General features: G+C 49.5%; 51 protein-coding genes (1 of these 51 cut by a window edge). 24 read left to right on the plus strand and 27 right to left on the minus strand.

All coding sequences use genetic code 11. The features are described from left to right. Positions 1-312: the 5' portion of a dephospho-CoA kinase gene (coaE, locus tag OGX86_RS04110; RefSeq protein ID WP_128317350.1), read on the minus strand. It extends 309 nt beyond the left edge of the window; 312 of the gene's 621 nt are visible here — the first part of the coding sequence; the start codon lies at positions 310-312; its stop codon lies off the left edge, out of view. 225 nt (positions 313-537) lie between these two features. Here coaE and OGX86_RS04115 point away from each other — a divergent pair, with 225 nt between their 5' ends. Beyond that, the gene (locus OGX86_RS04115; RefSeq protein WP_003829510.1) at positions 538-1,581 is read left to right on the plus strand and encodes a GMP reductase; all 1,044 of its coding nucleotides are present in this window, start codon (positions 538-540) and stop codon (positions 1,579-1,581) included. A gap of 57 nt (positions 1,582-1,638) precedes the next feature. Here the strand turns inward: OGX86_RS04115 and hofC are convergent, their stop codons facing one another. From hofC to ppdD, 3 genes are read right to left on the minus strand one after another with little or no spacing between them, the layout of a single operon-like run. Next, positions 1,639-2,841, minus strand: coding sequence for a protein transport protein HofC (gene hofC / locus OGX86_RS04120; protein WP_128317351.1), 1,203 nt, complete (start codon positions 2,839-2,841; stop codon positions 1,639-1,641). After that, positions 2,831-4,216, minus strand: a complete 1,386-nt coding sequence (gspE, locus tag OGX86_RS04125; RefSeq protein WP_128317352.1) for a type II secretion system protein GspE — start codon at positions 4,214-4,216, stop codon at positions 2,831-2,833. The genes hofC and gspE overlap by 11 nt, the downstream gene beginning before the upstream one ends. Positions 4,217-4,225: 9 nt before the next feature. Then, positions 4,226-4,627, minus strand: coding sequence for a prepilin peptidase-dependent pilin (gene ppdD / locus OGX86_RS04130; RefSeq protein WP_048227090.1), 402 nt, complete (start codon positions 4,625-4,627; stop codon positions 4,226-4,228). A gap of 44 nt (positions 4,628-4,671) precedes the next feature. On the opposite strand from ppdD, the gene OGX86_RS04135 reads away from it, so the two are divergent. Next, positions 4,672-6,324 carry a recombinase family protein gene (locus tag OGX86_RS04135; RefSeq protein ID WP_286639367.1) on the plus strand — a complete coding sequence of 551 codons (1,653 nt, stop codon included), beginning with the start codon at positions 4,672-4,674 and terminating at the stop codon, positions 6,322-6,324. A gap of 1,274 nt (positions 6,325-7,598) precedes the next feature. Here OGX86_RS04135 and OGX86_RS04140 read toward each other — a convergent pair. Next, on the minus strand, positions 7,599-8,210 hold the full coding sequence (locus tag OGX86_RS04140; RefSeq protein WP_286639369.1) for an XRE family transcriptional regulator: 612 nt from the start codon (positions 8,208-8,210) through the stop codon (positions 7,599-7,601). Positions 8,211-8,309: 99 nt separating this feature from the next. On the opposite strand from OGX86_RS04140, the gene OGX86_RS04145 reads away from it, so the two are divergent. From OGX86_RS04145 to OGX86_RS04155, 3 genes are all read left to right on the plus strand, one after another. After that, positions 8,310-8,573 (plus strand): helix-turn-helix domain-containing protein, encoded by a 264-nt coding sequence (locus OGX86_RS04145; RefSeq protein WP_286639373.1) that lies wholly within the window; start codon positions 8,310-8,312, stop codon positions 8,571-8,573. Between the two features lie 186 nt (positions 8,574-8,759). Next, complete coding sequence (locus OGX86_RS04150) at positions 8,760-9,620, plus strand: hypothetical protein (protein ID WP_286639375.1); 861 nt, start codon at positions 8,760-8,762, stop codon at positions 9,618-9,620. Between the two features lie 15 nt (positions 9,621-9,635). Then, positions 9,636-10,052: a lysozyme inhibitor LprI family protein gene (locus tag OGX86_RS04155; RefSeq protein ID WP_286639377.1), complete on the plus strand. Its 417-nt coding sequence runs from the start codon at positions 9,636-9,638 to the stop codon at positions 10,050-10,052. A 207-nt stretch (positions 10,053-10,259) separates the two neighbouring features. Here OGX86_RS04155 and OGX86_RS04160 read toward each other — a convergent pair whose 3' ends face one another. The 6 genes from OGX86_RS04160 to nadC all read right to left on the minus strand — a co-directional run bounded on the left by OGX86_RS04160 (position 10,260) and on the right by nadC (position 16,313). After that, positions 10,260-10,892 (minus strand): recombinase family protein, encoded by a 633-nt coding sequence (locus tag OGX86_RS04160; RefSeq protein ID WP_086379696.1) that lies wholly within the window; start codon positions 10,890-10,892, stop codon positions 10,260-10,262. 291 nt (positions 10,893-11,183) lie between these two features. After that, the gene (locus OGX86_RS04165) at positions 11,184-12,869 is read right to left on the minus strand and encodes an ADP-ribosylglycohydrolase family protein (protein WP_286639381.1); all 1,686 of its coding nucleotides are present in this window, start codon (positions 12,867-12,869) and stop codon (positions 11,184-11,186) included. A gap of 9 nt (positions 12,870-12,878) precedes the next feature. Beyond that, positions 12,879-13,544: a DarT ssDNA thymidine ADP-ribosyltransferase family protein gene (locus tag OGX86_RS04170; RefSeq protein ID WP_094934527.1), complete on the minus strand. Its 666-nt coding sequence runs from the start codon at positions 13,542-13,544 to the stop codon at positions 12,879-12,881. Then, positions 13,545-14,942 (minus strand): 3'-5' exonuclease, encoded by a 1,398-nt coding sequence (locus OGX86_RS04175; protein WP_286639385.1) that lies wholly within the window; start codon positions 14,940-14,942, stop codon positions 13,545-13,547. A 171-nt stretch (positions 14,943-15,113) separates the two neighbouring features. Beyond that, positions 15,114-15,176 carry a prepilin-type N-terminal cleavage/methylation domain-containing protein gene (locus OGX86_RS22725; protein WP_353655312.1) on the minus strand — a complete coding sequence of 21 codons (63 nt, stop codon included), beginning with the start codon at positions 15,174-15,176 and terminating at the stop codon, positions 15,114-15,116. A gap of 243 nt (positions 15,177-15,419) precedes the next feature. Beyond that, on the minus strand, positions 15,420-16,313 hold the full coding sequence (gene nadC, locus OGX86_RS04180) for a carboxylating nicotinate-nucleotide diphosphorylase (RefSeq protein WP_003837454.1): 894 nt from the start codon (positions 16,311-16,313) through the stop codon (positions 15,420-15,422). 87 nt (positions 16,314-16,400) lie between these two features. Between nadC and ampD the strand changes: the two genes are divergently transcribed. Both ampD and ampE read left to right on the plus strand, forming a co-directional pair. Beyond that, positions 16,401-16,964: a 1,6-anhydro-N-acetylmuramyl-L-alanine amidase AmpD gene (gene ampD / locus OGX86_RS04185; RefSeq protein WP_128317354.1), complete on the plus strand. Its 564-nt coding sequence runs from the start codon at positions 16,401-16,403 to the stop codon at positions 16,962-16,964. Beyond that, a complete protein-coding gene (gene ampE, locus OGX86_RS04190; RefSeq protein WP_032942372.1) occupies positions 16,961-17,815 on the plus strand; it encodes a beta-lactamase regulator AmpE in 855 nt (284 codons plus the stop codon). The genes ampD and ampE overlap by 4 nt, the downstream gene beginning before the upstream one ends. 92 nt (positions 17,816-17,907) lie before the next feature. Here ampE and OGX86_RS04195 read toward each other — a convergent pair whose 3' ends face one another. The 3 genes from OGX86_RS04195 to aroP form a co-directional block, all read right to left on the minus strand. Continuing rightward, positions 17,908-18,858 (minus strand): glycoside hydrolase family 43 protein, encoded by a 951-nt coding sequence (locus OGX86_RS04195; protein WP_048227084.1) that lies wholly within the window; start codon positions 18,856-18,858, stop codon positions 17,908-17,910. Beyond that, positions 18,858-20,264 (minus strand): glycoside-pentoside-hexuronide (GPH):cation symporter, encoded by a 1,407-nt coding sequence (locus tag OGX86_RS04200; protein WP_003829494.1) that lies wholly within the window; start codon positions 20,262-20,264, stop codon positions 18,858-18,860. Before OGX86_RS04200 ends, OGX86_RS04195 begins: the two co-directional genes overlap by 1 nt. A gap of 158 nt (positions 20,265-20,422) precedes the next feature. Further along, positions 20,423-21,796, minus strand: coding sequence for an aromatic amino acid transporter AroP (gene aroP / locus OGX86_RS04205; RefSeq protein WP_103014383.1), 1,374 nt, complete (start codon positions 21,794-21,796; stop codon positions 20,423-20,425). A gap of 564 nt (positions 21,797-22,360) precedes the next feature. Between aroP and pdhR the strand changes: the two genes are divergently transcribed. The 4 genes from pdhR to lpdA all read left to right on the plus strand — a co-directional run bounded on the left by pdhR (position 22,361) and on the right by lpdA (position 29,456). Beyond that, positions 22,361-23,125 carry a pyruvate dehydrogenase complex transcriptional repressor PdhR gene (gene pdhR / locus OGX86_RS04210; protein WP_003018699.1) on the plus strand — a complete coding sequence of 255 codons (765 nt, stop codon included), beginning with the start codon at positions 22,361-22,363 and terminating at the stop codon, positions 23,123-23,125. Between the two features lie 163 nt (positions 23,126-23,288). Continuing rightward, entirely contained in the window at positions 23,289-25,952 is a 2,664-nt protein-coding gene (gene aceE / locus OGX86_RS04215) for a pyruvate dehydrogenase (acetyl-transferring), homodimeric type (protein WP_048236129.1), read from the plus strand. Between the two features lie 14 nt (positions 25,953-25,966). Next, positions 25,967-27,856, plus strand: a complete 1,890-nt coding sequence (aceF, locus tag OGX86_RS04220) for a pyruvate dehydrogenase complex dihydrolipoyllysine-residue acetyltransferase (RefSeq protein ID WP_003829487.1) — start codon at positions 25,967-25,969, stop codon at positions 27,854-27,856. A 175-nt stretch (positions 27,857-28,031) separates the two neighbouring features. After that, complete coding sequence (lpdA, locus tag OGX86_RS04225) at positions 28,032-29,456, plus strand: dihydrolipoyl dehydrogenase (protein WP_003829486.1); 1,425 nt, start codon at positions 28,032-28,034, stop codon at positions 29,454-29,456. A gap of 120 nt (positions 29,457-29,576) precedes the next feature. Here the strand turns inward: lpdA and OGX86_RS04230 are convergent, their stop codons facing one another. Continuing rightward, positions 29,577-30,371: a DUF2950 family protein gene (locus tag OGX86_RS04230; RefSeq protein ID WP_032942377.1), complete on the minus strand. Its 795-nt coding sequence runs from the start codon at positions 30,369-30,371 to the stop codon at positions 29,577-29,579. A gap of 10 nt (positions 30,372-30,381) precedes the next feature. After that, complete coding sequence (locus OGX86_RS04235) at positions 30,382-31,968, minus strand: DUF3300 domain-containing protein (protein WP_286639391.1); 1,587 nt, start codon at positions 31,966-31,968, stop codon at positions 30,382-30,384. Positions 31,969-32,416: 448 nt separating this feature from the next. On the opposite strand from OGX86_RS04235, the gene acnB reads away from it, so the two are divergent. The 6 genes from acnB to OGX86_RS04265 all read left to right on the plus strand — a co-directional run bounded on the left by acnB (position 32,417) and on the right by OGX86_RS04265 (position 39,702). Further along, positions 32,417-35,014: a bifunctional aconitate hydratase 2/2-methylisocitrate dehydratase gene (acnB, locus tag OGX86_RS04240; protein ID WP_048214930.1), complete on the plus strand. Its 2,598-nt coding sequence runs from the start codon at positions 32,417-32,419 to the stop codon at positions 35,012-35,014. Between the two features lie 174 nt (positions 35,015-35,188). Beyond that, positions 35,189-35,551: a protein YacL gene (yacL, locus tag OGX86_RS04245; protein WP_020996227.1), complete on the plus strand. Its 363-nt coding sequence runs from the start codon at positions 35,189-35,191 to the stop codon at positions 35,549-35,551. A gap of 179 nt (positions 35,552-35,730) precedes the next feature. Continuing rightward, positions 35,731-36,684 (plus strand): 2-keto-3-deoxygluconate permease 1, encoded by a 954-nt coding sequence (locus OGX86_RS04250; protein WP_048214928.1) that lies wholly within the window; start codon positions 35,731-35,733, stop codon positions 36,682-36,684. Further along, entirely contained in the window at positions 36,681-37,952 is a 1,272-nt protein-coding gene (gene dtnK, locus OGX86_RS04255) for a D-threonate kinase (RefSeq protein WP_286639393.1), read from the plus strand. The genes OGX86_RS04250 and dtnK overlap by 4 nt, the downstream gene beginning before the upstream one ends. Next, a complete protein-coding gene (locus OGX86_RS04260; RefSeq protein ID WP_136391523.1) occupies positions 37,942-38,925 on the plus strand; it encodes a D-threonate 4-phosphate dehydrogenase in 984 nt (327 codons plus the stop codon). Before dtnK ends, OGX86_RS04260 begins: the two co-directional genes overlap by 11 nt. 9 nt (positions 38,926-38,934) lie before the next feature. After that, positions 38,935-39,702 (plus strand): DeoR/GlpR family DNA-binding transcription regulator, encoded by a 768-nt coding sequence (locus OGX86_RS04265; protein ID WP_008786221.1) that lies wholly within the window; start codon positions 38,935-38,937, stop codon positions 39,700-39,702. A 30-nt stretch (positions 39,703-39,732) separates the two neighbouring features. On the opposite strand, the gene OGX86_RS04270 is transcribed toward OGX86_RS04265, so the two are convergent. Beyond that, the gene (locus tag OGX86_RS04270) at positions 39,733-40,080 is read right to left on the minus strand and encodes a YacC family pilotin-like protein (RefSeq protein ID WP_032941691.1); all 348 of its coding nucleotides are present in this window, start codon (positions 40,078-40,080) and stop codon (positions 39,733-39,735) included. A 153-nt stretch (positions 40,081-40,233) separates the two neighbouring features. Between OGX86_RS04270 and cueO the strand changes: the two genes are divergently transcribed. From cueO to hpt, 3 genes are all read left to right on the plus strand, one after another. Beyond that, the gene (gene cueO / locus OGX86_RS04275) at positions 40,234-41,850 is read left to right on the plus strand and encodes a multicopper oxidase CueO (RefSeq protein WP_286639396.1); all 1,617 of its coding nucleotides are present in this window, start codon (positions 40,234-40,236) and stop codon (positions 41,848-41,850) included. Between the two features lie 183 nt (positions 41,851-42,033). Next, on the plus strand, positions 42,034-43,689 hold the full coding sequence (gene tcp / locus OGX86_RS04280; RefSeq protein WP_284106279.1) for a methyl-accepting chemotaxis citrate transducer: 1,656 nt from the start codon (positions 42,034-42,036) through the stop codon (positions 43,687-43,689). Positions 43,690-43,940: 251 nt separating this feature from the next. Next, positions 43,941-44,477, plus strand: a complete 537-nt coding sequence (gene hpt / locus OGX86_RS04285; RefSeq protein WP_003018658.1) for a hypoxanthine phosphoribosyltransferase — start codon at positions 43,941-43,943, stop codon at positions 44,475-44,477. Positions 44,478-44,547: 70 nt separating this feature from the next. Here the strand turns inward: hpt and can are convergent, their stop codons facing one another. Then, positions 44,548-45,210 (minus strand): carbonate dehydratase, encoded by a 663-nt coding sequence (gene can / locus OGX86_RS04290; protein WP_003018654.1) that lies wholly within the window; start codon positions 45,208-45,210, stop codon positions 44,548-44,550. Between the two features lie 108 nt (positions 45,211-45,318). Between can and OGX86_RS04295 the strand changes: the two genes are divergently transcribed. The 4 genes from OGX86_RS04295 (at position 45,319) to OGX86_RS04310 (ending at position 48,847) form a co-directional block, all read left to right on the plus strand. Further along, positions 45,319-46,245 carry an ABC transporter ATP-binding protein gene (locus tag OGX86_RS04295; RefSeq protein ID WP_003829469.1) on the plus strand — a complete coding sequence of 309 codons (927 nt, stop codon included), beginning with the start codon at positions 45,319-45,321 and terminating at the stop codon, positions 46,243-46,245. Next, entirely contained in the window at positions 46,242-47,012 is a 771-nt protein-coding gene (locus OGX86_RS04300; RefSeq protein WP_003829467.1) for an ABC transporter permease, read from the plus strand. The genes OGX86_RS04295 and OGX86_RS04300 overlap by 4 nt, the downstream gene beginning before the upstream one ends. A gap of 103 nt (positions 47,013-47,115) precedes the next feature. Further along, positions 47,116-47,556, plus strand: coding sequence for a PTS sugar transporter subunit IIA (locus OGX86_RS04305; RefSeq protein WP_048214923.1), 441 nt, complete (start codon positions 47,116-47,118; stop codon positions 47,554-47,556). A gap of 61 nt (positions 47,557-47,617) precedes the next feature. Continuing rightward, positions 47,618-48,847 carry a polysaccharide deacetylase family protein gene (locus OGX86_RS04310; protein ID WP_136391525.1) on the plus strand — a complete coding sequence of 410 codons (1,230 nt, stop codon included), beginning with the start codon at positions 47,618-47,620 and terminating at the stop codon, positions 48,845-48,847. 6 nt (positions 48,848-48,853) lie between these two features. On the opposite strand, the gene panD is transcribed toward OGX86_RS04310, so the two are convergent. The 9 genes from panD to OGX86_RS04355 all read right to left on the minus strand — a co-directional run bounded on the left by panD (position 48,854) and on the right by OGX86_RS04355 (position 57,588). Further along, positions 48,854-49,234 carry an aspartate 1-decarboxylase gene (gene panD / locus OGX86_RS04315; RefSeq protein WP_003018640.1) on the minus strand — a complete coding sequence of 127 codons (381 nt, stop codon included), beginning with the start codon at positions 49,232-49,234 and terminating at the stop codon, positions 48,854-48,856. 95 nt (positions 49,235-49,329) lie between these two features. Next, the gene (gene panC / locus OGX86_RS04320; protein WP_048214914.1) at positions 49,330-50,184 is read right to left on the minus strand and encodes a pantoate--beta-alanine ligase; all 855 of its coding nucleotides are present in this window, start codon (positions 50,182-50,184) and stop codon (positions 49,330-49,332) included. A 78-nt stretch (positions 50,185-50,262) separates the two neighbouring features. Next, entirely contained in the window at positions 50,263-51,057 is a 795-nt protein-coding gene (gene panB / locus OGX86_RS04325; RefSeq protein WP_008786234.1) for a 3-methyl-2-oxobutanoate hydroxymethyltransferase, read from the minus strand. 121 nt (positions 51,058-51,178) lie between these two features. Then, complete coding sequence (locus OGX86_RS04330) at positions 51,179-52,447, minus strand: fimbrial protein (protein WP_136391527.1); 1,269 nt, start codon at positions 52,445-52,447, stop codon at positions 51,179-51,181. A gap of 13 nt (positions 52,448-52,460) precedes the next feature. Next, the gene (locus OGX86_RS04335) at positions 52,461-53,039 is read right to left on the minus strand and encodes a fimbrial-like protein (protein WP_048227077.1); all 579 of its coding nucleotides are present in this window, start codon (positions 53,037-53,039) and stop codon (positions 52,461-52,463) included. Between the two features lies 1 nt (position 53,040). Continuing rightward, complete coding sequence (locus tag OGX86_RS04340) at positions 53,041-53,622, minus strand: fimbrial protein (RefSeq protein WP_053069293.1); 582 nt, start codon at positions 53,620-53,622, stop codon at positions 53,041-53,043. Between the two features lie 14 nt (positions 53,623-53,636). Continuing rightward, positions 53,637-54,209, minus strand: coding sequence for a fimbrial protein (locus OGX86_RS04345; RefSeq protein WP_048227076.1), 573 nt, complete (start codon positions 54,207-54,209; stop codon positions 53,637-53,639). 12 nt (positions 54,210-54,221) lie between these two features. Next, entirely contained in the window at positions 54,222-56,819 is a 2,598-nt protein-coding gene (locus tag OGX86_RS04350; RefSeq protein WP_286639403.1) for an outer membrane usher protein, read from the minus strand. Between the two features lie 37 nt (positions 56,820-56,856). After that, positions 56,857-57,588, minus strand: coding sequence for a fimbrial chaperone (locus OGX86_RS04355; RefSeq protein ID WP_240498918.1), 732 nt, complete (start codon positions 57,586-57,588; stop codon positions 56,857-56,859). Positions 57,589-57,671 lie beyond the last annotated feature (83 nt).

Raw genomic sequence — 57,671 nt, forward strand, 5'->3', positions numbered from 1 at the left:
GGTTGCTTGCTGAAACTGACGCTGGGTTTCCTGCTGAATAAGCGGATGAAGCAGGGCATTCAGCCAGTTTTTCTCCTCAGGATTGGAAAAAATGCGTTCGCGTAAAATGCGTCGCTGCAACGATCCGTCTGCGGCTATAACGTCGGAACCAAAATGTTCTTCGATCGCCTTAAGAGCAGGTGTGCCGGGTTCAACCACCTGGCGCGCAATAATATCTGCATCAATGACGTTTATTCCGAGGTCAGCGAACGCATTTGCAACGGTGCTTTTACCACTGCCAATGCCGCCGGTTAAGGCTACCGTATACCTCATAGATGCCGATCCTGGAGTTTAAGTTTGATTATCAAACAGTTAAAAGTTATGCGTGCGAAGGCGAGGCTGCTGCAGGATTAACCTACTATTCGCCAGGTAAATTTATGGGATTGTAGCGTAAAAAAAGAGAATTTCGCAGTCTTGCGCGGCATTGATTAGTGCGTATGATAGCGTCACTGGAGTTGTGAGTTTCGATTTTTCGCCATTAACCCCAGGAATCCGCACATGCGTATCGAAGAAGATCTGAAGTTAGGTTTCAAAGACGTTCTTATCCGCCCTAAGCGTTCTACTCTCAAAAGCCGTTCCGATGTTGAACTGGAACGTCAATTTACCTTTAAGCATTCAGGTCAGACCTGGTCCGGCGTACCTATTATTGCCGCGAACATGGACACTGTCGGGACGTTTGCCATGGCAACGGCACTGGCATCCTTCGACATCCTGACCGCCGTGCACAAACACTATTCTGTTGAAGACTGGGCCGCCTTCATCGCAGAGAGCTCTGCCGATGTGCTTAAACACGTAATGGTTTCAACCGGTACGTCTGATGCAGATTTCGAAAAAACTAAACAGATTCTGGCGCTCAACCCCGCGTTGAACTTTATCTGCATTGATGTGGCTAATGGCTACTCAGAGCATTTTGTTCAGTTCGTGTCGAAAGCGCGTGAAGCATGGCCGACAAAAACGATCTGTGCGGGCAATGTGGTCACCGGTGAAATGTGCGAAGAGCTGGTGCTCTCCGGTGCTGATATTGTCAAAGTTGGCATTGGCCCAGGTTCTGTATGTACCACGCGTGTAAAAACCGGCGTTGGCTATCCACAGCTTTCTGCGGTTATTGAATGCGCCGATGCAGCCCACGGTCTGGGTGGCATGATTGTCAGCGACGGCGGCTGCACAATGCCGGGTGATGTGGCAAAAGCGTTCGGTGGCGGCGCAGACTTCGTGATGCTCGGCGGCATGCTGGCTGGTCATGAAGAAAGTGGCGGCAAAATTGTTGAAGAGAACGGTGAGAAATTCATGCTGTTCTACGGTATGAGCTCTGAATCTGCCATGACGCGTCACGTAGGTGGTGTTGCACAGTACCGCGCTGCAGAAGGTAAAACCGTCAAACTGCCACTGCGCGGCCCGGTTGATAATACCGCTCGCGATATCCTCGGCGGTTTGCGTTCTGCTTGTACCTATGTGGGCGCATCCCGTCTGAAAGAGCTGACCAAACGTACAACGTTTATTCGTGTACAGGAACAAGAAAACCGTGTTTTCAATAGCCTGTAAGAACAGCTAGTTCTGTGAAATGCCTGATGGCGTTACGCCGTCATCAGGCATTTGAATCTATCCCACCCCGCTCATCGCATCTCCCAGATGGAAAATCGGTAAATACATCGCGACGACCAGCGTACCGATGATAAGCCCCGTAATGACCAGCAACGCAGGCTCAAGTAATGCAGCCAAATTCTCAGCCTGAGCCAGGGTTTTCTCGCCATGGTGATGAGCAAGATTGCGCAGCATTGCATCCAGCGAGCCGGAAGCTTCACCAGTTCTGACCAGCTGTATACACAATGGGCTGAATTCACCACTATTTTTAAGCGCTAACCAGATCGGTTTTCCAGAGCTGATGTCCTGCTGAACCAGTGCTAAACGTTGAGACCAGAAAGGGTTAGCCAGCGTTTCGGTAACGCTCTCAAGCCCCTGCAAAAAGGGAATGCCTGCATTTTGCGTTAACGCCAGAACAGTGAAGATCTGCGTGAGTTTTTGGCCTCTCACCATCGGCCCTATAATCGGCAGACCGAGCAGTAATGTCTGGCGCAGAATAAGCCAGTACGGTTTCTGCTTTATCAAATAATATACAGCAACCGCGATCAGGCTGAATGCTCCGATCAGCCCTCCCCATTGGCCGCTAAAGTGCGCGATGGCAATAATCCACTGAGTGAGTGCTGGTAGCGGAGTGTTAAACGTCCGGTAAATGGCGGCAAACTCAGGGAGTACAAATTGCAGCATCGCAAACACGACCATTACCGCCATCGTGATAATGATGATCGGATAGCGCAGGGCTTTTTTTACTTTATCGGCAAGTTGCTGTTGTTTCTTTTGCTGGTAGGCGAGTTCAAAACAGCAGTCGTCCAGCTTACCCGTAAGTTCTCCGGTACGGATCATTGCCTGGTAAAGGGGCGGAAAAACGTGTTGCCATTGTGATAACGAGGCGGAGAGGGTTATGCCCTGTTCCATATCGTAAGCCAGCGTACGCAGTAGCGCCTGCCATTGAGTGCTGGGATGCTGTTCAGCAAGCAGAGCTAGCCCTGTTGAGAGCGTTAACCCTGCCTTTAGCAATGTCGCCAACTGGTGTATGGTTTCGGCACTTCTTGTTCGGCTCCAGTGCGAGATTTTGACACGCATACGTTTAATGCGCAGCGGCGTAATCTGTTGTTCCTCAAGAGTCAGCATCAATGACGGTCGGGTATCGGCCCATAGCGTTCCTTCCAGCGATTTACCTTCGTTGTTAATGCCTTGCCAGCGCCAAAGCTGTTTAGCGGACATGAGGCATGCCCAGTACACGAATCAGCTCTTCAAATGTCGTTAACCCTTGCTCGACGGCCTGACAGCCATTCTCGAAAAGCGTTCTCATTCCTGATTGCTGAGCATCAGATTCCACTTCGTCTACGGATGTGCCACTGGCAATACTCTGACGTAATGCCGGAGTAACCGGGAGGACTTCAAACAATGCCGTACGGCCATAAAATCCGTGATAACAATGTTTGCAGCCAGGGGCCTGCCAATTCGGTAGTGGTGTAGGCCAGACGGTTTTCGGGAGCGTGATAGGCGTACTCTGACGTTGTCGGCAATGGGGACACAACTTTCTGACCAACCGCTGTGCAATAACGAGCGTCAGCGCGGAGGCGATCATCCAGCGTGCGACACCCATTTGTTGCAGGCGCACCAGCGTTTCACTGGTGGAATTGGTATGCAGCGTAGAAAGAACCAGATGGCCGGTTTGCGCTGCTTTAAGGGCTATTTCGGCCGTTTCGCCATCGCGGATTTCACCCACCATGATAATGTCGGGATCCTGGCGCAGCAGCGCGCGCAATACGCCCTGAAAAGTCAAACCGGCGCGTGGGTGAATTTGCGTCTGGTTGAGGCCAGCGATCGGGATCTCTACCGGATCTTCCACGCTACAAAGATTCACATCCGGGGTGTTTCGGGTTTGCAGCGCACTGTACAGCGTGACCGTTTTGCCGCTTCCGGTAGGCCCGGTAACCAGAATCAGCCCCTGAGGCTGCTGCAAGGCTTGCGAAAATGCGGCCAGCTGCGCGTCTTGCATTCCCAGCGCGGCGATCTCCAGTGACTGATCGACCTGATGAAGTAGCCGCAACACGACCTTTTCGCCGTAGCGACAGGGCAGGGTGGCGATGCGAAACGAGACCGGCTCTCCTGAAATCTCAACGGTAAATTGTCCGTCTTGTGGAAGCCGATGCTCGGCGATATCCAGGCTGCCTAATACTTTTAACCTTGCGGTGATGGCAATGCCCATCTCGGTCGTGACTTCCGGTAAAGCGTGAAGCACGCCATCTACGCGTAATCTGATTCGATAGTGATTTTCCTCGGGTTCAAAATGAATATCAGAAGCCCGTTGCGTCAGCGCGGAATGAAACGTCTGATTCAGCAAGTCTGCCGCGCTGGCGCTGCTTTTCGTGACTACTGCCGGGAGCATTTTCTGCGGTGTATGCGTGTGGCCTTCCATTTGCTGACATGTCCAGCAGACAATGTCGATGCGTCGGGTGGTGGCAAAATGCAGCGCATCCAGCAGTTCGTGTGATGGGGCGTCTACGACGGCGATATGCACCACTTCATTGTCTGCATCCAGTAATATTGCCTGATAACGTTGGCATAGTGCCGTAAGTTGGGTGGTATTCATCTCTGTTCCTTAGTGGGTATCAAAGCGGAAAACGTCTTCACAGGCCTGCTGCAATGCGCTGTCGTTCTGGATGACGCAGTTTCGGTTCCAGCCGGTAATGCCGTTGGCATTGTCCCAACCTGGCGTCATGGTGATGCTTAGCCCGTTCAGGCTTTCCTGCCCACTAAGGCTGACAACTCCCTTTTCAACGCTCATGGCTGATACGTAACGGGTAGTTGTTGGAGAGGGAATACCATTCGTTCCGGCATCGCAGGTATTTGTTCCGCCATGCTCCAGTGCACAGAGCTCAACCGCCGTGCGATAGGGGACAAAGGTTTGCAGCATGTCCGTCAGCGCGGCTTTGCGCAGATAGTTTTGATATGCCGGAATGCCGATGGCGCTAAGGATGGCAATAATGCCAATCACCACCATTATACGTGTTATTATATAGTAAAAAATTTGAAGGATTTTTCATCATGGGTATCAAAACAGCCTTCTGCTATTGCCGTGTAAGTTCAGGACGCCAAAAGACTGAGAAAGGTGGATTTGGTATGAGTCGTCAGCAAGCTTTGCTAACGACTTATGTCGAAGAATATGAGGACAAGGATGGTTTAGGGTACGAATTAAATGTTGACAATATAGTATTCTTAAAAGCTGAAGGAGTTAGTGGTTTTAGTGGGAAAAATATTGAAAAAGGATCTGTACTTCATTCCTTTATAGCTGATTATAAAAGCGGAAAGATCAAAAATGCTGTATTGATTATTGAAAACATAGATCGATTTTCAAGAGCAAATCCCAATGAAGCAGCTGAACTCTTTTTAGGTCTGATTAATAAAGGGTGTGATGTACATGAAATTGATACAGAGACAGTACATCATAGATGTAGTGACTTAAATCAAATATCAGCAGGATTAACTCGTAGCCATAAAGAATCACTCAGAAAGCAAAAGCTTTCAATTAAAAATTGGGATGAACGTTTTGAAAAAACAGTAAAAAAACATGTTCCTTTAACAGGTCGTTGCCCAGGTTGGTTAAAAGTTGAAAATGACCTATACCAAGAAATACCAGAAAGAGTTGCACCAATTCGTCTCATTTTTGAATGGTATAATGATGGTTATGGTCAGGCATATATCCGAGATAGACTTAATAGTGAAGGATACAAATACAATGGAAAAACATGGAGTAATTGGAGCGTACATAGAGTACTAAAAGATGAGAGAGTCACAGGTAAACATAGAACTCAATCAACACTACGCAATAATTTTGATGGGATTATGATGTATCCTGCTATTATTACTGAGCTTCAATTCAAAAGAGCTGAGCAGCGATTAACAAAGCCAGGTCGTGATAAAAAAATAAACCGTAGAGCTAATACGCTATTTTCAGGGGTGCTAATTTGCGGATTATGCAAGGCAGGCCATATTTTAATTAATAATGAAAATGGAAATCGCTTTGGTCGATGTTCTCATGCTATCGCGGGGAACAAACGATGTTTTGCTAACGGGTTCAAGTATAATGTCGTTGAGAATACACTAATAAAGTATTTGAGGCATTTAGATTTTGGCAGTCTTAGCAATTCATCTCATGCGGTAGAACTTGAAAATTTGAGCAGTGAATTAATTCATTACTCTAACTATTTGGAAAATGTTCAAAGAACAGTAGACTCTGTGGATATTCCAAGTGAAACTGATTATAAGGTACTAAAAAACCTTGAGGCGAAAGTTAGGGAATTACAAGGTAAAATTGATGATATAAAAGCATTAGAGAATGTTAGTGTTAGTTATGAAGAGATAGTAAAAAAAATTAATAATGAGTTGATGGATGTTAGTAATATTGAGGTTAGGCAGGATTTTAACATAAAAATAAGAAAGATCATTAGAGAGATTCAAATACTGAAAATACAGAAAAACATTGTTTTAGTATCGGTGTCATTTTTTGTTAGCAATGATGTACAATGGGTAACCATTAGTCTTAAAGAAGGGCTTTTATTAAGTAATACATATGTAGAAAACAAAATTGTTGTAGTTGCACTTGGCAATGAAATAATGACATACGATATTGAAAGTAAACAGTATTATTTAAATTCCAAACCGATTAGTAACGAAGATGCATATGCATTATTTGATTGACTTAGTTAGGAAGGCACCTTGGTTTTTTTTGAGCGTAGTTGAAGTATCCTTGTAGATTGGAATAAATTTTACTCAGTAAAAAAAAAGCTCATTTTTTTTAATGTTGAATGGAACCTTAATTTTGTTATTGAAGAAATAATAGTCCACATACGATTGTTATTACAAACCTAAAGGCGAGTTCTTTAGCGAAGCTTGTATTATAATATGGTTTTTAAGCATCAAAAACTGATGATTTAGATTTTTTCTAACCTATAAATATCGGTAGATATTTATAGGGAGAGAGGAAAAAAATGAAATGAATTTAAATTATGTCCTATACTATATGTATAATTACAATTCTGTTGGTGTACCCGTTAGTCGTGGGGTAATGATAAGAGCGTCATTATCCTTGGTATAATAAATTAAAACCTGATCCTATCGACAAGTAGATGGCAGATGAGTTGTTCAACAGAACGCAGTGCAAATGAAACCCGTGCAAATTTCCCGAGCGTAAATTCCAGACAAAAAAGACGAAAACGCAGGAGTCACGGCAATGTGGCACTATAAAGGAATTGGATAATACCCCGCAGATTCCCTTGATAGACATATAAGGCCAATCCTTACCAAATGGTATAAGGGAGTCTATTACTTCTAATAGATTCAGTGGCGAATTTATACAATATAGATCCGTCCAGAATTTGAGATGTACTTAGACGCTTATAGGAGTTATTCATACAGCTTTTATAAGAAGAGTAGTGATGAGCTACGACCGTTGCAAAGAATGGCGATAGGAAGAAACAGGGCAACCCGCTTCCGCTTGAGTACAATATAATTGTATTCAAAATTCGCTGTATGAAATGTTGATGAGTATCAGCGTCAAGAAATACAAACTATTTGTATATCTTGAATTTCTTCCCCACTCAGTGGGGGATCGAAATGTATCAAAGAAATCCCGTCAAGGGGTAATGCTGTTAAAGCTAATCAGTACTTGATAAATGCCCTATAAAAAAAGTAATATCCAATGAATTGATATTCGAGCTGAAGCGAACGCCGTGAGATTCAATCGAATGAAATTCCTGGCTCGCTTGTAAAGCGGGACAGTCAAAAATGAACATTAAATGGAGATATTAATTCAATCAGATATCGTTAGGATTGAAGGGAATGATCTCTGCTTGTAGCGACCTCTTGCTATGATCTCCTAATTAATTGTGTCATGTACTATAATAGTTACAACTTCCACCTTTCACTACATTGGGTAGGTTTGTTCACGGTGATGGGTGGAAGTAGCAATTGTGCTAATTAATTTTGTTAATAATCATTACTACAGTACCAACGACATTGATACTTTTCATATCTTCAAAAGGTACTGCGATTGGTGGATAGCTATCATTATCACTCAATAAGCGTACTCCATCTATGAGCACCTGTACTCTCTTAAACAAATAATTCCCGCTCTGTTTTAAAACAACAAGTTTGTTATCAGTTAAAACTATATCGTTAGTATCAATCAGTAGTACTGCACCCGTAAGAAAAGTCGGGGTCATAACATCGGTACTGACTTTGATTGCACGCAGAGGGCGTAAATCCTTCACCTCAAGTAGCCGAGCATCAAGTGTCAACATTTCATCGGCATGATCAATAAAAGGTACACATATGACATCTGAATCAGTGTTGTCCATGCTCGATTGTTGGCCTGTAGCCAGCCACTCGATAGATACATTGCCCGCTTTTGCCAAGAGTACCAAGTTATCAAGTGTAGGGCTTGATGCACCGTGCAGGTAGTTGTGAACAGTACTATAGCCAATACCCGCACGTGTTGAGAACTCTCTACCCGTTGTTCCAAGTGCTGTTATGACGTGCTTTAAGCGTTCACTGAACTCTTGAATACTCTGCTTTTTATTGTTCATTCTATCGCCATTCAACTTAAGGAATTGTATTCCTAATTCGATTTGACTTGTTCATTTTATTGATCAATCATGTTCATGATTAAGTAATGAGTGATCATAATGAAGAATCATAAACAAGAAGGATCTCAAAAAAAGGAATCAAATGCCAGTACTCAAAACTGGCATCGGGCCGATGTACTTGCAGCTATACGCAAAAAAGGTAGTTCGTTGGCTAAGTTGTCCCGAGACAACGGCTTGCATGAACGAACGCTATACAACGCCCTTGAGAGGCATTGGCCGAAAGGTGAAAAAATCATTGCAGATTATATCGGGGTGACTCGAGAAGAAATCTGGCCTGAACGTTACAATAATAGTGAGGAATAAATTGTGGCATACGCAACATACACAGTGGTTTGCCCGCATTGCGGAAGTACTACGACAGTAAACACCGGAATTAAAAGCAGTGGTACAGGTGTAGGTTCGTGCGGAGCATGTAGAAAACTTGTCAGAGTAGAAGTTGACTCTCTCGGTAATATAAAACGAGTATTAAAATAACAAGGGAAAATAAAAATGAAGAAAATACAGTTTTTTGTTTATATGGGATTAGGCTTAATCATGGTGTTCATGGTTTATAGTTATTTTAGTACATTCAATGAACCAGGGATGTCATTTGCTACAGTATTACTTGCATTATTTACTTTAGCATTTTGGAGTATGGTTATGATCATCTCATTTTGGTGGTCAATTATAGCCATTCCAACTGTGCAAGAAAACTACCCCGCATTAATGCAAAAACTTCCAAAGTTTTTTAATAACTTTCTTCTACCTATCATCATTGTAATTTTATTATTAATAGCTGGGCAAGCTAATGTTCATATGATGAATCTACAAGGAAAGAATCTTGGTTTTATGATCGAAGATCAATTCTCTGAAGCGAAGAGTGCCGGGATCTTTAACAGAGAAAAGTGGATTGAGGTTAAAGCTAAGCAAGATGAGTCAATGAAATTAGCCGATAAACATGCCGCCGCTGTAGCATTAGAAAAAAAGAACAAAGACTACATCGAAAGTAAGATTAATAGTCTCGACAAGAGTAGTGGTAAGTACTTAGTAGCTGAAAATATCTACAAGCAACATGGTGTTTGGGTCGATGATTACATTGCGGTTCAAAAGAAGTCATGCTCACGTGAATTCAATCGACTGTTAGCTGCTAATGCAGCGTCTGAGCAAGCCATTGAGTACTGGAATGAAACCTCTGATTCTTTAACCCGGTCGGGTGTTTCGCCATTTGCAGGGGGGAGGAGTCCTACAACCGATCCTGACATCCAGAGAACCAGCAATGATATTAGATTTGCCCGTTCTCAATTAGAAAATTGTGGTATAGCTCATCTTAACGAGATAGAACATCGTGTTACATTACAAACTGATAATTGAAATGGATTCAGGATTATGTATTTCAAAGCGGTTGTTATAAGTTTAAGTTTGCTATTGTGTTTATCGGCCTCTGCTGATGAACTTAAGCAAAATATTGATAGCACATTACAAAAATGCAAGATGGATGCGGTTAGTACCATTGACTCACAGAATTGCTATATTAAAGCTACTACAGCGTGGGATACTGAGCTTGGGAATCAATATAAACTGCTAATGAAAGATCAGCCTGAAAATGTGCGTACAACCCTAAGAGATTCACAAAGGCAATGGATAAAATACAGAGATTCGTATAATAAAGGAATTGAGGCTTTTTATCAAAAAGAAGAGGGTACTATCTGGAGTTTAATTGCGGCTGAAAGCAAAATGAATATCATCCGCGATAAAACATTAGATCTTTATCGACTAAGGAATAGTACAAATCTTGGTGGTTGATATTTAAAGGTAGCGTAGGCTACCTTTTTTATTGCCATCTATGCGTCAGGGCTGGTGGGAACCCGCTATTAATAATTCTTGCAGTACTTTCATCGTTCCATTCACAAAGAAGTACACCAAATATAAAATAATCATCCGTTTTTTCATCAAAGTACATGTGCATTACTCTATGGAGTAAGCGTTCGGTCTCACTGAAATAACTATGAATCATAGCTTATCTCTTATTTCATCTGTTTGTAGCTTTGAAACTTTAGAAATAGTAGCTCTTGAACAACCCAACAACTCCTGAATTCGATTCCAGCTTTTACCATCTGAAAGCAATTCCTTAACCTTCTTTCTGAGATTTTCATCTACAGGACGGCCTTTGTACTTTCCTTCACTTTTAGCTTTCTCAATTCCTTGTTTTTGGCGACGTCTGCGATCTTCATAATCCTTACGGGCGAATGCTGCCAGAAAATCTAACATCATCGTATTCATTGATTCGAACATTCGAGAAGTTAGAGAATCAGTACTTCCTTTCAATAATTGGTGGCTGGTTGGAAGATCTAACGATACTACTCGAATTCCTTTTGACTCGATGAGAGTGCGAAGAGTTTTCCAATCATTGGTAGTAAGCCTTGCCAGGCGGTCTACCTGTTCACATAGAAGTACATCGCCCGATTCTGCAATATCGAGTAATTGAAATAGTTGAGGACGTTGCAACGTTGCACCAGATACATTCTCGATAAAGTATTTTGAGACTTTCATACCATGTGTGCTTACGAATTCATCAAGTTCCACTTTCCCTCGTAAAGCATTTTGTTCTTGGGTTGAAGCCCTTAAATAGCCCCAAATACGCATTGTATCTTCCTCCAGTTCGTTTTACATGGTTCATTATAATTGGTCCTTTTTAAGTTGTAAAATCGATTTAGTGAACCAATATACAAAGGCAAATTGTAAGTCTGCTTGGGGTATACATGTCGGGAACCATAGGGAAGTGTAAGAAACATACTCATTTAAATAGATTCATGCCAAGTATGTATTAGCAGAAATGCATGTGCCTTTTAAAGGAATTGATAAAACTTATGTAAGATATTAATCATTGCTTATAGAAAAAGGCCCAAAACTTGTTGCTTTAGGCCGTTATATAGACTATTGCTTTTTCTTTCTTGTGATAAATGCCTTACCAATGATTGCTGCAAATGCTATACAGGAATCAAGACCTTTTTTATCAGCAAGCCTTATAAGATAATGACCTACTTCACGTTCACTAAAACCGTTTTTGATTAAGTTTGTAGTTATCTCATCGAGATCTAAATTATCAGAGTCGGCATAATCATAATTAAAACTGTTTTGTTCATACTTATATGAACTTGTAACAGGTTGTACAACTTTTTTGACCTCTGTTTGTTGTTCAGGCTCTTTTGATATAGCCATTTGTTCTGACTGGATATCATTTTTTAGAGTCAAATCATTTTGGCGAAGTTGAGTAGGTTCAGCGAATTTGATATCACCTATTTTACTCTTTACTAAAATAGTCTGACCATATTCGAGTTGCATCCATTGCCACTCATAATTTTTATTCTTCCAACCACCAGATTTTGATAAGGTGACTTTACCCAATCCAATAATATGGTAAATGCCATCCTTATTTTTGACTAATGTATCACTTTGCGTTTGTGGCGATTGCCATTTGTTTATATTAGGGTAGTCAAAGTTTACAGTTGGAATTCCTTCCGCTATATCACTTAATCTACTGGCTTCGCTAATAATATATTTGCTATCTTGAATGTCCCATTCAGGAAGGCTACTGTAACATCCCAATATAGCTCCTGCCATACTTCCAATTGAATCTGTATCAGTGCCTAATAAATTGACACATGAAATAATTGCTTCGTATGGATTTGCGTTTTTATAAAAATGACAAAGCAAGGCACTCGCAATTGCTGTATTAGTTGCAGTACCTCTCCTTGATTCTTTGTTGCATTCAAGTGCATCAATTACTGATTTGTATTTATCAGAGAGGTCATTATATTCTTTAGCTGCATTCAGAGATTTTGATAGATATGCTTTTGATTCAATGCGAACTCTCTCTACTTCTTCATGCAGTTTTTTTCCTGAAATAATCTCCCAGTTAGGAAGCCAGAAATTATTTAACTCGTAGATCTCGTTAATAATTTGAGGGATAGCAGTGAAGTTATCAATAAAACCATTGATTTCTGTAGGGCCAGCAGGTTTTCCATTTATTAAAGCGTACTGTAAAGTATCAGCATGTAATAGGGCTCCACACACTGCTAATACATGACCATGAGTCACTAACGAATCTTTGATTACTGATGCAACATATTTTCTTTCTAAGATGTTTTTACAACTCCATACATGAGGTTGTATTCTCATGGCGGTTCCATTTCCACCTGAGTTTGTGTAATCAATCCCGTTAACTTTATAGAAATTAGAAAACCAATTTGTATCTTTACGCATGAGGTTTGTAGCGGCTAATTTGGTTGCTCTGCCAGCACCTAAAGCATAAGATAACCACACAGGAAGTTCTATTTTTGCAAATGACTCCGTGTCAAATTCACCATTACTTCTTATAGATCTCGATACGGCTAATCTTAATTGTGTATCATCTGAGTATGTCCCTGCTGGGAGGCTTACAGTTACTCCTGAGTAACCTCCAATTTTTCTGTTCCAGCTGACAGGCTTGAGGAGGTAGGAATCATTAATCCTTCGCTTTAAGCCATTTTCGTCGGTAAGTTCAGAAATCCAGCCAATAGCATCACCAGCGGCGGCCCACAGTGCGGAATTTATGACTTTTTGTTTTCTGAGTGAGTTCATTTTTCCCTCTTAGAATGTGTTAGGCACACCTAAAAATTTTTCTGGACAAATAATAACATTTACAGAAAGAAAACCAAAGCTCCTCAGTGTCCCATGTATAGATGCAGCCTGCTCTTGGTTTTGTACGTAAACGCTTCTAAGGAATTTCATATCAAGAGGATTAGGATACAGAACTTCAGCCTGTTCGCAGGTGGTTAATCTTTGCTGTCTTCCATTTCTACTAACTGTCTTTCCTCTCCATCGAGTGATTGTTTCAACAAACATAGATTGAAGTCCTGCACAACCTGGTGTTCGTATTACGGAAGTATAGATATTATTAGTAGTTGTAAAATATACCTTTGGGTGAGTTAGGATAATGGGATCAAAAGCCATTATACACCACCATCTGTCTTCACCTCTAAACCAATTTCTGGCTGCATTAAAATAACTTGTGTTTATTTCACTTATGGAAAGGTTTATATAATCTAACCAATCTTCATCTTTGTTGAATGTATCCTGTGCTTCTTTTCTCTCACTTGATACAGGTGATGCAATATAACTAAGAAATTGTTCTTCGTTTAAAGCTTTGCGAGATAAAACTAAACCTGTGCCTGCACAACCCGTTAAACCTCTTTCAGTCGTAAAGTGCAGGATTTCTGAGATCCCTTTCTCAAATATAAATTGTTCAATGTCCATTTATAAATCTACCTCATCGAAAGTACCACGGGTAAAATAGTCAACCAAATCTGATTTTTCCGATTCTTTATATCCGATAACTACAGACTCTCTGGCTCGACTGATAGCCATTGCAAGCAATCTTCTTAATTGCTGTAATTTATCATCATTTTCATCTTGTTGATGCTGCATATTTGCATCACTTAGGCCTAAAATTATAACATGATCAAATTCAAGACCTTTAGCTGAATTCATTGTGGACAACGCAATATTTTCAGGTCCTCTTGACCAAACTTTATTTTTAGTTATGGTTACATAAGGAAGTCCATGACGTGTAAGCTGTCTTTGAATTTCTTCAAACCATTGCCCACCTTTAGGTTTAAGAAATGCGACAGATTCATTTGCAAGGTTAACATTCCTTTGAATGTAATCAATGGCATATCTTACTTGTTGCGAGTATAGCCCTTTGCACACAACTGGTTTTGGCCCATGCCTTGTAGCTCTTGTAAAGTCGCTAATGCTTCCATCATCATCGATTGTTAATCCATGGGTAATAGACGCAGCAAATGCAGCAATTTCTACTGTGTTTCTATGATTTTCACCTAATCTGAAATAGGCCGCATTACGCATATCTAATCCAGTTTCTACCCATGTGAAGCCTCGCGGGTATAATCGCTGTATAGTATCAATTACAAACGTTAAGTAATAATCATCCTTAAGGTGATTTAATATTGCTCTAATTTGATTGGCTGAAAAATCTTGCGTTTCATCAACGACAATTATGTCATACCCCAGACATTCATGAGAGATCATTTTCTCGCACTGAGTATGCCAATCGTCTAACTGATGCTCTTCAAGATATTGTACATAGGAGCGAACAATATCAATTAAACGCTGGCGAGTCTGTCTTGTTACTTGTGGCGACAATCCTCTACCAGTTCTCTCAACTGTTAAGTAATTATCTAATTCGTGATGGCGGAATCTGCCTCGAAAGTAGTCTATTTCATCGAGTACAAAGTTTAAATCAAGTCCAAGTGTTAAACATTTATTTAAAAGATAAGAATCTCGAGTTGTATCTTTAATCAAAGGTGTATTGAGGTGCCTTCGAGCCCAATTGGAAAATGTATCATTTTCAACTTCTACTGGGATAGCTTTAGCTTGGATGCTGTCATCAATTAGCCCCTCAATATATCCGGCAAGGGTTCGGTTAAATGACAGCACTAATGTTTTGATAGGTGTATTGTCATTGTTAAGATTTCTTCGATATGTTAACGCATTGACTATTGCTGTGAGTCTAAGTAAAGCACTTGTGGTTTTACCACTACCTGCGGCACCCCTGATAACGACTATGCCTGCTGTATTCCGACTGACTATTGGCAGCTGTTCAGGTGTAGCACGATGGTTCGAAAGAATTTTCAAACTAATCTCCTTAAAGTTTCTTTTTCCGTTTTGTACCTTCAACTGAGGGTGTTATAGAGAAGACATCATTTAGTAATGTCTAATTAGTATTAATCTTATATACCTGATGGATGAAGCCTTCAAGCGGAGGATATAACTTATCTTTCAAACGGTTAGTGATCACAAATTTTACTATATAATAACTACACTAATCACCATGAGTTCGATAAGCGTAAAGCCTCGTTGCTTGTTCATCGTTCGCTCCTTGAGTTTGCTGGCGCTACTTTGGCAAACCCACGGGAGGACGGCGAGGGACAAAAAACAAAACGGGAAAGTGGGTTCAGAGGATTTTTACGAAATTACAGAGTCAGACAATGTATTTGCGAAGAGACTCGAAGAAACTGCCGGGTGGTGGTGTAAATGCCGTATTCGGCTTACAGAATAAACCTGTGTAGTAGGCCCGATAAGCGAAGCGTCATCGGGCAATACAATTAGCAATTAGCGAAATCGCATGGAGAGATCGAGTGCGCGAACATGTTTGGTCAGCGCGCCAACGGAGATAAAGTCCACACCGGTTTCGGCAAATTCGCGCAGCGTTTCATGGGTGACGTTGCCCGACACTTCCAGACGCGCCTGGCCGTTGGTGCGTTTTACCGCTTCGCGCATTTGGTCAGTTTCGAAGTTATCGAGCATGATGATATCGGCCCCGGCTTTCAGCGCGTCGTCCAGTTCATCCAGGCTTTCTACTTCGACTTCAACCGGCACATCCGGGTGCAACCAGAAGGCTTTTTCGACGGCCTGACGTACCGAGCCGGAAGCAATAATGTGGTTTTCTTTAATCAGGAAGGCGTCGGACAGCCCCAAACGATGATTCGCACCGCCGCCGCACAATACGGCGTATTTTAGCGCGGTACGCAGTCCCGGCAGGGTTTTACGCGTATCCAGCAGTTGGGTCTTGGTTCCCGCTAACAGGTCGACGTATTTACGCACTTCGCTCGCTACACCTGAAAGCGTCTGCACAAAATTCAGCGCAGTACGTTCACCGGTCAGTAAAACGCGGGAAGGGCCGTCCAGTTCAAACAGCGGCTGATTGGCCTTTATGCTGTCGCCATCTTCAACATGCCAGGTGATGTTGACATCATCGCCAGCCAGCTGAATAAAGACCTCTTCCACCCAACGTTTTCCACAAAAAACGCCATCTTCGCGGGTGATTACGGTGGCATGGGAGCGCATGTCTTCGGGTAAAAGCTGTGCGGTGATATCGTTATTGGCATCAACTTCTCCGCCTAAATCTTCACGCAGCGCCTGAGCTACAGCGGCAGGGATATCCAGATTTATGCGTTCCAACAGCGCGTCACGTCGGTAGTCAGGGTTATAGCGGCGAGGCGGCATGATAAAACTCCAAATTGCTAACGAATCATAAGGTGGAAACATGCTACCCTGAACCTGATATGAGCACCACCAATAAGGAGATTCTGCATGTTGTTAGACGAGGGCTGGCTGGCAGAGGCGCGACGCGTTTCCTCTCCGCATTACGATTGCCGCCCGGATGACGAAAACCCTTCTCTGCTGGTGGTGCATAATATCAGCCTGCCACCCGGCGAGTTTGGCGGCCCGTGGATAGACGCGCTGTTTACAGGCACGATTGATCCCAACGCCCATCCTTATTTTGCCGGGATCGCCCATCTGCGTGTTTCAGCCCATTGTTTGATTCGCCGTGACGGTGAAATCGTGCAATATGTGCCTTTTGATAAACGCGCCTGGCATGCGGGTGTGTCGAGCTATCAAGGGCGAGAACGCTGTAATGATTTTTCAATTGGTATTGAGTTGGAAGGGACGGATACGCTGGCCTATACCGATGCGCAGTATCAGCAACTGGCTGCCGTGACGAATACTCTGATTACGCGTTATCCGGCCATTGCTAACAACATGACAGGACATTGCAATATTGCGCCCGAGCGTAAGACCGATCCCGGGTCGTCCTTTGACTGGGCAAGGTTCCGCGCCCTGGTCACCCCCTCGTCGCACAAGGAGATGACATGACGCTGTTTACAACATTATTGGTGTTGATTGTTGAACGCCTGTTTAAGCTGGGTGAGCACTGGCAGCTTGATCACCGGATTGAAGCTTTTTTCCGCCGGATTAAGCATTTTTCGATGATGCGTACGGTAGGCATGACTCTGATTGCGATGGGAGTGACGTTTCTGCTACTGCGCGCACTTCATGGGCTGTTGTTTAATGTTCCGTTGCTGGTGGCGTGGATCTTAATTGGCTTGCTGTGCATCGGTGCTGGCAAGGCGCGCCTTCACTATCACGCTTACCTGAACGCGGCTGCTCGCGATGATGCTCACGCCCGTGATGCTATGGCCAGCGAGCTGACGCTTATCCATGGGGTTCCGCCGGACTGCGATGAGCGTGAATTCTTGCGCGAACTGCAGAACGCGTTGTTATGGAACAACTTCCGCTTTTATCTGGCGCCGTTATTTTGGCTGATTGTCGGTGGTCCATGGGGACCTGTGACGCTGGTTGGTTATGCTTTTTTACGTGCCTGGCAGTCCTGGCTGGCGCGCTATCAGACACCGCACCAGCGTCTGCAATCAGGTATTGATGCGATCCTGCATGTGCTGGATTGGATCCCGGTGCGTCTGGCGGGCGTGGTCTATGCGCTGTTGGGACATGGCGAGAAGGCGCTGCCGGCCTGGCTTGCCTCGCTTGCGGATCTGCACACGTCGCAATATCAGGTGCTTACGCGTCTGGCGCAGTTCTCGCTGGCGCGTGAACCGCACACCGATAAAGTCGAAACGCCAAAAGCCGCCGTTTCGCTGGCGAAGAAAACCTCGTTTGTGGTGGTGGTGGTTATTGCGGTGCTCACCATTTATGGGGCATTAGTATAGCGTTGTGCCGGATGGCGCTAATGCTTATCCGGCCTACAATGAAAAAACGTGTAGGCCCGGTAAGCGTTAGCGCCACCGGGCAGTGCAGCGGTTTAGTTCGTATCAGCAGGCGGGATGCCAAAATCTGGCATGCCGTTTTCGTCCCAACGCACGAGCTTCAGACGAGTGTGGCGGTTTGGGTCGTACAGCGGATCGCCCTCGATTTCGGTGTAGTTTCTCGCGTGATACACCAGCACATCTTCACCTTCCGGCGTTTGTGTAAAGCTGTTGTGTCCTGGCCCAAACTGGCGGTTTTCATAACTGGTGGTAAAGACCGGGCGCGGTGATTTGTGCCAGTTCTGCGGGTTGAGCGGATCGGCGTTGAGGTCAATCCACAATAATCCCATACAGTAGTTCTCATCGGTGGCGCTGGCGGAATAGCTGATAAACAGCTTATCGCCGTGAACCATGACGGCAGGACCTTCATTGACCCAAAAACCCCGGCATTCCCAGTCATACTCAGGGTGACTTAGCATGACCGGCTCGCCTTTAATCGTCCATGGATTTTCCAGCTCAGCGAGATAGATATTGGAGTTTCCGGCGATATCGGGCGACTTCTGCGCCCAGAGGTACCACTGTTTTCCCTGATGGTTAAAGGTGGTGGCATCAAGCGCAAAGGTATCAAACTGCGTTTTAATCTGACCTTTCTCCGTCCACTGCCCGGTCAGCGGATCGGCGTCGGCACATTCGAGCGCAAACATGCGATGCTGGAACATCCCCAGCTTGTCGAGCGACTGTGTGTGAGTGGCAGCAAAATAGATGTACCACTTGCCTGCCAGATGATGGATTTCGGGTGCCCAGATGAGTTGGCTCATGGGGCCGCTTTCTGGTTTGTGCCAGACGACAACCGGGGCGGCGGTGCGTAGCCCTTCCAGCGAGTCGGCCCGGCGTATCTCCAGTCGGTCATATTCGGGTACTGAAGCAATGAAATAATAGTGGCTACCGTCACGTAAGATAAACGGATCGGCACGCTGTTCAATAAAGGGATTTGGCCACTGATTCATTAGGCTTTCCTTACGGTTTCAGTCGTTTTTATATCGTGGTATTCATTCAGTTCACGGTAGTTGGCGCGGCGCTTTTCTAAATCTGTCTGGATTTGTTGCATAAACTCGCGGTCAACTTTCAGCAGACGAACCACGCCTGCGGTAATCAGGTAGCCTACGCCCGGTATGATGGTAAACAGCAGCATAATACCGTTAATGGCAGAGTCGCTTTGCGCTTTCGCCCCTGCGTCGTAGCCGTACCAGGATAGCAGGAAGCCGACCATCGCTCCGGCAATCGCCAGGCCCAGTTTCAGGAAGAACAGGTTACCGGAGAAGCTGATTCCGGTGATGCGTTTACCGGTTTTCCACTCGCCATAGTCATCGACATCCGCCATCAGCGACCAGTGCAGCGGAGAAGGAATTTGATGCAGGATGTTGAGCAGGAAGTAGAGCACCATAATCATCATGGTGGCTTTCGGATCGAAGAAGTAAAACGCGGCAGAGAAAATCGCCAGGATAATATTGGTCCAGAAGAAGACTTTAAGTTTGCACCAGCGATCGGTTAATACCTTCGCCAGCATACTGCCGATCATCATGCCGACCACACCAAGACTGATAAACAGCGTTGCGAACTGCGTGCTTTGCTGCATAACCCATGTCACGTAGTACATGGTGGCAGCCATGCGAATAAAGCCCGGACAGACGTTGCACAATGTTAACAGCAGAATTTTTACCCACTGATCGTTCTTCCACACGTCTTTCAGATCGGCTTTTAAATCGTCATTGGTCTGGACAGCAGGGCGTACGCGTTCACGGACCGTAGCGAAGCAAAACAGGAACATACACATGCCGATGAAAGCCAGAACCGCCATCGCCATCTGATACCCTTTGGCTTTGTCTTCCCCGCCGAACCAGTCGGCCATTGGCAGCAAGGTGAGGGACAGCAGCAGGGTTGCAATGCCTACCAACACAAAGCGATATGACTGGCAGGCGACGCGTTCCTTCGGATCGTTGGTGATAACGCTGCCGAGCGAGCAGTAGGGAATGTTGATCGCTGTATAAGTAATAGATAGCAGGAAGTAGGTAACGAACGCATAGATAACTTTGCTGTTATAGGTCCACTCAGGGGTGGTAAACATCAGTACGCTGAATAATGCGTACGGGAAAGCCATCCATAAAAGCCATGGACGAAATCGACCATATTTACTACGGGTGCGGTCGGCCATCGCGCCCATTATAGGGTCGGTAACGGCGTCGATAACGCGTACTGAGAGCAGTAATACGCCGACCAGTGCAGGTGCCAGACCAAAAATGTCTGTGTAAAAATAGTTAACAAACAACATGATGGCGCCAAATATGATGTTGCATCCGGCGTCGCCCATTCCATAGCCGATCTTTTCTTTCACCGTGAGCTTACTGGTTTCCATCAACTGCACTCCATTAATGAGATATGGAGAGAATTATTGTCCGGTACCGGTGTTTTTGCGTTGCAGGATAACGCCGCTGATATGGACTAAACAGTCGTGAGTGGGAAAGTGTGAGACAGGTAACAACCCCCACCTGACGCAGGTGGGGGGAGGGGGGATTAATGCGCTTTAACCGCGCCGGCCGTTTTCTGTTTACACAGGTAGCCGATGCCAAGAATGGCAATCCATACAGGGATTAAGTACACCGAGATCGCCATACCCGGCGTCATCAGCATAATCACCAGTACTGCAGCCATGAAAATCAGGCACACCCAGTTACCCAGCGGATAGAGCAGCGCCGGGAAGCGGGTGGTAACACCCTGCTGCTGTTTGGCTTTGCGGAACTTCATGTGTGCCAGGCTAATCATTGCCCAGTTGATCACCAGTGCGGAAACCACCAGCGCCATCAGCAGGCCAAAGGCGGATTCCGGTGCCAGGTAGTTGATCAGCACACACAGAGCCGTCACCAGTGCGGAAACCAGAATGGTGTTCACCGGTACACCGCGTTTGTCGACGTTCATCAGCGCTTTCGGTGCATTGCCCTGCTGTGCCAGACCGAACAGCATACGGCTGTTGCAGTATACGCAGCTGTTATAGACAGAAAGGGCGGCAGTCAGCACTACGATGTTCAGGGCATTAGCAACAAAGGTGTCTCCCAGCTCGTGGAAAATAAGGACAAACGGGCTGGTATCGGCCGTGACACGCGTCCACGGCATCAGGGAAAGCAGAACCGCCAGCGAACCCACATAGAAAATCAGGATACGGTAGATAACCTGGTTGGTCGCTTTGGGAATGCTTTGCTCCGGGTTATCCGCTTCTGCTGCGGTGATCCCGACCAGCTCCAGCCCACCGAAAGAGAACATAATAATAGCCATCATCATCACCAGTCCGGTGAAGCCGTGCGGCAGGAAGCCACCCTGGCTCCACAGGTTGCTGACGCTGGCCTGCGGGCCGCCGTTACCGCTAAACAGTAACCAGCCGCCGAACAGGATCATCGCTACGACGGCAATGACTTTAATAATGGCGAACCAGAACTCCATCTCACCAAACACTTTCACGTTGGTCAGGTTGATGGCGTTGATCAGCACAAAGAAGGCAGCCGCAGACACCCATGTTGGGATCTCCGGGTACCAGAACTGGATGTATTTACCCACGGCAGTTAGCTCAGCCATGGCAACCAATACGTACAGCACCCAATAGTTCCAGCCGGAAGAGAACCCCGCGAAACCGCCCCAGTATTTATAAGCAAAGTGACTAAATGAGCCTGCAACGGGCTCTTCAACCACCATTTCACCTAACTGACGCATAATCAAAAAGGCGATAAAGCCGGCAATAGCGTAACCCAGAATAATACCCGGTCCTGCAGACTGGATAACGGATGCGCTACCGAGGAATAACCCGGTACCAATCGCGCCACCCAGCGCGATTAGCTGGATATGGCGGTTCTTAAGGCCGCGCTTGAGCTGATCGCCATGCTGTTGACTTTCCATCATGAAACCTCGTGTGTGGTTTTACTCTTCATATTTCGAGTGCTTATTTTTTGAACTACGCAGCAATGCGTGTGTAAGTTTGCAATTCCGTTTGTTGTATTAATTTGTTTACAGATGCTTTTGATAAAATGTTGCCTTAATACTTTTGTCTTGATCAGAATAATGATATGCGAGCGCGAATGCACCTGCTTTATGCGGGGAAGATGACGACTTGAATAAAAAGAAACCATTTGTAAATTCGAGTTTATCTACCACAAAATTTCCATTTTGAATTTCTATTCATTAATAGTGGTTGATATATCGATAAATAAGCAGGTGAATCGGTTCAGATGAGATAATTTTTCGTTTCAATTCCGTTAAAACTACCACGAGGTGGGTAAATTTAACATTTGTGCATAGTTACATGTTTGAAACGTTATTTCTGTAATGTTGTTAAAATATGCCTCCTTTACTGATTTCAATCAAAACCTGTATGGACAGAAGGTGAATACTTTGTTACTTTAGCGTCAAGAACATGAAATTGGTAAGACCAATTGACTCCGGGCAAATGGCTTAAGACAGGAAATCATGGCCTACAGCAAAATCCGCCAACCAAAACTCTCCGATGTGATTGAGCAGCAGCTGGAGTTTTTAATTCTTGAGGGGACACTTCGCCCCGGAGAAAAACTCCCACCGGAACGCGAGCTGGCAAAACAGTTCGACGTCTCCCGCCCCTCCTTACGCGAGGCGATCCAACGCCTTGAAGCGAAGGGCTTACTGCTTCGTCGTCAGGGCGGTGGCACTTTTGTTCAGAGCAGCCTGTGGCAGAGCTTTAGCGACCCACTGGTAGAGCTGCTCTCCGACCATCCTGAATCCCAGTTTGACCTGCTTGAGACGCGCCATGCGCTGGAAGGTATTGCGGCTTATTACGCTGCACTGCGCAGCACGGATGAAGACAAAACGCGTATCCGTGAACTCCACCATGCGATCGAGCTTGCTCAACAGTCCGGCGATCTTGACGGCGAATCTGATGCGGTACTCCAGTATCAAATTGCTGTCACCGAAGCGGCACACAATGTGGTGCTGCTCCATTTGCTAAGGTGTATGGAGCCGATGCTGGCCCAGAACGTTCGGCAAAACTTCGAATTGCTGTATGCGCGTCGTGAAATGCTGCCACTGGTTAGCAGTCACCGTACCCGTATTTTTGAAGCAATTATTGCCGGGAAGCCGGAAGAGGCGCGTGAAGCGTCCCACCGTCACCTGGCGTTTATCGAAGAGATCCTGCTGGACAGAAGCCGTGAGGAAAGCCGTCGTGAACGCGCCTTACGCCGTCTGGAGCAACGAAAGAATTAGTGATTTTTCTGGTAGAACGTTAACCAGAAGATGTTGTAAATCAAGCGCCATATAAAGTGCGCGGCAACTAAACGCAGAACCTGTCTTATTACGCTCTCTGGCGAGAACGTAATGGGACAGGTTCCAGATAACTCAACGTATTAGATAGATAAGGAATACCCCCATGTCAGAACGTTTCCCAAATGACGTGGATCCGATCGAAACTCGCGACTGGCTACAGGCGATCGAATCGGTCATCCGTGAAGAAGGTGTTGAGCGTGCTCAGTATCTGATCGACCAACTGCTTTCAGAAGCCCGCAAAGGCGGCGTGAAAGTAGCGGCAGGTGCAGGGGCCAGCAATTATGTAAACACTATTGCCGTTGAAGATGAACCGGAATACCCGGGCAATCTGGAGCTGGAACGTCGTATTCGTTCTGCTATCCGCTGGAACGCCATCATGACCGTACTGCGCGCGTCTAAAAAGGACCTCGAGCTGGGTGGCCACATGGCATCCTTCCAGTCCTCCGCAACGGTATATGATGTTTGCTTCAACCACTTCTTCCGCGCACGCAACGAGCAAGATGGCGGCGATCTGGTGTACTTCCAGGGTCACATCTCTCCGGGCATCTACGCACGCGCATTCCTGGAAGGTCGTCTGACTGAAGAGCAGATGAACAACTTCCGTCAGGAAGTACATGGCAAAGGCCTGTCTTCCTACCCGCACCCGAAACTGATGCCAGAATTCTGGCAGTTCCCGACCGTATCTATGGGTCTGGGCCCAATCGGTGCTATCTACCAGGCTAAATTCCTGAAATATCTGGAACACCGTGGCCTGAAAGATACCTCTAAACAGACCGTTTACGCCTTCCTGGGCGACGGCGAGATGGATGAGCCAGAATCTAAAGGTGCGATCACCATCGCGACCCGTGAAAAACTGGACAACCTGGTCTTTGTTATCAACTGTAACCTGCAGCGTCTTGACGGCCCGGTAACCGGTAACGGCAAGATTGTTAACGAACTGGAAGGCATCTTCGCGGGCGCTGGCTGGAACGTTATCAAAGTCATGTGGGGCGGTCGTTGGGATGAGCTGCTGCGTAAAGACACCAGCGGTAAACTGATCCAGTTGATGAACGAAACCGTTGACGGCGACTACCAGACCTTCAAATCCAAAGATGGCGCATACGTACGTGAGCACTTCTTCGGTAAATACCCGGAAACCGCAGCACTGGTTGCTGACTGGACTGACGAGCAGATTTGGGCTCTGAACCGTGGTGGTCACGATCCGAAGAAAGTCTACGCTGCACTGAAAAAAGCGCAGGAAACCAAAGGCAGAGCAACTGTAATCCTGGCCCATACCATCAAAGGTTACGGCATGGGTGACACTGCTGAAGGTAAAAACATCGCTCACCAGGTTAAGAAAATGAACATGGACGGCGTGCGTTATATCCGCGACCGCTTCAACGTTCCTGTGACCGATGAGCAGGTTGAAAACCTGTCTTACATCACCTTCCCGGAAGGTTCTGAAGAGCACACTTATCTGCACGCTCAGCGTCAGAAACTGCATGGCTACCTGCCAGCTCGTCAGCCGAACTTCACCGAGAAGCTGGAACTGCCAGCTCTGGAAGACTTCGGTGCGCTGCTGGAAGAGCAGAACAAAGAAATCTCCACCACTATCGCTTTCGTTCGTGCCCTGAACGTGATGCTGAAGAACAAGTCGATCAAAGATCGTCTGGTTCCGATCATCGCTGACGAAGCGCGTACTTTCGGTATGGAAGGTCTGTTCCGTCAGATTGGTATCTACAGCCCGAACGGTCAGCAGTACACCCCGCAGGACCGTGAGCAGGTTGCTTACTATAAAGAAGACGAGAAAGGTCAGATCCTGCAGGAAGGTATCAACGAACTGGGTGCAGGCGCATCCTGGCTGGCTGCTGCGACTTCTTACAGCACCAACGATCTGCCGATGATCCCGTTCTACATCTACTACTCCATGTTCGGGTTCCAGCGTATTGGTGACCTGTGCTGGCAGGCAGGCGACCAACAGGCTCGTGGCTTCCTGATTGGTGGTACTTCCGGTCGTACGACGCTGAACGGTGAAGGTCTGCAGCACGAAGATGGTCACAGCCATATTCAGTCTCTGACTATCCCGAACTGTATCTCTTACGATCCGTCTTACGCGTACGAAGTTGCGGTCATCATGCACGATGGTCTGGAGCGTATGTACGGTGAGAAACAAGAGAACGTTTACTACTACATCACTACGCTGAACGAAAACTACCACATGCCGGCAATGCCAGCAGGTGCCGAGGAAGGTATCCGTAAAGGTATCTACAAACTCGAAACCCTCGAAGGTAAGAAAGGTAAAGTTCAGCTACTGGGCTCCGGTTCTATCCTGCGTCACGTGCGTGAAGCAGCACAGATCCTGGCGAACGACTACGGTGTAGGTTCTGACGTTTACAGCGTAACCTCCTTCACTGAACTGGCGCGTGATGGCCAGGATTGTGAGCGCTGGAACATGCTGCACCCGCTGGAAACTCCGCGCGTTCCGTACATCGCTCAGGTGATGAACGACGCTCCGGCAGTAGCATCTACTGACTATATGAAACTGTTTGCCGAACAGGTTCGTACTTATGTACCGGCTGATGATTATCGCGTACTGGGTACTGACGGTTTCGGTCGCTCTGACAGCCGTGAAAACCTGCGTCACCACTTCGAAGTTGATGCTTCCTACGTGGTTGTAGCGGCCCTGGGCGAACTGGCTAAACGTGGCGAAATCGATAAGAAAGTGGTTGCAGATGCAATCATCAAATTCAACATCGATGCAGATAAAGTTAACCCGCGTCTGGCGTAAGAGGTAAAAGAATAATGGCTATCGAAATCAATGTACCGGACATCGGGGCTGATGAAGTTGAAATCACCGAGATCCTGGTCAAAGTAGGCGACAAAGTTGAAGCTGAACAGTCGCTGATCACCGTAGAAGGCGACAAAGCCTCTATGGAAGTTCCGTCCCCTCAGGCGGGTATCGTTAAAGAGATCAAAGTCTCTGTTGGCGACAAAACTGAGACCGGCAAACTGATCATGATTTTCGATTCCGCCGACGGTGCAGCAGCTGCTGCACCTGCTCAGGCAGAAGAGAAGAAAGAAGCAGCTCCGGCAGCAGCACCTGCTGCCTCTGCGGCGAAAGACGTACACGTACCTGACATCGGCGGCGACGAAGTAGAAGTTACCGAGATCATGGTTAAAGTGGGCGACACCGTTGCGGCTGAACAGTCTCTGATCACCGTTGAAGGTGACAAAGCCTCTATGGAAGTTCCGGCGCCGTTCGCCGGTACCGTTAAAGAGATCAAAATCAACACGGGTGACAAAGTGTCTACCGGTTCCCTGATTATGGTCTTCGAAGTGGCGGGCGCAGCGCCTGCTGCTGCACCGGCTCAGGCTGCTGCTCCAGCAGCAGCGGCGGCTCCGGCTGCTTCCGGCTCGAAAGAAGTTAACGTACCGGATATCGGTGGTGACGAAGTTGAAGTCACTGAAGTGATGGTTAAAGTGGGCGATAAAATTGCCGCTGAACAGTCACTGATCACCGTTGAAGGCGATAAAGCGTCGATGGAAGTTCCGGCACCGTTCGCGGGTACCGTGAAAGAAATCAAAATCAGCACCGGCGACAAAGTTAAAACCGGTTCTCTGATTATGGTCTTCGAAGTCGAAGGCGCAGCACCTGCAGCAGCTCCTGCACAAGCAGCAGCTCCGGCTCCGGCCGCTGCACCAGCGCCTGCGCAAGCCGCAGCTCCGGCCGCAAAAGCGGAAGGCAAATCTGAGTTTGCTGAAAACGACGCTTACGTTCATGCAACGCCGCTGATTCGTCGCCTGGCGCGCGAATTCGGTGTGAACCTGGCGAAAGTGAAAGGTTCTGGCCGTAAAGGTCGTATCCTGCGTGAAGACGTTCAGGCTTACGTGAAAGACGCTATCAAGCGTGCTGAAGCGGCTCCGGCTGCAGCAGCAGGTGGCGGTATCCCGGGCATGCTGCCTTGGCCGAAAGTGGACTTCAGCAAGTTTGGTGAAATCGAAGAAGTGGAACTGGGCCGTATCCAGAAAATCTCTGGTGCTAACCTGAGCCGTAACTGGGTGATGATCCCGCACGTTACGCACTTCGATAAGACCGATATCACTGATCTGGAAGCGTTCCGTAAACAGCAGAACGCCGAAGCTGAAAAACGTAAACTGGACGTGAAATTCACCCCAGTAGTCTTCATCATGAAAGCCGTTGCCGCAGCTCTGGAACAGATGCCGCGCTTCAACAGCTCCCTGTCTGAAGACGGTCAGCGCCTGACCCTGAAGAAATACATCAACATCGGTGTAGCGGTTGATACTCCGAATGGTCTGGTTGTTCCGGTCTTCAAAGACGTGAACAAGAAGAGCATTACCGAGCTGTCTCGTGAACTGACCGTGATCTCCAAGAAAGCGCGTGATGGCAAGCTGACCGCTGGCGAAATGCAGGGCGGTTGCTTCACCATCTCCAGCATCGGTGGCCTGGGTACTACCCACTTCGCGCCGATTGTGAACGCGCCGGAAGTGGCTATCCTCGGTGTCTCCAAGTCCTCTATGGAGCCAGTGTGGAACGGTAAAGAGTTTATGCCGCGTCTGATGATGCCGATTTCGCTCTCCTTCGACCACCGTGTAATTGACGGTGCGGATGGTGCGCGCTTTATCACCATCATCAACAACATGCTGTCTGACATTCGCCGCCTGGTGATGTAAGCGAAAAAGCCGGCCCGACGGCCGGCTTTTTTCTGGTAATCTCATGAAGTCAGTGAGGTTATTGTGCGAAAGACAAATCGGTTGCCGTTTGTTGTTTCAAAATTGTTAACAATTTTGTAAAATACGGGCGGATAGAACGACCCGCTGGACGACGGGTATAAATTAAGAGGTCATGATGAGCACTGAAATCAAAACTCAGGTCGTGGTACTTGGGGCAGGCCCTGCAGGTTACTCTGCTGCCTTCCGTTGCGCAGATTTAGGTCTGGAGACCGTCATCGTAGAACGTTACAGCACCCTTGGCGGTGTTTGTCTGAACGTCGGCTGTATCCCTTCTAAAGCGCTGCTGCACGTAGCAAAAGTTATCGAAGAAGCCAAAGCGCTGGCTGAACACGGTATCGTTTTTGGCGAGCCGAAAACCGATATCGACAAGATTCGTACCTGGAAAGAAAAAGTTATCACTCAGCTGACCGGCGGTCTGGCGGGTATGGCCAAAGGCCGTAAAGTGAAAGTGGTTAACGGTCTGGGTAAATTTACCGGGGCAAACACCCTGGAAGTTGAAGGCGAAAACGGCAAAACCGTGATCAACTTCGACAACGCAATCATCGCGGCGGGTTCCCGTCCGATCGAACTGCCGTTTATTCCGCATGAAGATCCGCGCGTGTGGGATTCCACCGATGCACTGGAACTGAAAACTGTTCCTAAGCGCCTGCTGGTAATGGGCGGCGGTATCATCGGTCTGGAAATGGGTACCGTGTACCATGCGCTGGGTTCAGAGATCGACGTGGTTGAAATGTTCGACCAGGTTATCCCGGCTGCCGACAAAGACGTGGTTAAAGTCTTCACCAAGCGTATCAGCAAGAAATTCAACCTGATGCTGGAAACCAAAGTGACCGCCGTTGAAGCGAAAGAAGACGGTATCTACGTTTCCATGGAAGGCAAAAAAGCCCCTGCCGAAGCTCAGCGTTACGATGCTGTGCTGGTAGCTATCGGTCGTGTACCGAACGGTAAAAACCTCGACGCGGGCAAAGCTGGCGTGGAAGTTGACGACCGTGGCTTCATCCGCGTTGACAAACAGCTGCGCACCAACGTGCCGCACATCTTTGCTATCGGCGATATCGTCGGTCAGCCGATGCTGGCACACAAAGGTGTTCATGAAGGTCACGTTGCCGCTGAAGTTATCGCCGGTAAGAAACACTACTTCGATCCGAAAGTTATCCCATCCATTGCATACACTGAACCAGAAGTTGCATGGGTTGGTCTGACCGAGAAAGAAGCGAAAGAAAAAGGCATTAGCTACGAAACCGCCACCTTCCCGTGGGCTGCTTCTGGCCGTGCTATCGCTTCCGATTGCGCAGACGGTATGACCAAACTGATTTTTGACAAAGAATCTCACCGTGTTATCGGTGGTGCGATTGTCGGTACCAACGGCGGCGAGCTGCTGGGCGAAATCGGTCTGGCGATCGAAATGGGTTGTGACGCAGAAGATATCGCGCTGACCATCCACGCGCACCCGACTCTGCACGAGTCCGTGGGCCTGGCGGCAGAAATCTTTGAAGGTAGCATTACCGACCTGCCAAACCCGAAAGCGAAGAAAAAGTAATTTTTACGCTTTTGTGAAAACGCCTCTTCGGAGGCGTTTTTTTTGTCTGAAGCTACCCGTTATTTCGGGCAACATGCCGGGTGGCGCTAGTGCTAACCCGGCCTACGGCTTAACCTCGCTTTACGGTGCTACAGGTTGCCAGTTTTTATCCGGATGGAATGTGGTTAACGCTTGCGCTTTCTGCTGTGATTCAACACCGAGATCGGCCTGGTAGACTTTGTCTTCACCGTTAATGATAAAACTCATCACGCCGGTGTGATCGTAGCTAACGGGCCAGGCTACCATGGCAAAACCGCTGGTTTTATCGGGAAGGATCCGGAAGCGATAGCCGTGATAGCCCATGCCCGGCTCCTGTGGACTGAAGGCTGGGCCAAGCGGGCTTGGCGCTTCGCCCGGCGAAACAGGCCAGTACAGACCATCCTTTTTCCCTTCAGAACTGACAATTTTTTGTGCGTATTTCTGGTTCATCGCAAAATAGCTCTGCTGAGCATCCACATAGGCGTGCAACGCCTCGATGGCAGCAAGTTCGTTGCGTCCAATCTCACGGGTCAGGATCTCTTCGGCCGCTTCCTTGATATCAAATTGCCAGCCTGAAGCGTTTTTGACGACCGGGATTGGCAGTTGCCAGTCGCTGTCCCCAACCACAAGATGCGCCGTATTGCCGTCGATGACAGTGCTATGGCGTACCTTCCAGTCACGCAGGAAGCGATCAACCGCATCAGGATCGACGCCTTCTGGCGGCAGAAAATCACGCCAGTTTTCCCCGAGCAGGTTGCTCATTGCACTTTCATTTTGCTCACTGATAGCGTTTGCCAGCGCATCTGTTGCCTGGTCTGGTGTGCTGAAGGATTGTTGTGCCATCGCGGTGGCCGAAACCATGAACAACACCATTCCACTGAGTAGTTTATTTTTCATGTCGGTTCCCTTAACGATGACGGAATTCACGATGTTCAGCACGCCCGCCAGAAGGCTGGCGCGATGGCTGATTACGGGCGACCTGCCGGCTCTGGGCACCTCGCTGTTGCTGTGCCTGCCAGTTGGCGGAGCGACTGTCGTTACCGCTCAGCGCATTGGCGCGTGGCTGGCTGGTTCGCTGTTGAAGATTGCGCTGTTGCACATTGCGTTGTTGTGCCGGTTGCGTGACCCGTTTCTCCTGTCGCTGGGCGACTGCCTGGCGATTCTCCCGCTGCTGAGTGCTCGTCCGCTTCGCGGTTTGCGGTTTGGTATCGTAACCGCGGTAGTTATTACGTTGGGAAATTTGCTTCAGTTGTTGATTCGATGCCTGACGCTGGGCGTCTCTCGTGCCCGTACGCGCCGTTTGCGGGAATGTTTTCCCCGTCGATTTCTCCATCTGGCTCAGGGCTGCCTGACGCTGGCTATCACGGTTGGCCGGTCTTTGCTGGGTCGAACTTAACCCGGTTGCCGTGTTAGTGGAGTGGAAGCGGTTATTGAGCTGGCTATTTGGGTAAGGCACACCCTCACGGTAGGCCGGGTTATGCTGCCAGGTACGGTTGGCATCTGTCAGGCGCTGCCCACTGATTTTGTTGAAGTTATCAACGTTAATGTTGATGTTGTTATCACCGTTGCGGTTATAGCCGCCATGGTTATCCCAGTCATCATTATGATGGTGGTCGTCGTCGTCATCCCAGTCGATGTTACTGAAGATGGCATAGGTTGTGGCGACACCAAGGCTGAAGCCTAAACCATTGACGAAGCTGTTACCAAATTGCTCACCGGGCGTTGGTGGCAGATAGGTTGGCGGATAGGCGGTATTCGGCCAGGTACCGTAAACCGTGTTCGGGTTATAGGTTGGAACGTACACCACCTGCGGATCGGCGGATTCAATCTTGATGACAGTAGGGCTTGTCGTGGTGGTAGTGCTGGTTGTTGACGTGCTGGTGGCGGTTTTCGCTGGTGCCGCTTTGGTCACGGTGGTGACGGTCTGTTGCGGTGTTGATTGCAGCGCGCCGGTTTGTTGCGCCAGTACACGCAGACGTTGAACGGAATCCATGACGTCCTTCGGCTGTGCGAGGAAAGCATCGCCCAGGCTTTGTACCCACGGCGGATTTTCACCCATCAGTGACATCAACTGAGGAAAAGCGACCAGCGATTTCACGCTGGGATCCCAGGGCTGGCTGGCAACGGCCTGAATGGCGGCATCGCCCTGCATTTTGGGATTGTCTTTTGACCACTGTGCGGCCTGGATGACGTTAGCCGGATAGGTTGAGGCCATCAAAATTTGCGACAACAGCGAGTCTGGATAGAGCGCGATAGGCGCAACCCACTGATCGATTTGTGCTGCTGAGTAGGTTGGTGCCACGGCGGGTGCAGTTTGCTCTACTGGGGCGGGGGCCGCTACGGGAGCTGGGGCCGGTGTTGACGGTTGCTGCGCAACGGGGGCCGGAGCAGCAGGCTCCGTTGTGCGACTTTTAACAAACATCACGCCAGAGGCGGCAAACAGCCCGGCACTGCACAAAAGGACAAGCAGATGTGGCTTAAGGGGCAACTTCATAAAATGACTCCAACGAGACGAGCGCTGTGCCGTGAGGCGTTCCTGTTGCCGCGAGTATTATTCACCCGTGTTAGACAGTTTTGACTTTTATGGTTGATTCACCAGATACGTCCGGAAAAAGAGTGTGAGTATTTATTACACAATTATATGTGATGGCGGAAAAATCGCTGGAATATTCAGCCGATCGCGCTTGAAAATTAACCGTTTATGGGCGGTTTTAAGCTGACTTAATTTCGCCTCACCTTGTCGCTATACCATTCTTAACGATTCAGCCAATTTTTTATGTTGCTTTTTTGTAAACGGATTAACACTTAATGAAAATCCTGTTATTGTGCCTTATGCGGTACCGGGCATTTACCCTACTAACTACTGTCTCACAGGAGCGTGAAGAGAATCGCCCATCTACAAAAGCGCCGCATTATGACAATGAGAGCGAGGAGATATCGTCGTGCTAGAAGAATACCGTAAGCACGTAGCTGAGCGTGCTGCCCAGGGGATTGTGCCAAAACCTTTAGACGCAACCCAAATGGCTGCACTTGTCGAGCTGCTGAAGACCCCGCCTGTGGGCGAAGAAGAATTCCTGTTAGACCTGTTGATCAACCGTGTTCCTCCTGGCGTAGATGAAGCCGCTTATGTTAAAGCTGGTTTTCTCGCCGCTGTCGCAAAAGGCGACACCACCTCCCCGCTGGTTACCCCAGAAAAAGCCATTGAACTGCTGGGCACCATGCAGGGTGGCTACAACATTCATCCGCTGATCGACGCGCTGGACGATGCAAAACTGGCGCCGATTGCCGCCAAAGCGCTCTCTTCAACGCTGCTGATGTTCGATAACTTCTACGATGTAGAAGAAAAAGCCAAAGCGGGCAACGAATATGCGAAGCAGGTAATGCAATCCTGGGCTGATGCCGAATGGTTCCTGAACCGTCCAGCTCTGGCTGAAAAAATCACCGTTACCGTCTTTAAAGTGACGGGTGAAACCAACACCGATGACCTTTCTCCGGCACCGGATGCATGGTCTCGCCCGGATATCCCTCTGCACGCTCTGGCGATGCTGAAAAACGCCCGTGAAGGTATCGAACCGGATCAGCCTGGCGTGGTTGGCCCGATCAAACAGATCGAAGAATTGCAGAAAAAAGGTTACCCGCTGGCTTATGTGGGTGATGTTGTCGGTACCGGTTCTTCGCGTAAATCCGCAACCAACTCCGTGCTGTGGTTCATGGGTGACGACATTCCTCATGTGCCGAACAAGCGCGGCGGCGGCCTGTGCCTCGGCGGCAAAATTGCACCTATCTTCTTCAACACCATGGAAGATGCGGGCGCACTGCCGATTGAAGTGGACGTGTCGAACATGAACATGGGCGACGTGATTGACGTTTACCCGTTCAAAGGCGAAGTACGCAACCACGTAACCGGCGAACTGCTGGCAAGCTTTGAGCTGAAAACCGAAGTCCTGATCGACGAAGTACGCGCCGGTGGCCGTATCCCGTTGATCATCGGTCGTGGCCTGACTACCAAGGCGCGCGAAGCGCTGGGCCTGCCGCACAGTGACGTATTCCGTCAGGCGAAAGACGTGGCGGAAAGCAGCCGTGGCTTCTCTCTGGCACAAAAAATGGTTGGCCGTGCCTGCGGCGTAAAAGGTATCCGTCCGGGCGCGTACTGCGAACCGAAGATGACCTCCGTCGGTTCTCAGGATACTACTGGCCCTATGACCCGTGACGAACTGAAAGACCTGGCGTGCCTGGGCTTCTCGTCTGACCTGGTGATGCAGTCCTTCTGCCACACTGCGGCGTATCCGAAGCCGGTTGACGTGAACACGCATCACACGCTGCCAGACTTCATCATGAACCGCGGCGGTGTGTCGCTGCGTCCGGGCGACGGCGTTATTCACTCCTGGCTGAACCGCATGCTGCTGCCGGATACCGTAGGTACCGGTGGTGACTCCCATACCCGTTTCCCTATCGGGATTTCCTTCCCGGCAGGTTCTGGTCTGGTGGCGTTTGCTGCTGCGACCGGCGTGATGCCGCTGGATATGCCGGAATCCGTTCTGGTGCGTTTCAAAGGCAAAATGCAGCCGGGTATCACCCTGCGCGATCTGGTACACGCCATCCCGCTGTACGCGATCAAACAGGGTCTGCTGACCGTTGAGAAGAAAGGTAAGAAGAACATCTTCTCTGGTCGCATTCTTGAAATCGAAGGTCTGCCGGATCTCAAAGTGGAGCAGGCGTTCGAATTAACCGACGCCTCCGCTGAACGTTCTGCTGCCGGTTGTACCATTAAGCTGAACAAAGAGCCGATCGTTGAGTATCTGAGCTCTAACATCGTTCTGCTGAAGTGGATGATCGCAGAAGGTTACGGCGATCGCCGTACGCTGGAACGTCGTGTGCAGGGCATGGAAAAATGGCTGGCGGATCCGCAGTTGCTGGAAGCCGACGCTGACGCAGAATACGCGGCAGTGATCGACATCGATCTGGCGGATATCAAAGAGCCAATCCTGTGTGCACCGAACGATCCGGACGATGCGCGTCTGCTGTCTGACGTACAGGGCGAGAAGATCGACGAAGTGTTCATCGGCTCCTGCATGACTAATATCGGCCACTTCCGTGCCGCTGGTAAGCTGCTGGATGCGCACAAAGGCCAACTGCCAACGCGTCTGTGGGTGGCTCCGCCAACCCGTATGGATGCGGCACAGCTGACCGAAGAAGGTTATTACAGCGTGTTCGGTAAGAGCGGTGCGCGTATCGAAATTCCAGGTTGCTCTCTGTGCATGGGTAACCAGGCGCGTGTAGCCGACGGCGCAACGGTGGTGTCGACCTCTACCCGTAACTTCCCGAACCGTTTAGGTACCGGGGCGAACGTCTACCTGGCTTCTGCGGAGCTGGCGGCGGTTGCGGCGCTGATCGGCAAACTGCCGACGGCGGAAGAGTACCAGACCTATGTGGCACAGGTGGATAAAACTGCCGTAGATACTTACCGTTATCTGAACTTCGACCAGCTGTCTCAGTATACCGAGAAAGCCGATGGTGTGATTTTCCAGACTGCGGTGTAATGCCCTAAAGCATTTTGTGTAAAAACGCATCAATGCCCGGAGAAGTCTGCTTCTCCGGGCATTTTTATTTCTATTCCTTATACCCACTACGCTTTTTTTCTGCCGCGCTGCTGCGATAATTACAGCAAGGCGCAATGCGGTATTGGCGCATTGCCGGGAGTAGAGGAAGACATTATGGATTACGAATTTCTGCGCGATATTACCGGGGTGGTAAAAGTGCGTATGTCCATGGGCCACGAGGTGGTGGGGCACTGGTTTAATGAGGAAGTGAAAGAAAACCTGGCCTTACTTGATGAAGTGGAACAGGCAGCGCGTGCGGTTAAGGGCAGTGAGCGCTCCTGGCAGCGAGCAGGGCATGAATACACGCTCTGGCTGGATGGCGAAGAAGTGATGGTTCGCGCTAATCAGCTGGAGTTCTCTGGCGATGAGATGGAAGAGGGGATGAGCTACTACGACGAAGAAAGTTTTTCGCTCTGTGGTGTAGAGGACTTTCTTCAGGTTGTGGCGGCATACCGCGAATTTGTGCATCAATCCTGAGATATTTCAGATATCAATGAAGCCGGGTGAGACAAACCCGGCTTTTTTTCATCCGAATGATTATTTGATTTTTATTAATCATTCAAAAACTGTGATCTGCCGCGTTTGTGATCTGATTTTGATTGAATATAATCGTTGTGATTTTATTTAATCACAACATAACAACAGGCGGGAAGACCATGAACATCAAGAAGGCAATAGAACGCGTACCCGGCGGCATGATGGTTGTGCCGTTGGTTATCGGTGCCATTATCAACACTTTTGCCCCGCAGGCGTTGCAGATCGGTGGATTCACCACTGCTTTATTTAAAAATGGCGCGGCTCCCTTGATTGGCGCGTTCCTGCTCTGTATGGGCGCGGGAATTAGCGTAAAGGCGGCGCCGCAAGCTTTGCTACAAGGCGGCACGATTACGCTGACCAAGTTATTGGTCGCGATTGCAATTGGTCTCGGGGTTGAACACCTGTTTGGCGCGGAAGGCATCTTTGGCTTAAGCGGTGTTGCCATTATTGCGGCAATGAGTAACTCCAATGGCGGGCTTTACGCGGCGCTGGTTGGCGAGTTTGGCAATGAACGCGATGTTGGCGCGATCTCCATTTTGTCTCTGAATGACGGACCTTTCTTTACCATGATCGCGCTGGGCGCGGCGGGTATGGCAAATATTCCTATCATGGCGCTGGTGGCGGTTCTTGTTCCGCTGGTGGTTGGCATGATCCTCGGTAACCTCGACGCTAATATGCGTGACTTCCTGACGAAAGGCGGTCCACTGCTCATTCCTTTCTTTGCGTTTGCACTTGGAGCCGGTATTAACCTGGAAATGCTGCTGCAAGGTGGTCTGGCGGGCATTCTGCTGGGTGTGCTGACTACCTTTGTGGGCGGCTTCTTTAACATTCGTGCCGATCGTCTGGTAGGCGGGAGTGGTATTGCTGGTGCTGCGGCATCCAGTACGGCGGGGAACGCCGTCGCGACGCCACTGGCCATAGCACAGGCCGATCCCTCGCTGGCAGAGGTTGCCGCTGCGGCAGCGCCGCTGATTGCTGCGTCGGTCATTACAACCGCCATTCTGACGCCAATTCTTACGTCGTGGGTCGCGAAAAGGCAGTCTCGTCAGACCGTGCAGGAGAAGAAAGCATGAAAATGATCGTTATCGCCGATGACTTTACGGGCTCTAACGATACCGGCGTACAGTTGGCGAAAAAAGGGGCGCGTACCGAAGTAATGCTGACCCCAGCGCAGAAACCGTCGCGCCGCGCCGATGTTCTGGTCATCAATACGGAAAGCCGGGCGATGCCGGCAATGCAGGCCGCCGCGGCTGTACAACAAGCGTTAGCACCATGGTGTGAGGGCGAAGCAACACCGCTGGTATACAAAAAAATAGACTCAACATTTCGTGGCAATGTGGGGGCTGAAGTCACTGCAGCCATGCGTACAGCCGGTCGGACGCTGGCCGTGATTGCGGCGGCAATTCCTGCTGCCGGGCGCACCACGCAGGATGGCTTGTGCCTGGTCCATGGTGTGCCGCTGCTGGAAACGGAATTCGCCAGCGATCCAAAAACGCCCATTCACTCTTCGCGTATTGCTGAACTGGTCGCACTGCAAAGTGATGTCCCTGTACATGAGGTGTCGCTGGTGGATGTGCGTCGGGGAAGCTTGAGTGCGCTGCTGAGCGCTTTTGCAAAAGCCGGCGAATGTATGGTGGTGGTGGATGCCGTGGAAGAGCGAGATCTCGCGCTCATTGCACAGGCGGTTTGTGAGCAAAAACAGATGCCGCTGCTCGTAGGGGCGGCAGGGCTGGCCAATGCGCTACCGGCCGCAACGTTTATGCAAAAAAAGCAGGAATTACCGGTGTTGGTTGTGGCTGGCTCAATGAGTGAGGCAACGCGACGTCAGGTGGAAAAAGCAGTGTGTCAGGGTCGGGCAAAAGTCGTTGATATCGATGCCGCGCGGTTGGTTGCATCGTCATTTGCACAGGAAATGGACTCTGTTATTGAACAGGCTTGCGCGCAACTGAGCCAGCAGCAGCACACGATCTTACGCACCAGTCGATGTGCAGAAGACCGGGACATGATCGACACGCTGTGTTTCAACGTGGGGATGAGCCGCCAGCAGTTGGGAGAACTGCTGAGCCAGCGTCTAGGGGAGATAACGCTGCGCATTATTGAACAAGCACGTATCGGCGGTTTGTTCCTGACCGGAGGCGATATTGCCACGGCGGTCGCCAGTGCGTTGGGTGCTGAAGGGTATCGCATCCACAGTGAGGTCGCCCCCTGTATTCCGTGCGGAACGTTTGTGAATAGCGAGATTGACGACTTGCCGGTTATTACCAAAGCGGGTGGATTCGGTTCTGATACGACCCTTTGCGATGCGCTGTATTTTATTGAGGAGATGTACCGTGGTAACTAAAACAATTGCGATTACGATGGGAGATCCGGCGGGGATTGGTCCGGAAATTATTGTTAAAGCGCTACGCGAAGATGAACTTAATGGTGCACCTCTGGTGGTGGTCGGGTGCCTAAAAACGCTGCAGCGGTTACAGGCTCGGGGGCTGGCTGACGGAGTAACATTTCGCGCTATTGAACAGGTCGCCGATGCCAGATTCACGCCAGATACGATTCATGTGATTGATGAACCGCTGGCGCAGCCTGACGAACTGATTCCGGGTACAGTGCAGGCGCAGGCGGGCGATCTGGCCTATCGCTGTGTGAAGCGGGCGACTGAACTGGCGATGAAGGGAGATGTACATGCCATCGCGACCGCGCCGTTGAACAAAGAAGCGCTGCATCTCGGCGGACACAATTATCCTGGACATACCGAACTGCTGGCAACGCTAACCGAAAGCCGTGACTATGCGATGGTGCTGTACACCGATAAGCTGAAAGTTATCCATGTTTCGACGCATATCGCACTGCGCAAATTCCTTGATACGCTCAATGGGCAACGTGTCGAAACGGTGATTAGTATCGCGGATACCTTCCTGAAGCGCGTAGGCTTTGCACACCCGCGTATTGCCGTTGCGGGGGTGAATCCACATGCCGGAGAGAATGGCCTGTTTGGCGATGAGGAAATTCGTATTGTCGGACCCGCGATTGAGAATATGAAAGCGAAGGGGATGGATGTTTACGGTCCGTGCCCGCCGGATACCGTGTTTTTACAGGCTTATGAAGGTCAGTATGACATGGTGGTGGCGATGTACCACGATCAGGGGCATATCCCGCTGAAATTGCTGGGTTTCTATGATGGTGTAAATATCACAGCAGGTTTACCGTTTATTCGTACCTCTGCCGATCACGGTACGGCATTTGATATCGCCTGGACGGGAAAAGCAAAATCTGAGAGCATGGCCGTATCGATCAAACTGGCAATGCAACTGGCGTAATTTACTGTTATGAAAGGGCAACACCGTCTGGATAAGATTGTGGCGTATTTGAAAAATCATACGCTGGTTACCGTGGAACAGTTGGTTGACGCGGTTGACGCCTCTCCAGCAACGATCAGGCGCGATCTCATCAAGCTGGATGAACAGGGTGTGATCAGCCGCAGCCACGGCGGTGTTGCGTTACGACGCTTTGAAGCGGCGCAGCCAACCACAAACGAAAAGCAACTGCGATCGCCTGCTGAGAAACGGGCGATTGCGCGTTTTGCCGCCTCAATGGTGCGTGCGGGCGATGCCGTGGTGCTTGATGCCGGTACCACAATGCTGGAGCTGGCAAAATGTCTGACGCATTTGCCGCTGCGAGTGATTACCGTTGATCTGCACATTGCCCTGTTTTTGTCAGAATTCCGTCAGATAGAGGTGACGATCGTCGGTGGACGCATCGATGACAGCAGCCAGTCCTGTATTGGTGAGTTTGGCCGGAAAATGTTGCGCAGCGTCTATCCTGATATTGCTTTTATGAGCTGTAACACCTGGAGTATGGAAAAGGGTGTAACCACGCCAACGGAAGACAAAGCGGGATTAAAGCAGGAGATTATTGCTAATGCCCAACGGAAGGTATTGCTGGCGGATAGCAGTAAGTACGGCGCACATTCGTTATTTAACGTCGCGCCGCTTAGTTGCTTTACCGATGTTGTTACCGATGTGAATCTACCGCCAAACGCGCAGACTGAATTAAAAGCGCAATCCGTTGCCCTGACGCTGGTACAGCCAGAGTAACGGCAATCTCAACCCTGATTGCGCCGGAGATTATTTAACGTAGGCCAGCAGGCTCAGAGAGTCACGCGCCAGCGCTTTGCATTTCTTTGCTGTAGGGATGCCGATACCGCTGAGATCGCGGTAGCTGTCTTCACCCAGCGCTTTCATATTGAAGGTGTCGTAATTACTCAGGTCCCACTGGTTTTGCTGGGCAAAAAAGACCAGTGCGCGACGAATCTGCCCATTAGGCAAATTCTGGTATCCACAGTCATTTTTCAGAAAAACAAAAACTGCCGTTAAATCGGCCATATCTTCGGCTTCGGACTCGCTGAGCGCGTAGCTATTTGCGCATACGGCCATCAGGGTGCCGAACAAAACTGTTCTGAAAAACGTCTTCATTGCTTCTACCACTGCATCACGGAATTTAAACGTTAGCATACTGCGAGCGAAGCGACGACCTTTATTATTAGCCGTTCACTTGACCTTCCCGTAAGGGGAAGGCTTATGCTTAAAAGATAGCCTGCTTAAGCTGCTGAATATAAGGAAGTGATTATGCAACGTCGTGACTTTTTAAAGTACTCCGTGGCGCTGGGCGTCGCGTCAGCGTTACCTCTGTGGAGCCGGAGCGTATTTGCCGCAGACCGCCCTGCATTGCCCATTCCTGACCTGCTAACCGCGGATGCCTCAAACCGTATGCAATTGGTCGTGCAAACCGGAAAATCGAGCTTTGCTGGTAAAACTGCGACGACATGGGGATATAACGGCAATTTACTCGGACCTGCGGTCAAGCTGAACAAAGGGCAGTCGGTGACCGTGGATATCCATAACCAGCTTGCCGAAGAGACGACGTTGCACTGGCACGGTCTGGAAATCCCCGGTGAAGTCGACGGTGGGCCGCAAGGCATTATCCCGGCGGGCGGGAAACGTTCAGTGACCTTCACGCCGGATCAGCGGGCGGCAACCTGCTGGTTCCACCCGCATCAGCATGGAAAGACCGGCCGTCAGGTAGCGATGGGACTGGCCGGACTGGTGCTGATTGAAGATGAAGAGATTCGCAAGCTGATGCTGCCTAAGCAGTGGGGCATTGATGATGTGCCGGTGATTATTCAGGACAAACAGTTCTCTGCTGATGGGCAGGTTGATTATCAACTGGACATCATGACCGCCGCAGTCGGCTGGTTTGGCGATACGCTGCTGACCAATGGGGCGATTTATCCTCAGCATGCCGCACCGCGTGGCTGGTTGCGTCTACGCCTGTTGAATGGTTGTAATGCACGCTCACTGAACATTGCGGCCAGCGACAATCGTCCTTTGTACGTTATTGCCAGCGACGGCGGACTGTTGGCGGAACCGGTAAAAGTGACCGAGCTTCCTATGCTGATGGGCGAGCGCTTTGAAGTGCTGGTGGATGTCAGTGACGGCAAAGCTTTTGATCTGGTCACTCTACCAGTCAGCCAGATGGGGATGGCGATTGCGCCATTCGATAAGCCGCACCCGGTGATGCGCGTTCAACCGTTGCTGATTACCGCTTCCGGCACGCTGCCAGATTCGCTGACATCCATGCCATCGCTGCCATCACTGGAAGGTCTGACGGTGCGCAAGCTGCAGCTGTCGATGGATCCGATGCTCGATATGATGGGCATGCAAATGCTGATGAAGAAATACGGCGGTCAGGCCATGGCGGGTATGGATCATGGGAAGATGATGGGCCATATGAATAATGACAATATGGGCCACGGCAATATGAATCATGGCAATATGAACCACGGTGAGATGGGGAATATGCAGCATGGCGACATGGGCAACATGAAGCATGGATCATTCGACTTCCATAATGCCAACCGGATTAATGGTCAGGCATTTGATATGAATAAACCGATGTTTGCCGCGGCGAAAGGTCAGCACGAACGCTGGGTGATTTCCGGTCAGGGCGACATGATGCTGCACCCGTTCCACATTCACGGCACACAGTTCCGCATTCTGTCTGAGAATGGCAAAGCGCCTGCCGCACACCGCGCGGGATGGAAGGACACTGTGCGGGTAGAAGGCGGCGTGAGCGAGGTTTTGGTGAAGTTTGACCACGACGCGCCAAAAGAGCATGCCTATATGGCGCACTGTCATCTGTTAGAGCATGAAGATACCGGGATGATGCTCGGCTTCACCGTCTAAAAAGTTACGCTGTGCTTATCCGGCCTGCAGAAATCTCTCGTAGGCCGGATAAGACACAGTCTCTTTACAGCGTTTCACCGCACGACTCCCTCCTCCTGCAAATTCTTCTATTGCACATAAAGTAATCGCCTTTGAAGCCGATAATCATTGGGTACCCAATGTGAGTTCAATGGATGAAATACTATGATTAAAAATGTGCGTGTTATTACCGGCATTCTTCTGGTTCTCGCCATTTTCTGTTTGCTACAGGTCGTGACAGGAAGCTTTTTTTATTCTGCGGTAAACAATGATCGCCATAATTTCCAGAACTCAGGCACCCTGAATGCCCAACAGGAAAATCTGAGTGACAGCGTCAATACGCTGATTAAAACCCGAGTAACGGTAACCCGCGTAGCAATTCGTTTCTTAAAGAATCAACGCGATCCGGCCTCACTGGCGGCCATTGATACTTTGCTAAAAACGGCGAGTGAGTCGATGAAGAAGGCTGAGGGATACTTCGCGCATTATCAGTCATTGCCGCAGGTGTCGGGGCAGAATCCGCAAATTGCATCTGAAATGGAAAAACAGTATCGGCAGATGCACGACGTGATGGCGTTATCGATAGAGTATCTGCGCGCGAATAACTATCAGGCCTATGGTGATCTTGATGCTCAGAAGGCGCAGGATGAAATGGAAGCCAGCTATGACCAGTGGCGTAACGAAAACAACGCGTTGCTCCAGCACGCGGCGGCTGAAAATCAGCACAGCTTTACCCGCATGCAATGGACGTTAGGGGCAATTGTCATCGCTGTGCTCATCGTTCTGGGCATGATCTGGAGTGGGTTGCAGCATATGCTGCTAAAACCCCTGGCGCAGATCATGGAGCATATCCGTATTATCACCCGTGGTGATCTGACCCATCAACTCGACGTCCAGGGACGTAATGAAATGGGACGTTTGGCGACGGGCTTAGATGAAATGCGACAGTCGCTGATTTCGACAGTCACGTCGGTGCGTAACAGCTCAGAAACGATTCATAGCGGCGCAACGGAAATCTCATCAGGTAACAACGATCTTTCTTCGCGTACTGAGCAGCAGGCTGCTTCACTTGAAGAGACAGCCGCCAGCATGGAACAGCTTACCGCGACCGTGAAGCAAAATACGGACAATGCGAAACAGGCGACTCAACTGGCTAAGAATGCGTCTGATACTGCCGCACGTGGTGGACGGGTTGTTGATACTGTCGTGCACACGATGAGTGAAATTGCCGGTAGTTCACAGCAAATTGCGCAGATCACCAGCGTCATCGACAGTATTGCTTTCCAGACCAATATCCTGGCGCTCAACGCGGCGGTCGAGGCTGCCAGAGCAGGAGAGCAGGGACGCGGATTTGCTGTTGTGGCGGGTGAAGTCCGTACCCTGGCAAGCCGTAGCGCTCAGGCAGCCAAAGAGATCAAAGCGTTGATTGATAACTCAACCCACAGCGTGGGGATGGGATCTCAGCAGGTGTCGGACGCGGGTAAAACGATGAAAGAGATTGTCGCAGCGGTCACCCGCGTGACGGACATCATGGGGGAAATCGCCTCAGCCTCGGAGGAACAGAGTCGGGGGATTGAGCAGGTGAGTCTCGCGGTCTCGCAGATGGACAGTGTCACACAACAAAACGCCGCGCTGGTAGAGGAGTCTGCCGCTGCAGCCGCTTCGTTGGAACAACAAGCTGAACAGTTACGCCTGGCCGTGGCGGCATTTCGCATCACTCGCGATGCCTCCAACGGTGAGCATCGAAAACCACCTATGGATACTCCACGATCGACCTCCGCGGGGAGTTCGCCACAAGACCCGCACTGGGAAACGTTTTAGCCACAGGCTGCCGTGCGCTCCTGGTTTTGATTAATAAGCGTACAAAAAACGACGCAAACGGGTTCTCCTGTGAACTATCAGAGGAACCCGCTCTCTTTACTGGTATACTTCATCAACTGAATTGTTTGTATGCTGTCGCAAGTTTTGTGGTTAGAGCGGATCGCCGTCTGTCAGTCGGTGTATCAACGTAAGCGCTTTCTTTCGATCTGCATGATGTGTCAACTGATAAAAATCAGTGAGTTATAGGGTTTATGAAACATACTGTTGAAGTGATGATCCCGGAAGCGGAGATCAAAGCGCGTATTGCTGAACTGGGGCGCCAGATTAACGAACGTTACAAGGACAGCGGCAGCGATATGGTGCTGGTTGGTCTGTTACGTGGCTCATTTATGTTTATGGCGGATCTGTGCCGTGAAGTGCATGTCTCTCACGAAGTCGATTTCATGACGGCATCCAGCTACGGTAGCGGAATGTCTACCACGCGTGATGTTAAAATCCTGAAAGACCTGGATGAAGACATTCGTGGCAAGGACGTGCTGATTGTCGAAGACATCATCGACTCCGGCAATACGCTGTCCAAAGTGCGTGAAATTCTGAGCCTGCGCGAGCCGAAATCCCTGGCTATTTGTACGCTGCTGGACAAACCTTCTCGTCGTGAAGTGAATGTTCCGGTCGAGTTTATCGGCTTCTCAATTCCTGATGAGTTTGTGGTCGGTTACGGCATTGACTATGCCCAGCGTTATCGCCATCTGCCGTATGTTGGCAAAGTAGTGCTGCTGGACGAGTAATTGGCTGGAGCGCCTGATGGCGCGGGTTTGTAGGCCGGGTAAGGCGTCGCCGCCTCCCGGCAATGTCACATTATTTATGGTTGCTGTGTTTCTGACTCAGGTTAGACAACCCCTGGCGATAGCGCTGTTCCAGCGTTTCGCGGCTGGTGGCGGTGACGTCGAGATCGCGCAGCAGGCCATCATGAATACCGTAAGCCCAGCCGTGAATGGTCACTTTCTGACCGCGCTTCCAGGCTGAACGCATAATGGTTGAGTGGCCCAGGTTATAGACCTGTTCCATGACATTCAGTTCGCACAGGGTGTCCATACGACGTTCCTGCGGCATTTCGCCCAACAGTGAGCTGTGTTTGAACCAGATATCGCGGATGTGCAGTAACCAGTTATCAATCAGCCCCTGTTCTTTATTTTCAATCGCCGCCTGGACGCCGCCGCATCCATAGTGGCCGCATATAATAATATGTTCCACTTCCAGCACATCCACCGCATACTGAACCACTGAGAGACAGTTCAGGTCGGTGTGAATAACCAGATTGGCAACATTGCGGTGAACAAATAATTCGCCCGGTTCAAGACCGGTTAATCGTTCAGCGGGAACGCGGCTATCGGAACATCCAATCCATAGAAAACGCGGATTCTGGGCATGCGTCAGCGTTTCAAAAAATCCGGGATCTTCTTCTACCAGCATCTTTGACCATAGTGCATTGTTGCTGATGAGTGTATCTATGTCTTTCATGGAGTAGCACGACCCGAAGCCAGATAAATTCGATGGGCTAATATAGGGTAACTCCATCATTATTTAAACTATATATAAAATGTCAGAACGTAAGGTAAGTATAAAAACATGACCATTGCTCTGGAACTTCAACAACTTAAAAAAACTTACCCCGGTGGCGTTCAGGCGTTACGCGGGATAGATTTGCAAGTCGAAGCGGGTGATTTTTATGCGCTTTTGGGACCGAATGGCGCAGGAAAATCCACCACCATTGGAATAATCAGCTCGCTGGTGAATAAAACCTCCGGGCGGGTGAGTGTCTTCGGATACGATCTTGAAAAAGATACGGTTAACGCGAAACGCCAGCTTGGCCTGGTACCGCAGGAGTTTAACTTTAACCCGTTTGAAACCGTGCAGCAGATCGTGGTCAACCAGGCGGGTTACTACGGTGTTGAGCATAAAGAAGCGGTCAAACGCAGCGAACTATATTTAAAGCAGCTCGATTTATGGGAAAAACGTAACGAGCGCGCGCGCATGCTGTCTGGTGGGATGAAACGTCGTCTGATGATTGCCCGTGCGCTGATGCACGAGCCGAAATTACTCATTCTGGATGAACCAACGGCGGGCGTCGACATTGAGCTGCGTCGTTCAATGTGGGGCTTTTTAAAGGATTTAAACGACAAAGGCACCACCATTATTCTGACCACTCACTATCTCGAAGAGGCGGAAATGCTGTGTCGTAATATCGGCATTATTCAGCACGGCGAGCTGGTGGAAAACACCTCGATGAAGAGTCTGCTCTCCAAGCTGAAATCTGAGACCTTTATCCTCGATCTGGCACCAAAAAGTCCGCTGCCGAAACTGGAAGGTTATCAGTACCGACTGGTCGACACTTCCACGCTGGAAGTGGAGGTTCTGCGTGAACAAGGGGTCAACAGCGTCTTCTCTCAGCTGAGCGCGCAGGGCATTCAGGTATTGAGTATGCGTAACAAAGCCAACCGACTGGAAGAACTGTTTGTTTCTCTGGTGCATGAAAAACAAGGAGATCGCGCATGATGCAGCTTTACTGGGTTGCGCTGAAAAGCATCTGGGCGAAAGAGATCCACCGCTTTATGCGTATCTGGGTCCAGACTTTGGTGCCTCCCGTCATCACCATGACGCTCTATTTTATTATCTTTGGTAACCTGATCGGCTCGCGTATCGGCGAAATGCATGGCTTTAGCTACATGCAGTTTATTGTGCCGGGGCTGATTATGATGGCAGTGATCACCAACTCGTACGCCAACGTGGCCTCGTCGTTCTTTAGCGCCAAGTTTCAGCGCAATATTGAAGAGCTGCTGGTCGCCCCGGTGCCGACGCACGTGATTATTGCCGGTTTCGTCGGCGGCGGCGTGGCGCGTGGCCTGTGCGTAGGCATTCTGGTCACGGCTATTTCACTGTTCTTCGTGCCGTTCCAGGTGCATTCCTGGGTCTTTGTGGCGCTCACGCTGGTGTTAACGGCGGTACTGTTCTCGCTGGCCGGTTTGCTGAACGCAGTCTTTGCTAAAACCTTTGACGATATCAGCCTGATCCCAACTTTCGTGCTGACGCCGCTGACCTATCTGGGTGGCGTGTTCTATTCGTTAACGCTGCTGCCGCCGTTCTGGCAGGGACTTTCGCATCTGAACCCAATTGTCTACATGATTAGCGGCTTCCGCTACGGCTTCCTGGGTATTCATGATGTTCCGCTGGTCACCACGTTTGGCGTGCTGGTGGTGTTCATTGCGGCGTTTTACTTGCTGTGCTGGTACCTGATTCAGCGCGGACGCGGCCTACGTAGCTAATTCTTTCTTCCTCTCCTGACTCGGGAGAGGAAGACTTTTGATGCTTATCACCATTACCGATTTATCACCCTGATAAACTACTTGCCTGCTAAGGAGGTAGGCAATGTTAGGTTGGGTAATTACCTGTCATGACGATAAGGCACAGGATATGCTGCATCGTCTGGAGAAAAAGTACGGTCCGTTGGAGCAATGTCAGGCGGTAAGTTTCTGGCGTGGGCTCAGCTCGAATATGTTAAGCCGCATGATGTGCCATGCCCTGCATGCCACAGACTCTGGTGAAGGGGTAGTATTTCTGACGGATATGGCCGGGGCTGCGCCATACCGTGTAGCCTCGTTAATGAGTCATAAACATCCCCAGTGTGAAGTGATTTCAGGTATCAGCTATCCATTGCTTGAACGAATGCTTTCGTCGCGGGAATTACTGAGCAGTTCTGCGTTTCGCGATTGCATCGTCGCGCTTGGCGGCCCCGAAGTCTCCAGCCTCTGGCATCAACAACAAAAAAATCCCCCCTTCGTGTTGAAGCATGATTTGTATGAGTATTAATCATTGGTATTGATGATGCTTTTGCTACAATAGCCGAGGTTTCTCGCCTCGGTTATCTCATATGGTTATGCGCGTTCTGTTTGTTCTGTTGCTCCTTTTCTCTGGTGGCGTAGGTGCGGCCTTGCCCGCTCGCTATATGCAAACCACGGAGGATGCGGTGATCTGGGCGCATATTGGCAATAAGACGGAGACTGTCGGTAATTTACGCGCCGGACAGATTATTGCCGTTGAACCGGATGCAAAGGATTACTACACCTTCAACTTCGGTTTTGGCAAAGGCTACATCGACAAAGGGCACCTGGAACCTGTGCAGGGGCGTCAGCGTGTGGAAGACGGCCTGGGTGACTTAAATAAACCGTTAAGCAATCAGAACCTGGTCACCTGGAAAGATACCCCGGTCTATAACGCGCCGGACGTTGGCAGCGCACCGTTTGGTACTCTGGCGGATAATCTACGTTATCCGGTGCTCAGTCGGTTGAAAGACAGACTGAATCAGACCTGGTACCAGATTCGCATCGGCGAGCGGCTGGCCTATATCAGCGCGCTGGATGCCCAGCAGGATAACGGTATCCCGATTCTGACTTACCATCATATCCTGCGCGATGAAGAGAACACGCGTTTTCGTCATACCTCCACCACCACCTCAGTGCGCGCGTTCAGTAACCAGATGACCTGGCTGCGAGATATGGGTTATACCACGCTGACGATGTATCAGTTGGAAGACTACCTCAATAATCGTGCGAACCTCCCGGCGCGTTCGGTCGTTATTACGTTCGATGATGGCCTGAAGTCCGTTAGCCGCTATGCGCATCCCGTCCTCAAGCAGTATGGCTTTAAGGCGACGGCGTTTATCATTAGCTCACGTATCAAGCGCCACCCGCAAAAGTGGGATCCGAAATCGCTGCAGTTTATGAGTATTTCCGAGCTGGAAGGGATTAAAGATGTATTCGATTTCCAGTCGCACACTCATTTCTTGCATCGGGTGGATGGCCAGCGACGACCTATTTTACTCAGCCGTAACTATCACAATATTCTGTTTGATTTTGAACACTCCCGTCGGGCGCTCGGGCAGTTTAATCCGCATGTGCTCTATCTTTCCTATCCGTTTGGCGGCTATAACGCGACGGCGGTGAAAGCGGCGCATGACGCTGGTTTTCATTTGGCGGTAACGACGGCGAAAGGGAAGGTAAAGCCTGGCGATAACCCGATGTTGCTAAAGCGGCTGTATATCCTGCGGACGGATTCGCTGGAAACAATGTCGCGGCTGATAGTCAATCAGCCGCAGGGGTAAGGGCTGTCAGGCGACCTGTACCGGAATGGCTTTTGCAGTGCGTTTCATTTCGTTGTCGCCTTCGAAATAGGCTACTTTCGGACGCCATGTACGGGCTTCTTCGTCAGACATGGTGACGAAGCTGGCGATAATTACAATATCGCCAACATCAGCGCAATGCGCCGCTGCACCGTTCACCGAGATGATTCTGGAGCCGCGTTCAGCCGCAATGGCATAGGTTGAGAAACGTTTACCATTGGTCACGTTCCAGATATCAATAGCTTCGTTTTCCAGAATACCTGAGGCATCAAGGAAATCCTGGTCGATGGCGCAGGAGCCTTCGTAGTGCAGGTCCGCCTGCGTGACTTTTACGCGGTGGAGCTTGCCTTGCAGCATGGTGCGAATCATAACGTCTATACCCTGTCGTTTACCTTGGCTAAGCAGGCGTGACTGGCCTGCTTTGAGAAATCTTCAGGCAGTATTGCCCGATTTTTAACCCCTGTCTACTGGGCTAATGTAACGCTTTGATTATCGATCAGACGCGCCTGACCCAGCCAGGCGGCAGCAAGAATTACGGCGCGTTTACTGGTTTCAGTCAACTCCAGCAGCGTGTCGGCATCGCGGATCTGAATATCGTCGGCGCGAAAGCCTTTTTCATTCAGCTCTTGTTCCGCAATGGCAATAATTTCTTGCAGCTCACGATTACCCGCAATCAGCTTTTCAGCGATACCGTTCATCACGTTGTGCAGGCCCGGCGCGATTTTACGCTGTTCTGCCGTCAGATAACCGTTACGTGAGCTGAGGGCCAGACCGTCTTTGGCACGAATAATCGGTACGCCAACGATTTCAATGTCATAACCCATGTCCGCTACCATTTTGCGGATCAGCGCCAGTTGCTGGAAATCTTTTTCACCAAAGCAGGCGATATCGGGTTGGATCAGGTTAAACAACTTGCTGACGATGGTGGCAACGCCACGGAAGTGACCTGGACGACTGGCACCTTCCAGCATGGTAGAGAGGCCGGGAACATCAACGAAAGTCTGACCTTCCAGACCCTGCGGGTAGATTTCCTCAACGGCTGGTGCAAAGACATAATCAACTTTGCGTTTGTTCAGCTTTTCGCAATCTTCCTGCAGCGTACGCGGATAACGCACCAGATCGTCGGGGCGGTCGAACTGCATCGGGTTAACGAAAATGCTCACTACCACCACATCAGCCCGGGCTTTTGCTTCATCGACCAGTTTCATATGGCCGTCGTGCAGGTTGCCCATGGTGGGAACCAGTGCGACGCGTTTGCCTTCCTGACGCAGACGACGAATATGCTGGCGCAGCAGCGGCAGGGTTTCAATGATTAACACGACAAGACTCCTTGAGTTGCCTGAGGTACCGTAGGCCGGATAAGACGCGTAGCGTCGTCATCCGGCACGGTCAGAAAATTAGTGGAAGCTGTGCTCTTCACCCGGATAAACGCCGGACTCCACTTCAGCCATATACTGCCGCACTGCGGCGCGCATGTCGCCTGCTTCATTGAGGAAATTCTTCGCAAATTTCGGGATATGGCCGCCGGTAATGCCAAAGGCATCATGCATGACGAGGATTTGTCCGTCGGTGACGTTACCCGCGCCAATGCCGATTACCGGAATCGACAGCGCTTCAGTGACGCGCTTCGCCAGCTCAACCGGTACGCACTCCAGCACCAGCAGTTGAGCGCCCGCTGCTTCTAAGGCCAGCGCGTCGTCCAGCAGTACCTGTCCGGCATCGCCGCGGCCCTGAATCTTATAGCCGCCGAAGATGTTCACCGACTGGGGCGTTAATCCCAGATGACCGCAAACCGGCACCGCGCGTTCGGTGAGCATTTTCACCGTATCCGTAAGCCATGCGCCGCCTTCGATTTTGACCATATTAGCGCCCGCGCGCATGACCACCGCAGCGTTTTCAAACGCCTGCTCTGGAGTGGCATAAGCCATAAACGGTAGGTCGGAGAGCAACAGGCAGTTCGGCGCGCCGCGGCGTACCGCGCGGGTGTGGTAGGCAATGTCTTCCACGGTGACCGGCAGGGTGGAGTCGTGCCCCTGTACCGTCATGCCCAGCGAATCGCCGACCAGCATCACGTTGATGCCCTCATCGGCGAACAGTTTGGCGAAGCTGTAATCGTACGCGGTAATGGTGGCGAAGCGCTTTTTCTCTTGTTTGCATTTCTGCAGCACAGCGATAGTAGTGGGTTTGCTCATAACCTCTCCGGCCATAATATTGATGAATAGAATGGCCGCATTGTAGGGGAATGAAGCGGAAAAGCGTTAGCCCTTTGTGGGAATTCCCGACGGTGTCCCGCCGGGAGAGGAGGGGGCGATTTTAGGGGTATGTGATCGAAAAGATACCCGTGGCGTAGAATTTACCGGAAAGGATCTTCTGGTTGCTGTCGCGCTTCATAGTGGCCTGAAACTTCAGGCTCTGGTTGGTGGTAACAATGTTACCCCCGTTTCCGCTAACCCCGCCTGTTGATGTATCCGTTTCACTCTCGTAATCCTGATACACAGAGGTATCATCGTTAGGGATCAGGATCATGTCGTTACCCACATCGTTGGCCAGCCCTTTGATTTGCAGGCCCACACCTTCGGCTTTATTTGTCACTAGCGTATTGCCCAATAATGATGTATCGGTGCCCGTGACCGAACTAACCAGCTTTACCGCGATATTTCGTACACGCGCACAGCCCGACAGTTCAATATTGAATGGTACGGGATTGGCGCCGTTGATAATGCTGTTTGGGCTATAGGAACCCATCGAAACCGTTGAGCCATTGACGCTGTTTCCGCTCAATACGGCAGCTGAGCAGGTAGGCAGCGAAATTTTAAAGTTGTTGGTCGAAATAGTATAGGTAACATGATAAGAAATAATGCCCGCCCCCGGATTCGGGTTGTAGATGCGGTATGAATACCCACCGTTGTTTAACAGCGAAATCGTTTCTGTGCCTTTAGGGTCAAATGTGCCGTCGTTATAAAAGGTGATTGTTGCCCCGCCGGTAAAACCGCCAATGGGCTTATACCCCATCCCGGTTGTCTCGGTTGCGCAGCCGCTACCTCCCGATTTATCATATTTTATGAGTGATACGGGGGTTGAATAATCCCCAACCCATAGTGGGTTTGGGGTAAAGCCTATATTCCAGGAACCTATATTGGCAATACTGTAGGTGAAATAGAGTCCCTGAATATTTGTTTTCAGTAATTTATGCCCGCCATAGGTTAAACCTGAATCCTGAAAATTATTTTCTAGCACAAGTGCTTCACCCGTCGCACCATCCTCAGTGGTACAATAAACCGTACCGTTGTTTGAGCCATCGTTGGATGAGTTGGTTACCCATGTGGATACGTTGCTCGGCTGCAACGTGCTGGATTTGTAGAAAACAAACGTTTGGTTTCCGGTGAGGGATACCGTGGTGTTTGTAATGCCCTCTCCGGTTGGACCCAGGCGATCATTCGGTCCTGTGTGGGCATCGTTTCCGACAATATAGGTGTCAGGGCCATGGGCCAGAGCCTGTGGTATAAGACCCACCATTGAGGACAGTGCCAGAATACATACACCATTAATCCATTTTTTTGATGCACTGGAGGAAATATTCATCTGCTATCTCTTATTATTCATAATAGACGGAAACCAGTACGCTAGCCTTCACCGCGCCCCCGGTAACGGAACGGGAAGCTACCACCTTCTGCATACGGGCATAAAACGTATAGTTGGCATTGGTATAATCCGCCGGCGTAACGTTATAAATACTGCGTGGCGTACCATCGGTATTCAGCACATTAAAGATATTTTGCGGATCGTGAGTAGAAAAAATAACCACTCCGACGTTATCTGGCCCAGTGATATCTTCATTGGCAAATATTTGCCCGGAGTAGGGGGAAAAGCTTCCTGATAGCGGGGCAAACTGGAAGGTAATTTGCGTCGGCGTTTTACCGCCAACGGACGCACAGTCATTCACCTGAATATAGAAACTCTTACCCCCGGCCAGATAATCCTCCGGCGTTTCGTTATTGGCAAAATACTCCTGACTCACCGTACCCAGGTCGACCGCGCCATTATTATCGAGGCTGATCTGGCAGCTTGGGTTAATAATATTGGCCTTTATTTCCATGTTAGTATCGGCAGCACTGAGCAACGGTACAGTCAGCAACACGGGCGCAATGAAGGCGAATAAACGCTTGATGATCATGTTATTGATACTCCACCGTGAAAACGGTTTGGGTTGAAAACGCGCCAGGCTGGAGGTCGACAATGCTTTTCCCTGTTTCGAAGACGATACGCGTACTGAGCGGCCAGGAAACGGTTTGCTTATTGGTCGCTCCGCTGACATCTACGCTTGACGTTGGTTTGGTGTTGCAGTTGAGCTGGGTGCTGCCAGCGCCCGCTGGCGTGGTCGTGGTCCAGACTTCAGCCGCTACGCCGCTGGCGGCATCGGTGCCGCTGAGGCTGTTTTTAAAGCCCGCGCCGTTGCCAGCCGCGCCACCGCAGCCAGTTTGCCCGCTGAGTGTGACCAGCGCCTGCGATTTTATTAACCCTTCACAGTCACTGAACACCAGCGAAAAGTGTTGTACGTTGGTTTTTTTGACTATTTCAGGTACGTAGACGTCACCAATATCAATGACCGAGGCCTGATGGCTGTTGTTATCGTACAGCTTCATGGTGCAGGTACTGGGGGTGATCGTGGTTTTTACGGTCAGTTCCATTGTGCCTGCGACAAGGCGTCCACTCAACGTGAGAAGCAGCGCCAGGCACAGGGAAAAAATACGCGGCATTGTGAACGTCCTTTTTATTTGTAGGTAAAGGAGAAGGTGGCATTAGCCTGAAAAGTCCCGGCGACGGGAGTGGTGCTTGTCAGGCGACGAAATTGCACCGAGAGGTCCATGCCATTCGTTATCTGGTTGCTACTCCAGGTGACGTTCTGGGTGCCGTCAAGCTTAATGCGCTGCCCATCTGTGCCGCCTTTGGGTATAAAAGCCATAGAGACGTTTTCGGCGTAGCCGCTGATGCTGCTGTCGTTATCAATAAAGTAACTGTTGCCTGCGTTGGTGTTGCCGCTGATACTCATGATAATGCTGGTGATTTCGTTATTGCACTCTGTGGGCAATAACGTGAAGCTTCCTTCCGCCTTTGATGTCTGGTTGACGATATCAAGGACCGTCATCTCAGGAACGGTAAGAATATAGCCATCATTAGAAGTGCCGCTTGCCGCTGCGCTTCCCAGCGATCTCACTGTCATGGCACAGGTCGTTTCTTCCACGGTGGCATCAAAATTGACTGTCAGATCTTGCGCGTAGCTCGCTGTCCCATAAAGGGCCAGGGCAGTGACGAAAATTAGGTTATATAATGGCGCTTTCATCATCTCTCCCCGGGATTATTCCATTTTGCAAACCGCAGCGTTCACGATCTGCGGCTGTCGTTTATCCGCAGGAGTTTGCGGAAGTTGATAATGCGCGCGGCAGCTTTGCGGCTGATTTTTCACCGCCCAGCGGACAATAATGTCACCCTCATCCTCAACGCCGCGAACAAACGCCTGACCGCCCTGACCAATTGCGCCAAGGGATATCCCTTTGGTGTCAAATACGCTGGCCGCGAAAGGTAGCGGCTGTCCGTCGCTGCGGGTAAGATTGAAGACGGCAGAGCGTCGCTGGTCGGTCTCAAAGGTACTGAAGATCACCGCTCCCTGACGTGGAACGACGGTGGTACTGGTGCTTTTCATCTCGATGTCGTTGTCCAGATCGCTGATATCCAGTGCGACTGTGTTTTCCCGGTAGGGCGTCAGCGAACTGAAGACACCGTAACCAAAACGGTCGACGGTACTGCTGCCATAGCCGATGCGCGCGCCTTCTGCGCCAGGCGCATTCACCACCAGTAACGTATCGTTTTCACTGAAGCTGTCGCTGGAGAACGTTACGCCGCCGCGGTGAAACACGAAGCCGCCGTCGGTACTGAGAGAATACTGGCGTGACTGGTCATTGCTGGCGGAAGCCGAACCGGAATAGGTTCCCCATGGCGAGTCATAAGAAGCGTAGGTGCCAATGGTGGAAAGGTTTTGATCGCCGTTCACCCGGTTGTAGCTGCTGTTTACGCTGTAGTTCCAGCGATTATCTTTGCTATTCCCGTTAACGTTCATGCTGTACTGATCGTTGCCTTTCAGATCGCTGTTGACCGAACTGCTCAGAGAATTGAAGCCGCCGCTGCCCGATTCGCGACCAAAGAGTCGATCGAGAGGAACGTTTAGCGTCAGATAGATGGCGTCATCCTGTTCTCCATCATCATTGTAGGTGCGCTGTACGCCGATGCTGTAGCTTGCCCAACTGAAGTTGCTGCTGTAGCCAAATGAAAAACTGCTCTGGCTGTTATTGGTGACCCAGTAGCGGCTCCAGGTTCCGGTGAGGTAGAAGGAACCATAGTCTTTTTTACCATCGCGTAAAGACTGGTTCATACTCAAATTCACCTGATCTTTCAGGCGGCTATAGCTATTTATATTCTCATATTCATTGTGGCTGACGTGTTTTGCGCTATCGATAAGTTCCATCGCGTCAGTCAGGCTGAGGTAGTTTTCTGTGGTGTAGCGATAGGCCGCAATATTCAACGACGTATTGGTTGGCGCGAAGAATTTATTCCACGAGATGCGGTAACTCTGACCGGTATAGGTCTTTGAGTTAGGGATCTTGGTTTGTGAATGGGTGATATCAAATGAAAATGCCCCAAGCACGGTATTCATACCCAGACCCAACAAGCCGGCATAGTAATTGTTGTCGGTAATCTGGAAACCGGTATATCCGGTAAAGGTGTTGTTGAGGCCGTAGTAAAACGTCCCCTGGGCCAGGTTAGGCGCTTCTGCCAGTTCGTCTTGCTGAATTTCGCCCACGCTGAAATCCCAACTGCCTACCCCTGGGTGCATCATCTGAACCAATGAGGAATAGGGCTGGGTAAAGGTATGTTTAGAGCCATCGGCCTCTTCAATGGTGACAATGAGATCTGCGCCATAGCCACCGGGAGTGAAGTCAGTCAGCTCAAACGGGCCGGGCGGTACGGTTGTTTCGTAAACCTTATACCCGTTTTGCGTGATGGTTACTTTGGCGTTGCTTTTGGCGATACCACGCACGCTGGGGGAATATGATGCTAAGACCGGCGGCAGCATTAAGGTTTCGCTATATAAGCGAATGCCGCGCAGGCTGACAGAGTCAAACGTATTTCCAGATGTTCCCTGTTCGCCCACAGCAAACTGCGAACGCAGCGCCGGAATATCATGCTGGATATAGCTGTGTTGCAGATCGAATGAGCCGCCTTCATCGCGACGCCAGGAGTAGTTTCCTTGGGAACGCAGATGCCAACCCGCGAGGTTTATCCCTGCGTTCAGGCCAGTGTAGAGGCTATCATCGGAGTCATCGGAATATTCATTATGCCAGGCGTTAGCGTTATAGGAGAGCATGGCGGCATTGACGCCGTCCTCCCAAAAGGAAGGATCGATATAGTTGCTATAGGACTTCTCTTCCCACGCTTGGGGGACGCTAATATTCAGCAACTGATCGTTGGCGTTGTACTCTACTGAGGACAGAGGGATCAGCTTTGGCAGATCGAGGCAATTCTCAATATCGTCGCTGCGTTTTTGTAAAATGCCCTCATTTCCATGGTACTCGGGTTGGCTGATATGCAGGCGCAGCAGCATGGAGGGCGTAATACAGGCTTTAGCGCTTTTATTGTCGCCGAGATCAATAAACGTCAGCTTCATGTTGCCGACCGTTTTATTGTTCACGCTGACACCGACATCGTAGATGCCCGGAAGCACGGCGTTACCGTTAGAGTAACGATCTAAGTCGATACCCCCTGCGGAGCTCCCCATCAAAAATGTGCGATCAAACTCCAGGTTTTCTTCAGCCCAGGCGAGATGACTAGAGGCAAATATGCAGCATATAATTGCCCGGGTAAGCCGCTTTAATTGACGTTTTTTTGATATGGGTGACATAAAATTTCCACATTAGAGCGCGAACGGCAATGAAAAATTACAGGGAGACCTGCCCGCTGATATCACCACCAAAATCGCTGATTGCGTGGTAATTCAACTTGGCTGATGACGGTGGTGAAGCCAGGCCCTTAATGGTGAAATCGGCGCTGCTTTTAGGGGCAACCATCGTGGCATTCACCTCATACTTTTTGCCCGCGCTTTCCACCGTGACGGCGCTAAAGGAGACAAAATAAGGGGTCGGGTTCGTTACCTGCACGATGGCGCCAGTGGCGGCTTTTTGGGCGTGCCAGGTTAATTTTTCAGGCGCTGTTGTGGATGTGCCTTCCAGCCCGTCAGGGCGATAGAAAAGTTTTATGCGCGTGCGAAAAGCCAACTGCAGCAGGTTCTTACCCTTTGCATCCGCTTCGCTCGGTTTAGGGGGAATTTCCAGCGCGTTAAACCAGAAAACGCTTTCTCTGTCTTTTGGCAGTGGAATGCTACCCGTATAGGTAAATTTCACCGTTTGGCCGCGTTTAGCTTCAATACGGGAAACGGGGGGGGTGACAGTAAAAGGCACCTTAATGGTGCTGGGATCTTCGTTATCTTTGCCGTTATCCAACCAGCTTTGTACCAGTAACGGGCGTTGTCCTTTGTTTTCCATTCGAATGGAGGTGTCTTTTTGCTCTTCTTTATAAATAATTCGGGTCCCGGACAGGACAATATCGGCAGTAGCCTGTGAACAATAAGCAATGCTCAGTGTACAGAGCAAACAGTGGCTAAGATGACGCATCCTGGTCATACTCTTCTTTCCTTAAGTGTTGATAAAAGGAAATAACCGCAGTTATTTCCTTGGGTTAGGCTAAAACTACTAAG

It is taken from the genome of Citrobacter sp. Cpo040 (assembly GCF_030332915.1).
In the GTDB taxonomy this organism is placed as follows: domain Bacteria; phylum Pseudomonadota; class Gammaproteobacteria; order Enterobacterales; family Enterobacteriaceae; genus Citrobacter; species Citrobacter portucalensis.

What these genes read in the sequence shown, in the direction of transcription:
- OGX86_RS04115 (WP_003829510.1), top strand. Translation starts at nt 538, where the DNA reads ATGCGTATCGAAGAAGATCTGAAGTTAGGTTTCAAAGACGTTCTTATC.
- hofC (WP_128317351.1), bottom strand. Translation starts at nt 2,841, where the DNA reads ATGTCCGCTAAACAGCTTTGGCGCTGGCAAGGCATTAACAACGAAGGT.
- gspE (WP_128317352.1), bottom strand. Translation starts at nt 4,216, where the DNA reads ATGAATACCACCCAACTTACGGCACTATGCCAACGTTATCAGGCAATA.
- ppdD (WP_048227090.1), bottom strand. Translation starts at nt 4,627, where the DNA reads ATGGTGGTGATTGGCATTATTGCCATCCTTAGCGCCATCGGCATTCCG.
- OGX86_RS04135 (WP_286639367.1), top strand. Translation starts at nt 4,672, where the DNA reads ATGGGTATCAAAACAGCCTTCTGCTATTGCCGTGTAAGTTCAGGACGC.
- OGX86_RS04140 (WP_286639369.1), bottom strand. Translation starts at nt 8,210, where the DNA reads ATGAACAATAAAAAGCAGAGTATTCAAGAGTTCAGTGAACGCTTAAAG.
- OGX86_RS04145 (WP_286639373.1), top strand. Translation starts at nt 8,310, where the DNA reads ATGAAGAATCATAAACAAGAAGGATCTCAAAAAAAGGAATCAAATGCC.
- OGX86_RS04150 (WP_286639375.1), top strand. Translation starts at nt 8,760, where the DNA reads ATGAAGAAAATACAGTTTTTTGTTTATATGGGATTAGGCTTAATCATG.
- OGX86_RS04155 (WP_286639377.1), top strand. Translation starts at nt 9,636, where the DNA reads ATGTATTTCAAAGCGGTTGTTATAAGTTTAAGTTTGCTATTGTGTTTA.
- OGX86_RS04160 (WP_086379696.1), bottom strand. Translation starts at nt 10,892, where the DNA reads ATGCGTATTTGGGGCTATTTAAGGGCTTCAACCCAAGAACAAAATGCT.
- OGX86_RS04165 (WP_286639381.1), bottom strand. Translation starts at nt 12,869, where the DNA reads ATGAACTCACTCAGAAAACAAAAAGTCATAAATTCCGCACTGTGGGCC.
- OGX86_RS04170 (WP_094934527.1), bottom strand. Translation starts at nt 13,544, where the DNA reads ATGGACATTGAACAATTTATATTTGAGAAAGGGATCTCAGAAATCCTG.
- nadC (WP_003837454.1), bottom strand. Translation starts at nt 16,313, where the DNA reads ATGCCGCCTCGCCGCTATAACCCTGACTACCGACGTGACGCGCTGTTG.
- ampD (WP_128317354.1), top strand. Translation starts at nt 16,401, where the DNA reads ATGTTGTTAGACGAGGGCTGGCTGGCAGAGGCGCGACGCGTTTCCTCT.
- ampE (WP_032942372.1), top strand. Translation starts at nt 16,961, where the DNA reads ATGACGCTGTTTACAACATTATTGGTGTTGATTGTTGAACGCCTGTTT.
- OGX86_RS04195 (WP_048227084.1), bottom strand. Translation starts at nt 18,858, where the DNA reads ATGAATCAGTGGCCAAATCCCTTTATTGAACAGCGTGCCGATCCGTTT.
- OGX86_RS04200 (WP_003829494.1), bottom strand. Translation starts at nt 20,264, where the DNA reads ATGGAAACCAGTAAGCTCACGGTGAAAGAAAAGATCGGCTATGGAATG.
- aroP (WP_103014383.1), bottom strand. Translation starts at nt 21,796, where the DNA reads ATGATGGAAAGTCAACAGCATGGCGATCAGCTCAAGCGCGGCCTTAAG.
- pdhR (WP_003018699.1), top strand. Translation starts at nt 22,361, where the DNA reads ATGGCCTACAGCAAAATCCGCCAACCAAAACTCTCCGATGTGATTGAG.
- aceE (WP_048236129.1), top strand. Translation starts at nt 23,289, where the DNA reads ATGTCAGAACGTTTCCCAAATGACGTGGATCCGATCGAAACTCGCGAC.
- aceF (WP_003829487.1), top strand. Translation starts at nt 25,967, where the DNA reads ATGGCTATCGAAATCAATGTACCGGACATCGGGGCTGATGAAGTTGAA.
- lpdA (WP_003829486.1), top strand. Translation starts at nt 28,032, where the DNA reads ATGAGCACTGAAATCAAAACTCAGGTCGTGGTACTTGGGGCAGGCCCT.
- OGX86_RS04230 (WP_032942377.1), bottom strand. Translation starts at nt 30,371, where the DNA reads ATGAAAAATAAACTACTCAGTGGAATGGTGTTGTTCATGGTTTCGGCC.
- OGX86_RS04235 (WP_286639391.1), bottom strand. Translation starts at nt 31,968, where the DNA reads ATGAAGTTGCCCCTTAAGCCACATCTGCTTGTCCTTTTGTGCAGTGCC.
- yacL (WP_020996227.1), top strand. Translation starts at nt 35,189, where the DNA reads ATGGATTACGAATTTCTGCGCGATATTACCGGGGTGGTAAAAGTGCGT.
- OGX86_RS04250 (WP_048214928.1), top strand. Translation starts at nt 35,731, where the DNA reads ATGAACATCAAGAAGGCAATAGAACGCGTACCCGGCGGCATGATGGTT.
- dtnK (WP_286639393.1), top strand. Translation starts at nt 36,681, where the DNA reads ATGAAAATGATCGTTATCGCCGATGACTTTACGGGCTCTAACGATACC.
- OGX86_RS04265 (WP_008786221.1), top strand. Translation starts at nt 38,935, where the DNA reads ATGAAAGGGCAACACCGTCTGGATAAGATTGTGGCGTATTTGAAAAAT.
- OGX86_RS04270 (WP_032941691.1), bottom strand. Translation starts at nt 40,080, where the DNA reads ATGAAGACGTTTTTCAGAACAGTTTTGTTCGGCACCCTGATGGCCGTA.
- cueO (WP_286639396.1), top strand. Translation starts at nt 40,234, where the DNA reads ATGCAACGTCGTGACTTTTTAAAGTACTCCGTGGCGCTGGGCGTCGCG.
- tcp (WP_284106279.1), top strand. Translation starts at nt 42,034, where the DNA reads ATGATTAAAAATGTGCGTGTTATTACCGGCATTCTTCTGGTTCTCGCC.
- hpt (WP_003018658.1), top strand. Translation starts at nt 43,941, where the DNA reads ATGAAACATACTGTTGAAGTGATGATCCCGGAAGCGGAGATCAAAGCG.
- can (WP_003018654.1), bottom strand. Translation starts at nt 45,210, where the DNA reads ATGAAAGACATAGATACACTCATCAGCAACAATGCACTATGGTCAAAG.
- OGX86_RS04295 (WP_003829469.1), top strand. Translation starts at nt 45,319, where the DNA reads ATGACCATTGCTCTGGAACTTCAACAACTTAAAAAAACTTACCCCGGT.
- OGX86_RS04300 (WP_003829467.1), top strand. Translation starts at nt 46,242, where the DNA reads ATGATGCAGCTTTACTGGGTTGCGCTGAAAAGCATCTGGGCGAAAGAG.
- OGX86_RS04305 (WP_048214923.1), top strand. Translation starts at nt 47,116, where the DNA reads ATGTTAGGTTGGGTAATTACCTGTCATGACGATAAGGCACAGGATATG.
- OGX86_RS04310 (WP_136391525.1), top strand. Translation starts at nt 47,618, where the DNA reads ATGGTTATGCGCGTTCTGTTTGTTCTGTTGCTCCTTTTCTCTGGTGGC.
- panD (WP_003018640.1), bottom strand. Translation starts at nt 49,234, where the DNA reads ATGATTCGCACCATGCTGCAAGGCAAGCTCCACCGCGTAAAAGTCACG.
- panB (WP_008786234.1), bottom strand. Translation starts at nt 51,057, where the DNA reads ATGAGCAAACCCACTACTATCGCTGTGCTGCAGAAATGCAAACAAGAG.
- OGX86_RS04330 (WP_136391527.1), bottom strand. Translation starts at nt 52,447, where the DNA reads ATGAATATTTCCTCCAGTGCATCAAAAAAATGGATTAATGGTGTATGT.
- OGX86_RS04335 (WP_048227077.1), bottom strand. Translation starts at nt 53,039, where the DNA reads ATGATCATCAAGCGTTTATTCGCCTTCATTGCGCCCGTGTTGCTGACT.
- OGX86_RS04340 (WP_053069293.1), bottom strand. Translation starts at nt 53,622, where the DNA reads ATGCCGCGTATTTTTTCCCTGTGCCTGGCGCTGCTTCTCACGTTGAGT.
- OGX86_RS04345 (WP_048227076.1), bottom strand. Translation starts at nt 54,209, where the DNA reads ATGATGAAAGCGCCATTATATAACCTAATTTTCGTCACTGCCCTGGCC.
- OGX86_RS04350 (WP_286639403.1), bottom strand. Translation starts at nt 56,819, where the DNA reads ATGTCACCCATATCAAAAAAACGTCAATTAAAGCGGCTTACCCGGGCA.
- OGX86_RS04355 (WP_240498918.1), bottom strand. Translation starts at nt 57,588, where the DNA reads ATGCGTCATCTTAGCCACTGTTTGCTCTGTACACTGAGCATTGCTTAT.